Below are 56868 nucleotides of genomic sequence, written 5' to 3' on the forward strand. Positions count from 1 at the left end.
ATGGGTGCCGGTGGAGTTCGAGGTGACGGTTCGGTCGGCCTCGGCGTGCGCGACGCCGGTCATGGTCGCTGAGACGGCGGCCAGCACGACGGCGGTGGCAGCGCCGATGAGCAGTCTGAACCGGCCGCGTCCGCGGCCACCTGGGCGGGCGGGAGCATCGTTCATGGGCGTCACCTACTCGTGAGACCTGGCGGACGAGCCAGGCGGTGATCGGGGTGGTGGTGCGACGGCGCTAACAGCCGTCGATGAGCATCGTGATTCAGCGTTCATCGCATGTCAACAATTCCCGGAACAACTCCGGAACAATCATCCCGACGATCTCCCTGGTTAGCACTGGATAGCCGGTCTCTCTGGAAGGGCCTATCCAGCGTGACGGGCAACGATCTCCGAAAGTTTTCGGAGCCGTACCGAATGATCTGCTGGCAGGGCACCGGCGCGCCGCTCCACTAGCTATCTGGGCCATTCGCACCGGTCCGGCCTGTTGGGCGAGTGCGGTCCGATCGTTGTCTCCGTACCCTGACCGCATGGGTCACCGCCTCCGGAAAGGCTCGCCCCCGCACCCGATCGAGCCTGGAAGCTCGCCGAGTACCTGCCCTACTGGCCGGCCGCCTATGTCACCGACCTCAAACCCACTACCGCACGGGGACACGAGAGCGCGGTACGTCTGCACTTGATCCCCGCACTCGGCACCAAGCGCCTCGATGGCTTGCAGGTACAGCACGTCAAGGCGTTCATGGACGACTTCCGGCGCAAGTGCCTCTGCTGCACCAACGGCCTCGACAAGATCCGCCCTGCTGACCGACGGTGCTGCTCCGTTGGCCGCTGCTGCCAGAGCTACCCCAGCGCGCGACAGATCCAGTTCGTGCATGCGGTGCTGCGCACCGCGCTCCAACACGCGATGCACGAGGAGCTGGTGTCCCGCAACGTCGCCAAGCTCGTCCGAGTTCCCTCGCCTCGCTACAAGGTCGGCAAGGGGCTATCAGTCGACCAGGTGCGCAAGATCCTCGCCGCCTCTGCTGGTCACCGGCTCCACGCGCTCTACGTCGTGGCCGCCACGATGGGCCTCCGGCGCGGTGAACTGGTCGGGCTCCGCTGGTCGGACGTCGACCTGGACGAAGGCACCCTGCGGGTCCAGCAGACCGTCCAGCGGGTGGCGGGACACCTCCACGTCCTGGACGCCAAGACCGAGGACTCCGAGGCGGTGTTGCCGCTGCCCGAGGTCACCTGGCTCGCTCTGCTTGAGCACCAGGAACGCCAGCAAGCCGAACGAGCCGCGCTCGCCGAGGTCTGGGAGGACCACGGCCTGGTCTTCCCTTCAGGCCGTCGCCCGGCACGCCGACGTCAAGGTCACGCTCAAGGTCTACGCCCACGCCAACCTTGATGCGATGCGTCAGGCGCTCGGCAAGCTCGACGGGCGGCTGTCGTGACCCCTGTTGCTGTCAGCGTTGCTGTCAACCCGGCGGCTCGGGACAGCGCCCGTCGCGAAATGCCTGATGAAATTGGAGCCCCCGGCCGGGATCGAACCGGCGACATCTCGCTTACAAGGCGAGTGCTCTGGCCAGCTGAGCTACAGGGGCGCGTGGTGCCGTGGTCAGCATAGCGACTGGTGCCCGGAAATCCCGTTCAGCAGGGCTCCCGAGCACGGAAAACGTCAATTTCCCGTCGCCGCCGCCGACGAATCGACGTCGACGGCGGTCGGAGTGGAGGGGATTGATGCCTCGCCGTGCTCGTGTGACCGGAATGCGTATGCCGTCCGTCCCATCCGCTGCGCCTCATCTTGGCAGGGTCGCGAAACCCGTTTACCGTGCAGTGACACGGACGACACTCCGGTCGGCCTCGGCTGCCCGGGTGACGCCCCGTTGGCCGGCGCCTTGGCGCCGGTCGCTCCTTCACTCGGATCGTCCGGCACGTTCCTGCCGGTGAAAGGAAGCGCTTCACCATGGCTACGGTCACCTACGCGAAGGCGTCCCGGATCTACCCGGGCACCGATCGCCCCGCGGTCAACAAGCTCGACCTCCAGATCGGCGACGGGGAGTTCCTCGTCCTGGTCGGCCCGTCGGGTTGCGGCAAGTCCACCAGCCTCCGGATGCTCGCCGGTCTCGAGGACGTCGACGACGGCGCCATCTACATCGACGACCGGGACGTCACCCACCTGCCGCCGAAGGCCCGCGACATCGCGATGGTCTTCCAGAACTACGCCCTGTACCCGCACATGACGGTGTACGAGAACATGGCGTTCGCGCTCAAGCTGCGCAAGACCTCGAAGTCGGAGATCGACCGGCGGGTCAAGGAGGCGGCCGCGCTGCTCCAGCTGGAGGACTTCCTCAACCGCAAGCCGAAGGCGCTCTCCGGCGGTCAGCGCCAGCGAGTCGCCATGGGCCGCGCGATCGTCCGCGAGCCGCAGGTCTTCCTGATGGACGAGCCGCTGTCGAACCTCGACGCCAAGCTCCGGGTGCAGACCCGTACGCAGATCGCCTCGCTCCAGGCCAAGCTCGGCGTCACCACGGTCTACGTCACCCACGACCAGGTCGAGGCCATGACCATGGGTCACCGGGTCGCGGTCATGCTCGACGGTGTGCTCCAGCAGGTGGACACCCCGCGGGCGCTGTACGACACCCCGGCCAACGTCTTCGTCGCCGGCTTCATGGGCTCCCCCGCCATGAACATCAAGACGGTGCCGCTGACCGCGCAGGGCGCCGAGTTCGCCGAGATGCACGTGCCGCTGACCCGCGAGCAGGTCGAGGCGGCCCGCGCCGAGGGCGGCGACGGCAAGGTGACCGTCGGCTTCCGTCCGGAGGACTGCGACCTGGTCAGCCCGAGCGAGGGCGGCATGCCGGTCGTGGTCGAGCTGGTCGAGGACCTGGGCTCCGACGCCAACGTCTACGGCCACGCCGCGCTCGGCGGCAGCTCCGAGCGCTTCGTCGTCCGCACCGACCGGCGCACCATGCCGAACATGGGCGACACCGTGTTCGTCAAGCCGCGCCAGGGCCGCAGCCACGTCTTCCACGCCACCACCGGCAACCGGATCTGACGTACGCAGGAAAAGGGGGCGGCCCGCCACGGCGGACCGCCCCCTTTCGTGTCTCCTGCGGGGTTACGCCTCGACGGAGCGGCGGCGGGCGACCTCGGCGAGGGTGACCGCGGCGGCGACGCTGGCGTTGAGCGACTCGACGTCGGAGATCATCGGGATGCTCACGGTCAGGTCGCAGGTCTCGCCGACCAGCCGGGACAGCCCGCGCCCCTCCGAGCCGACCACCACGACCAGCGGGCCGACCGCGGCCTCCAGGTCGTACAGGTCGGTCTCGCCGTCGGCGTCCAGGCCGACCACGACGAAGCCGGCGTCCTTGCACGCCTTCAGCGACCGGGTCAGGTTGGTGACCTGGGCTACCGGCACCCGCGCGGCCGCGCCGGCACTGGTCCGCCAGGCGGTCGCGGTGATCCCGGCGGCCCGCCGCTCCGGTACGAAGACGCCCTGCGCGCCGAACGCGGCGGCGGAGCGGATCACCGCACCGAGGTTGCGCGGGTCGGTGACCCCGTCCAGCGCGACCAGCAGCGGGGCGGCCTGCTCCAGCGAGGCCGCCACCAGGTCCTCGAACGGCTCGTACGCGAACGGCGGCACCTGGAGGCCGACACCCTGGTGCAGCACGCCGCCGGTCATCCGGTCCAGCTCGGCCCGGCTGACCTCCAGGATCGCGATGCCCCGGTCGGCGGCGGTCCGGACGATCTCCTTCACCCGGTCGTCGACGTCGATGCCCTGGGCGGTGTAGAGCGCGGTCGCCGGCACGTTGGCGCGCAGCGACTCGAGCACCGGGTTCCGGCCGACCAGCAGCTCCGGACTGTCCTTGGCCGGGGTGGACCTGCGCCCCGGGGCGACCCGGGGGCCGCTCCGGCCGCCGGCCTTGCCCTTGCCGCCCTTCAGCGGCACGCCGGCCCGGCTGCCCTTGCCCCAGGTGGTGTCCTTGGTGCCCGGCTGGCCGATCTTGGGGGCGCGCCCCTCCTCGGTCGCCGCGCGGCGCTCCTTCTCCTGCTTCCAGGCGGTGCGCTGGGGCAGCTTCTCGGTGCCCGAGTATGCCTTGTGCCACGGCCGCTCGTCGGCGGGCAGGGTGCGGCCCCGGCCGGCGAGGGAGTCCTTGTTCTTGCCACCGGAGCCCTTGGGGGCGCCCGCCTTCGGCGTCAGTCGCCGGCCACGGCGCTGCGAGTTGCCGGCCATCAGTCCTGCTCTCCAATAGTCCAACGGGGGCCCTGGGGGGTGTCCTCGACCACCACGCCGGCCTGCTTGAGCTGGTCGCGTACGGCGTCCGCGGCGGCCCAGTCCTTACGGCTGCGGGCCTGGGCGCGCTGCTCCAGGGCGAGCGCGATCAGGGAGTCCACCACGCCGCGCAGGTCGCCCGCGCGGCCGCCGCCGGTCCAGGCCGGGTCCAGGGGGTCGACGCCGAGGATATCCAGCATGCTGCGCACGGCGGCCAGCACCGTGCGGACGGTCACATCGTCGCCGCTCGTCAGCGCGTTGTTGCCGTCCCGCAGGAGGTCGTGCAGGACGGCCAGCGCGGCAGACGTGTTCAGGTCGTCGTCCATCGCCGCCGCGAAGCCGGCCGGCAGCACGCCGCGCTCGCCCGCGCCGACCCGCTCCGCGGCCCGCTGGACGAAACCCTCGATCCGCCGGTACGCGACCGCGGCCTCCCGCAGGGAGTCCTCCGAGTAGTCGATGCGGGACCGGTAGTGCGCGGCGGCGTAGTAGTAGCGCAGCTCCACCGGGCGCACCCCGAGGGACGCCACGTAGTCGAGGTCGAGGGTGTTGCCCAGCGACTTGCCCATCTTGGTGCCACCGATGCCGAGCAGGCCGTGGTGCACCCAGTAGCGGGCGAACGGCAGATCCGCGGCCTGGGACTGGGCGAGCTCGTTCTCGTGGTGCGGGAAGGTCAGGTCGAGCCCACCGCCGTGGATGTCGAACTCGGCGCCCAGGTAGCGCCAGCACATGGCGGAGCATTCGATGTGCCAACCGGGACGGCCCCGGCCCCAGGGCGACGGCCAGTAGGCGTCCGCCGGCTCGTCCGGCTTGGCGCCCTTCCAGAGCGCGAAGTCGCGCGGGTCGCGCTTGCCCCGCTCCGGGGCGTCGCCGGCGGGCTGCATGTCTTCCGGCGACTGGCCCGACAGCGACCCGTACGCCGGCCAGGAGGCCACGTCGAAGTAGACGTCGCCGGAGCCGTCGGTGGCCGGGTACGCGTGGCCGGTCTCGATCAGTCGCGCGATGAGCTGGTGCATCTCCGGAATGTGCCCGGTGGCGCGCGGCTCGTAGGTCGGCGGCAGCACGTTGAGCGCCCGGTACGACGCGGCCAGGATCTGCTCGTTGGCGTACGCGATCGACCAGAACGGTCGATCCTGCTCCGTCGCCTTGACCAGGATCTTGTCGTCGATGTCGGTCACGTTGCGGATGAAGGTGACCTCGAAACCGGACGCGGTCAGCCAGCGGCGCAGCACGTCGTAGTTGACGCCGGAGCGAAGGTGACCGATGTGCGGCGGGGCCTGGAGGGTGAGACCACACAGGTAGACCCCCACCTTGCCGGCTTCCCGCGGGACGAAGTCCCGCACCGATCGGGTGGCGGTGTCATACAGGCGTAGCGTCACCGTACAAGGGTAGCCGTCCGCGCATTTCCGGGTTGCCGGGAGCCGGGTCGTACGCTGCGTGCTGTGGACACCGCGGCGCGCGTACCGGAGACGGCCCAGACCCTGGACCGGGGCCTCCGACTGCTGCACCTGGTCGCGGACGCGCCCGGTGGGCTGACCGTCACCGAGGCGGCCAACCGGCTGGGCGTCGGCCGGGCGGCGGTCTACCGGCTGGTCGGCGCGCTGACCGGGCACGGCATGCTGCGCCGGGACGGCGAGGGCCGGCTGCGCCTGGGCGCCGGGGTGCTGCACCTGGCCCGCCGGGCCCAGCCGCTGCTGGCCGAGGGGGCGCTGCCGGCGCTGCGCCGGCTGGCCGAGCAGGCCGGCGCGACGGCTCACCTGACGGTGGTGGAGGGCGGGGAGGGCGTGGCCCTCGCGGTGGTGGAGCCGAGCTGGACGTCGTTCCACGTGGCGTACCGGACGGGCTCCCGGCACCCGCTGGAGCGGGGCGCGGCGGGCCGGGCCATCCTCGCCGGGCGGGCGGGCGCCAACGGGCCGGTGAGCACCACCGGCGAGCTGCAGTCCGGGGCGTACGGGGTGGCCGCCCCGGTGCTGGGCGTGCCCGGCTTGGAGGCGAGCGTCGGCGTGGTCTCCCTGACGCCGCTCGACGTCACCGAGATCGGCCGGCAGGTCTCCGCCGCCGCCGCGGCCATCGCCGCCGCCCTGTCCTGATCGGGCGGACTTGATCCACTCGGCATGCGGCAAATCGGGCTGTCCTTCGCCGGAGATACCGCTACCTGCCGCAAGCCGAGGTGGCCACCCGCCCGGCTAGCAGATTGAGGCGGCGGTTGGGGGCGGTCCACAGGGCCTCGCGTCGTCCACAGGGGGACACCGGGTCGTGCCCTCGACCGGCACGCTCGCCGGCATGCCTCCAGTCGCTCACCGACCCGACGCTCTCGCCTGGCAGGTCTTCCGCGGATCCGAGGCGGTCGGCGCCGGTTTCCTCACCGAGCACCAACTGCGCGGGTCCGCCTGGGTCCGGCTCCGTCACGACGTCTACGCCGACGCCCGGCTTGACCGCGATCACGGCCTGGCCTGCCGGGCAGTGTCGCTGCAGATGCCGCTCGGAACGCGGATCGCGGGCCCGTCCGCGGCGTACCTGCACGGCGTCGAGCACGCCGCCAGCTTCACGGACGACGTGCACGTCCTCGCCCCGATCGCCACGGGTCTGCGCAGCCAGCGAGGGCTTCGCGTGCACACCTCCCGGCCGCAACCCGGTCACGTCGGACCGCCGGTTGATCAGGCGTCCTGGCCGCCCGGCGTCCCGGTCGAAGAGGCGAGGCGAACAGCTACTGCCGGTACCCCCGTGCGGTCCGATCCCACGACGGCGGCCTGGGAGACCGCCGCCTGGCTGGAGCCCTTGCGAGCGGTCGGCATCGTCGACACTCTGCTGGCCCGGGGCCTGACCACGCGGACGGCGCTCGCCGAGATCGCCTCCCGCGCTGCCGGCCGGGCCGGCGGGAGGCGCGCACAGTGGGTCTTCGGCCTCGCCGATCCCGCGGCCCAGTCTCCACCGGAATCCCACCTGCGGGTCCGTCTGATCCTGGCCGGCCTACCCCGGCCGGTCGCCCAGCACCCGGTCCGGCTGCCCTCGGGCCTGGTCCTGCACCCTGATCTGGCCTGGCCTGCGTTCCGGGTGGCCGTGGAGTACGACGGCCTGTGGCACGCCGACGCCGACCAACTGCACCGCGATCGGCAGCGACTCAACCAGTTGGTCGGTGCCGGCTGGCTGGTGCTGCACGTGACCAGCCGGCGGATGGACCGGGACTTCTCCGCAGTGGTCCGGGAGGTTCGCGCGGCGCTGATCTCACGCGGCTGGCGACGTCAACCCGGCGGAGCGAGGTGATATCCATCGGCATGCGGCAACACGCGCTCTCACCGGCCCATGTCACCCCGACGTGCCGCAATGCGCCGCGTGAAAGGGCCCGGGCGACGCGGGTCGCCCGGGCCCCCCACGGAGCCGTGCCGTTACCGGTGCAGCGGCGTCTTCACGGCGGCGTACGCGTCGACGATGCCGTACCCGTAGAAGCCGTTGAAGTTGCGGTCGCCCTCGCAGAGCGCGTCGAACTCGGCCGGGCGGCCCTCGTTCGTGTAGGTCTGCAGCCGCGGCTCGGGGCAGGCGTGCTCCTCCGCCGTCCGGTACAGGTGCCGCTCGACCAGATCCGGCGACAGGCCGAAGCCCGTGCGGCCCTGCTTCTTGCCGAACCGGCTGACGATCAGGGCCGCCACGCCGGCGGCGTGCGGGGACGCCATCGAGGTGCCCTGGAGGTAGGTGTAGTAGCCGCACCGGCCGTCGGTGGTGCACTCCTTGAAGACGAAGGACTCGGCGCCGGGGACGATGTCACCGTTCTCGTCGACCGTGCCCTCCTCCTGCAGCACCTTCCTCGGGTACGTGGAGAGGATCATGTTGGCGTCGGCGCGGTAGGAGTCGGTGCCGTAGCCGTCCCGGTACCAGCCACCCGGCGCGGCGACCGAGATCTGCTCGGTGCCGTAGTTGGAGAAGTCCGCCTTCTTGCCGGACGGGCCGAGCGCCGAGACCCCGATCACGTGCGGGCCTTCGGTGGGCAGGTCCCAGCAGCTGCTGTTGTCGATCGGCCGCGGGTAGGCGGGCGCGCCGTAGTCCGGGCTGGACGTGTCGGTGCGCGGCTTGCCCAGGTCCTCGTGGTTGTTGCCGAGCGCGGCGACCAGGGTGACGCCCTTGCGGTGGGCGTAGGTGAGCGCCCGCTTCATGCTCTCGATGATCGTGCGCTGCTCGGCCTGCGCCGCCGGCGAGTCGGCCGGGTTGGCGGTGCAGTTGTAGAGCCACGGGTCGACGTAGAAGGACATGTTCACCACGTCCAGCCCGGCGTCGGCCGCGTAGACCAGGGCGTTGACCACCGGGTTGAGGAAGAAGTAGCCGCTGTCCTGGCCACCCTTCAGCTCGACCAGGGAGACCTTCGGGGCGACCCCGGAGAGGCCGAAGCCGTTGGCGGCGGCGCCGATGGTGCCGGCCACGTGGGTGCCGTGGCCGCCGTCGTCGGTGCCGACCGGGTCCAGGCAGCTGGCCACCTCGCAGGGGCCGTCGACATCCGCCAGGTCGGGGGCGAAGTTGCGGGACAGCGCCCAGTTGAAGTTGGGCGCGAGGTCGGGCTGGCTGGCGTCGACGCCGGTGTCCAGGACGCCGACGGTGACCCGGCGGTCGCCGGGCTCGATCCTGCGGGCCTGGTCGGCGTGGATCATCTCCAGGCCCCAGAGCTTGTCGTCCAGCGGGTCCATCTTCTTGGCGTGCCCGTTGGCCACGCCCTTGCTGCGGGCGGGGGCGGTCAGGTGCTCCTGCTCGACCGGGTCCACCTTCGGCTGCCGGCCGATGGCCTTCTGCTCGGCCGCGCCGACCAGGGCATTCGAGGCGGTGGCCCGGCTGGCGAAGTCGGCCCGGTCGGTGGTCACCTGGAAGAGGCCCACCGCTTCGGTGCGGGTGACGACGTTGCCGCCCGCCGCGGTGATCGCGGCGATCGCGGCCTCCGTGGAGACGCCGTCCTCGGCGAGCACGGTGAAGGTCCGGGTGCTGGTCGGCGCGGCGGTCGCCGGGACGCCCAGGCCGGTCACCGTGAGGGCCAGCGAGGCCGCTGCCGCGACCGCACCGACGGTGAAGCGTTTGCTCACCACATCAGATCCTCTCGTTGAGGGACGTGGCAGTCATCCCACAACATGGGAGCGGATTTCGCCAGATGACCGTCCGGAATAGACCGCAATCAGGCATTCGCCGGTGTGAGTGCATCCAGCGCGGCGGGCAGTTCGGCCAGGGTGGCCACCTCGGCGTCGGGGAGCAGGCCGGACGGGCGGGGCAGCCGGTGCCGGTTCAGCCAGATCGCCCGCAGGCCGGCCCGCTGCGCCGCCGTCACGTCGTGCTCCGGCGAGTCCCCCACGTGGACGATCCGCCCGGCGGGCAGGCCGGCCGCGGCGACCACGGCGGCGTAGAACACGGGCGCCGGCTTCTTCGGCAGGCCGTTCTCGTGCGCGTACAACTCGAACGTGAACTGCCCGGCGAGGCCGCAGCGTTCCGCCCGGCTGTTGCCGTTGGTGGCGAAGCCGAGCAGGTGATCCGGGCGCAGCGCGGCGAGCGCCGGCGCCGCGTCCGGGAACGGCCTGCTCAGCTCGTACCGGCGGGCGAAGAAGAGCGCCGTGAGCTCGTCCAGGTGCCCGTCGAGCCCGGCCCGGGCCAGCGACCGGGCCAGCGCGGCGCGCCGGATCTCCTGCACCGGCGCGGCGCTCAGCGCGCCGAACACCGCACCCCAGTCCGCCTCCAGGTCCGCGAGCGACACCCCGGCCGCCGCCGGGGTCCGGCGCCGCATCTCCTTGAGTACGCAGGCCAGCGCGCCGGTGACGGCCGGGCGCAGGTCGATCAGGGTCTCGTCGGCGTCGAAGACGACAGCGGTCCGCATGCGGCCAAGCTTGTCAGTCCCGCCGGCCCGCCGCGGTCCCGTGACGCTCAGCGTTCGGCGGCCAGGACCGGCTCGGTCGCGGCGGACGCGGACGCCTCGGGCGCCGCGCGCAGCTCGTCCAGCCGGACCAGGGCGACCCCGGCCACGATCAGCCCGCCGCCGAGCAGTTGGACGCCGGTCGGCAGCTCACCCAGCACCAGCCAGGCGATCAGCACCGCGAACATCACCTCGGTCAGCCCGACGAAGGAGGACAGCCGCGCCCCGAGGATCCGGGCCCCGGCCACCCCGGTCAGGTACGCGACCACCGCGGCGATCAGCGACAGCCCGGCGATCGGCACCAGCCAGCTCATCCGGTGCCCGGAGAAGGTGACGTCGGCGGTGCCGGCATGCAGCGGGAGCACCCCGACCACTCCGAGCACGAGCAGCACGAGCGCGCCGACGGCCATGCCGCCGCTCGCCATCACCACGGACGGCAGCTCGGCGTCGACCCGGCCGGCGATGACGAAGTAACCGGCCAGCCCCACCCCGGCGCCGAGCCCCCAGAGCACACCGACCGGGTCGAGCCGGCCCGCCCCGGTCAGGTCGAGCACACCGACCAGCCCGGCGAGCGCGGCGAGCGACCCGACCACGGTGAGCAGCCGGGGGCGCTGCCCGTGGACCAGCCACATCCAGCCGACCACCAGCACGATGCCGAGGTACTCCAGCAGCAGCGCGACGCCGACCGGCAGGTAGCGGACCGCGTTGAAGAAACATGCCTGGGCCAGGGCGACACCGAGCAGCCCGAAGACGACGACGGTGCCGGCGTTGCGGCGGAGCACCGGCCACCGCCCCCGCAGCACCATCAGGGCGGGCACGGCGAGCACCAGCGCGGCGATACCGACCCGGGCCAGCACCACCGCCTCGGCGGACCACTCGCCGGTGATCAGCGGACGGGCGAAGGTGCCCGAGGTGGCGAAGGTGAGCGCGGAGAGCAGGGCGAGGCCGAGACCGACGCCGGACCGTTCACGCATCGACACTCCTTGGTCCAGGGCGACCCGTCACGAGTCAAACGAGGTTATGCTGATGACGCTAGGCCGGCACCCTGACAGGAGTCAAGTTGCTTTTCGCTCATGACACCGAGTGCGGTCTGACCGCCACCGCGGCGCTGGTCAACACCGCCGGCCCGGACCGGGAAGGGCTGCCCGACGTGGCCGCCCTCGACGAGTTCTTCACCGCACACGCGTGGACCGGCCGGCACGAGCACACCGAGGCCGAGCTGCGCCAGGTCCGCGCCCTGCGGCCCCGGCTGCGCCGGCTGTGGCACGCCGACACCGACGAGGTGGTGGCCATCGTCAACGGCCTGCTCCGCGAGTCACACGCGCTGCCGCAGCTCATCCGGCACGACGACGAGCCGTACCACCTGCACGCCGTGCCCCGGGACGCGCCGCTGGCCACCCGGATGGCGGTCGAGGCGGCCATGGCGATGGCCGACCTGGTCCGGATCGACGAGCTGAGCCGGCTCCGGATCTGCGACCACCCGGACTGCGACAACGTCCTGGTCGACCTGTCGAAGAACCGGTCCCGCCGGTTCTGCGACGCCGGCTGCGGCAACCGCGCCGCGGTCACCGCCTACCGCGCCCGCCGCGCCGCCCAGGCCTGACCCGGCCCCCACCGCCGCCAGGTCGGCGAGGTGGCGGCATCCCGGGCGCGGAAACACCGCCGGCTCGGCGACCTGGCGGCGCTCTTCGCCCGCTTCCTGGCCCGGGTGCCGCGCCGTGGCCACCCCACCGAGGGCTGATCCCCTCGGGATGCGGCAGGCCGGGCCGTCGCGGGCACCGGCGACCGCGGATTGCCGCAGGCCGAGTCGATCAGGAGCGCCGGCTCAGGGGGCCGTCAGGGGTGGGTCATGCGGAGCAGGTCGAGGGCCTCGTCGAGCTGGTCCTCGCTGAGCTTGCCGGAGGCCACGTGGCCCCGGGAGATCACCACCTCGCGGATGGAGACCTGCTTGGCCAGCGCCTCCTTGGCGATCGAGGCGGCCTCGTCGTACCCGAGGTGGCGGTTGAGCGGCGTGACGATCGACGGCGACCCCTCCGCGTACGCCAGGCAGACCTCGGCATCCGCGACCAGGCCGGCCACCAGGCGGTCGGCGAAGAGCCGGCTCGACGCGGCCAGCAGCTTGATCGACTCCAGCAGGTTGCGGCCCATGACGGGGAGCATCACGTTCAGCTCGAAGTCGCCCTGGGTGCCGGCGAAGGCCACTGCGGCGTCGTTGCCGATCACCTGGGCGCAGACCTGCCGCATCGCCTCCGCGACCACCGGGTTCACCTTGCCCGGCATGATCGACGAACCGGGCTGGAGATCCGGGATACGCAGCTCCCGCAGGCCGGCACGCGGACCGGAGCCCATCCACCGGATGTCGTTGGCCATCTTGTAGAGGCCGACCGCGATGGTGCGGAGCTGGCCGGAGGTCTCCACCAGCGCGTCCCGGGCGCCCTGCGCCTCGAAGTGGTCGCGGGCCTCGGTCAACGGCAGGCCGGTCGAGTCCCGCAGCTTCTCGATCACCTTCGCGGCGAAGCCGAGCGGGGTGTTGATGCCGGTGCCCACCGCCGTGCCGCCCAGCGGCAGCTCGGCCAGCCGGGGCAGCACCGCTTCCAGCCGCTCGACGCCGTAGCGGACCTGGGCGGCGTACCCGCCGAACTCCTGGCCGAGGGTGACCGGGGTGGCGTCCATCAGGTGGGTACGCCCGGCCTTGACCACGGTGGAGAACTCCTCGGCCTTCTCCCCCAGCGCCCCGGCCAGGTGCTTCAGCGAGGGGATCAGGTCCTCCACCACGAACTGCGTGGCGGCCAGGTGGATCGAGGACGGGAAGACGTCGTTGCTGGACTGCGAGGCGTTGACGTCGTCGTTCGGGTGCACGCCACGGCCCAGCTCGCGGCTGGCCAGGGTGGCGATCACCTCGTTGGTGTTCATGTTCGACGAGGTGCCGGAGCCGGTCTGGAACACGTCGACCGGGAACTGGTCGTCGTACCCGCCGTCGGCCACGTGCGCGGCGGCGGTGGCGATGGCCTCGGCGACGTCCGCCCCGATCACCCCCAGCTCGGCGTTGACCTGGGCCGCCGCCCCCTTGATCTGCGCCAGGGCCTTGATCTGGGCCGGTTCGATGCCCCGCCCGGAGATCGGAAAGTTCTGCACGGCGCGCTGGGTCTGCGCCCGCCACAGCGCCTCGGCGGGCACCTCCACCTCGCCCATCGAGTCGCGTTCGATCCGGTAGCCGGTCGCCTCTGGAGTCGTCACGCATACCATCCTGCCGCGCGCGGCGGATGCTCGCAGATGATCGCTCAGCCCAGCGCGGCCAGCAGCTCCTCGGTCGCTCGCTGGTCCGGGGACTCGACCTGGCGGAACAGGGTCAGGGCCCGGCTGGCGTACGCCCGGGCCTGGCGCGGGTCGCTGCCCTGCAGGCAGCGGGCCATGCCCTCGAGCGCCCGGGCCTGCTCGTAGCGCAGCCCGAGCCGGGTGGCGTCCTGGAGCACCCGGCGGTGCAGGTCCAAGGCGCTGGGCACGTCCCCCTGGTCGAGCAGCGCCCGCGCCAGCAGGTTCCGCGAGGCGCACTGCCCGATCCGGTCCCCGGCGTCGGTCATCGCGCTGAGCGCCGCCCGGTGCAGGGCCGCCGCGTGCTCCAGCCGGCCGTCCTCACGCTCCATCGCCGCGATCTCGTTCAGCACCTCGCCCTCGCCGAACCGGTTGCCCGAGCTGCGCTTCTGTTGCAGCGCCACCCGCAGCAGGCGGCGGGCCGGCTCGCGGTGGCCCATCCGGTGGCGGATCATCCCGAGGTGGCCGATGGCGTTCGCGACGTGTCTCAGATCGCGGTGCTCGCGGGCGAGAGCGAGGTGGCGCCGGGCCGCCCGCAGGGCTTCCTCGTACCGCCCGAGGGCGATCAGGACGATCGCCAGGTTGTTGAACAGGTTCGACAGCACCGGGGTGTCGTCGGGGTACCGGCCCAGCCGTAACGAGGTGTGGACGCTTTCCTCGGCGTGGCGGTACTCGTCGTCACCGATGTGGACGGCGGTCAGGTTGCAGAGCGTCAGCAGTGTCTCCCGGCGGAGGCCGAGCCGCCGGTACCGGTCGACGACGGTGCCCATCAGGCGGCTCGCCTCGGCGAAACGCCCGAGGCGGTAGTGCGCCGAGGCGAGGTAGTTCATGGTGACGGTGGCCGCCATGTCATCGCCGAGCGCCTCCGCCGCCCGCAGGGCGATGGCGTGTGTCTCGCTCAGCTCCCCGAGATGCCCGCCATCAAAGTTCGACCACCAGGTCGCCCGGGCGAGCTGCCAGCAGTGCCGGAGGAAGCCCTCGGCCTCGGCCAGCCGGACCAGGGCGGCCAGCGCCGCGCGATTCTCGTCGAACCAGGCACGGCCCTCCGGCTCGGTGGCCGCGACCAGGTCGGGACGCGGCGGCACCGGCAGGCGGAACAGGCTCTGGCTGCTGGAAACCGGCTCGATGATCCGGGCGATCGTCGCCGCCACGTACAGGTGATGGTCGAGCAGTCGCTCGACGGCGCTCCGCCGCTCACCGGCCCGACCGGGTTCGTCGGCGAGTCGTCGGGCGTACTCGCGCAGCAGGTCGTGCAGCCGGTAGCGGCCCGGCTCGGACTCCTCCACCAGGTTCGCGTCGACCAACTCGTCCAGCAGGTCCTGCGTCTCGGGCAGGGACACCTCGGCCAACGCCGCGCCCACCCGGTTGTCGAACCGCGCCCCGGGATGCAGGCCGAGCAGCCGGAACAGCCGCCGCGCCGGTGCCGACACCTGGGCGTACGACAGCGCGAAGGCCTGGCCGACCGAGCGCTCCCCGGCCGCCAGTTCGGCCAGCGGATCCCGCCCGGTGGCCAGCCGCTCGGCCAGGTCGGCGATCCGCCAGCGTGGACGGTGGGCCAGCCGGGCGCCGGCCAGGCGGATCGCCAACGGCAGGTGGCCGCAGCGGCGGACCACCTCGGCGGCGGCCTCCGGCTCGACGGCCACCCGGTCCGGGCCGGCGATCCGGCCGAGCAGTTCGATCGCCTCGTCGGAATCCAGCACCGGCAGCGAGGACGGCCGGCCGTCGTCGAGCCCGACCAGGCGACGGCGACTGGTGATCAGGACGAGGTTGTCCGCCCCGCTCGGCAGCAGGGGCATCACCTGCGCGGCGTCGGCCGCGTTGTCCAGCACCACGAGGGCGCGCCGGGTGGCCAGCTCGGTACGCCACACCACCAGCCGGTCGTCCAGGTCGAGCGGGATCCGCTCCGCCGGTACGCCGAGCTGTCGCAGCAGGGTGGCCACCGCCGCCGCCGGCGTGAGCGGTTCCCGCTCGCTGTGCCCGTGCAGGTCGATGAAGAGCTGGGCGTCCGGGAAACGGTCGGCGAGAGCGGTCGCCACGTGCACGGCGAGGGTGGTCTTGCCGCTGCCCGCCATCCCGTCGATGACATGAACCCGGGTCGCGTCCTCCTCGATCTCCTTCACCAGCCGCGCCACCGTCTGCTGCCGGCCGGTGAAGTCGCTGATCGCCCGGGGCAGGGACCGGACCGGTACGACGGGCGGGGACCGCTCCGGGTCGGTGGCCGCCGTATCGCCCGCCAGGATGCGCTGGTGCAGCTCCTGCAACGCCGCGACCGGCTCGATGCCCAGCTCCTCGGCGTAGATCCGGCGCCCCTCGCGGTAGACGGCGAGCGCGTCCGCCTGCCGGCCGACCGAGGAGAGGGCGAGCATGAGCTGACCGCGCAGCCGCTCCCGCAGCGGGTTCCGCTCCACGCCCTCGGTCAGCTCGACGATGATGTCGGCGGCCTGCCCCAACCGCAGCTCGACGTCGACGCATTCCTCGAGCGCGGCGAGCCGCCGTTCGTCGAGCGCCTGCGCCCGGCGGCGTACGCTCCGGCTGGTGATCCCGCTCAGCGCGGCCCCGCGCCAGAGCGCGAGCGCGGCGCGATAGTGCCGGCGCGCCTCGGCGGGCTGCCCGGCGGCGACGGCGGCCCGTCCGGTGTCGACCTCGCGGACGAAGACCTCGGAATCCAGGTCGTCCGGTTCGATCCGGATGCCGTAGCCGACGGGGTCCCGGACGATGATCTCCGGGGGCAGTCCGAGCACGGCGAGCCGCTGTCGCAGGCGGGACACGCAGATCTGGAGCTGCGTCCGGGCGGTGGCGGGCGGGCGTTCCTCCCAGACCGCGTCGATCAACTCCTCGACGGGCACCACCCGACCGGCGCGCAGCAGCAGCATCGCGAGCACGGTCCGGTCCCGGCCGGCGGTGACGGTGGCTTCGCCACCGCCTACCCGCAGGGATCCCAGGATCCTGAACCGCATCTGTGCCCCCGCACGCCTTTTATGCAACTTGCAGCAGCGTAGCGCCCTGGTGACGGATCACCTCATCGAGGCGATAGCGATCTGATAGCGGATCGACAGCGCTGACGCGGATAGTCGTCTCGGATTGTCGGTGACGGCATCCGACGGGGGCGGTGCGCCCGCCCCGGCAACTCCGCGGGCGGGCGCACCGATGTCGATGAAGCGGCACAGTGAAGGCGCCGGGTGGGATCCCACCCGGCGCCCTTCGCGTACGCGGGACGTCAGCGCCGGCCGACGGTGAGCACCGGCTTGGTGACCTCGGCGAAGAAGTCATTGCCCTTGTCGTCCACCACGATGAACGCCGGGAAGTCCTCCACCTCGATCTTCCAGACCGCCTCCATGCCCAGCTCGGGGTATTCGAGCACCTCGACGTGCTTGATGCAGTCCTGGGCGAGCCGCGCCGCCGGGCCGCCGATCGAGCCGAGGTAGAAGCCGCCGTGCTGCTGGCAGGAGCGGGTGACCTGGGCGGAGCGGTTGCCCTTGGCCAGCATCACCATCGAGCCGCCGGCCGCCTGGAACTTCTCCACGTACGCGTCCATCCGGCCGGCGGTGGTGGGGCCGAATGAGCCGGAGGCGTAGCCCTCGGGGGTCTTGGCCGGACCGGCGTAGTAGACGGCGTGGTCGCGGAGGTACTGCGGCATCGGCTCGCCCGCGTCCAGCCGCTCGGCGATCTTGGCGTGCGCGATGTCCCGGGCCACCACGAGCGGGCCGGTCAGCGAGAGCCGGGTCTTCACCGGGTACTTGGACAGTTCGGCGCGGATCTCGTCCATCGGCCGGTTGAGGTCGACCCGGACCACCTCGGCGCCGTCCAGGTGGGCGTCGGTGACGTCGGGCAGGTAGCGCGCCGGGTCGGTCTCCAGGCGCTCCAGCCAGACGCCCGACGGGGTGATCTTGGCAACGGCCTGCCGGTCGGCGGAGCAGGAGACGGCGATGGCCACCGGGCAGGAGGCGCCGTGCCGGGGCAGCCGGACCACCCGTACGTCGTGGCAGAAGTAGCGGCCGCCGAACTGCGCGCCGATGCCGAAGTTGCGGGTCAGTTCCAGCACCTGGGCCTCCAGCTCCAGGTCCCGGAAGCCGTGCGCGCTCATCGAGCCCTGCGTCGGGAGCGCGTCGAGGTACTTGGCGGAGGCGTACTTGGCGGTCTTCAGCGCGTACTCGGCGGAGGTGCCGCCGATGACGATGGCCAGGTGGTACGGCGGGCAGGCCGCGGTGCCGATCAGCCGCAGCTTCTCCTCCAGGAACTGCATCATCCGCGTCGGGTTCAGCAGCGCCTTGGTCTCCTGGTAGAGGTACGACTTGTTGGCCGAGCCACCGCCCTTGGCCATGAAGAGGAACTTGTACGCGTCGGCGTGCCCGTCGGGGTCCTCGGCGTAGAGCTCGACCTGGGCGGGCAGGTTGCTGCCGGTGTTCCGCTCCTCCCACATGGTCAGCGGGGCGAGCTGGGAGTAGCGCAGGTTCAGCCGGGTGTACGCCTGGTAGACACCGCGTGAGATGGCCTCGGCGTCGGTGCCGTCGGTGAGCACGTGCCGGCCGCGCTTGCCCATCACGATCGCGGTGCCGGTGTCCTGGCACATCGGCAGCACGCCGCCCGCGGCGATGTTGGCGTTGCGCAGCAGGTCCAGCGCGACGAAGCGGTCGTTCGGCGAGGCCGCCGGGTCGTCGATGATCGACCGGAGCTGGGCCAGGTGCGCCGGTCGCAGGAAGTGGGCGATGTCGTGCATCGCCTCGGCGGTCAGCGCGGTCAGCGCGGAGGGCTCCACGGTGAGGAACCGACGGCCACCGGGGCCGTTGACGACGTCGACGCCCTCGTCGGTGACCAGGCGGTACTCGGTCTGGTCGGGACCGGTCGGCAGCAAGGGGGCGTACGAGAACGCGGCGGCACTGCTCATGACGGAAAAGCCTAGGGCAGACGCGTCGATCGGTGGCACCCCCGGGGGCGTCCTGGGACGCCGCTCTCACCCGCCCGGCGAGTCAGCTCAGCAGAGTTCCTTCTTCGGCCCGCAGCTGCCCTGGTCAGAGGGGGGCTGGTAGGTCCCGTCCGGGTTCGGCCCGGGAACGGCGCCCTGGTCCGGCGGGGGCGGCACCGCGGCGGCGGCGCCCCAGCGGACGTACCCGATCTCCCGGCCCTCGCCGATGATCATGCCGTTCGGGCCGACCGCCAGGGCGTTCGCCGAGGTCCGCAGCACCACCAGCTCCCGACCGGTACGCGGGTCGACGGCGATCAGCCGGGACGGCTTCTCCTCGGCGATCACCGCCGCGTACGGGGTGAGCGCCGCCCCGCTCTTCCCGCCGGCCGGCCGGGTCCACCGGGTGTGGTCGACGGACAGTTCCCGGCCGAGGATCGACCGCTTGTCGGCGCTGCGCACCAGCGCGTACCGGTCGTCGACCGCGAGCAGCTTCTCGCCGTCCGCGCCGACGAGGAGCAGCCGGCCGTCGTACCCGTCGAGCACCGCCTCGCGGCCGTCCGGGGCCACCCCGAGGAGCACGTTCCGGGCGCCCTGCGGGTCCTCCCGTTGCACGCAGCCGGCGTAGTCGGCGGTCCGCAGGTTCACCCCGGTCCGCCGCCACGCCTCCCGGCCGGTGGCCGGGTCGACGCCGGAGATGCTGAAGTAGCAGCTCCCGTCCCGCGAGGTGGCGGTGATCCGGAGCAGCCGGCCGCCGATCACGGCCAGCCGCTCCTCCCGGCCGGGCTGGACGTTCTGCAGCACCCGGCCGGTGGCGGTGTCCACCACGTGCACCCGCCCGTCCACCGGGAAGCCGAGCAGCGGCGGCACGTCCTCCGGCCCGGCCGCGCCGCCGTCGATGCGCGGCGCGCCCAGCCGGCGGGTGCCGAGCAGTTCCGGGTTGTCGGCGAGCAGCCCGCTGTGCACGCCGGGCAGGAAGGCGGTCCAGAGCGGCCGGGTCCCGCGCGGCTCCCAGGCGCTCAGCGTGCAGTCGGTGGCCTCGGCGCAGCGCGCGTCGAGCAGCAGGTTCCGGTACGTCCAGACGGCCACCGCCTGGTCGTCGCGGCGGCGCACCACGCCGGTGGCCGGGTCGAGCAGCTCGTACCCCTTGACCAGGAGCTTGCCCACGGCGACGACCGGGTCCCGGTCGCCGCCCGCGACCGCCGCCCAGTCCGCCTTGCGCTCCCAGAGCTGGGCGCCGGTGGCCAGGCTGCGCGCCTCGACCCGGGTGCGCTGCTCGACGATCACGGCGTCGCCGGCGATGGTGACGCTCTTCGGGGTGCCGCCGACCCGCTGCTGCCAGACCACGTCCGGCTGGGAGATCGGCTCGCTCCGGTCGACCCAGTCCCACATCGTCGGGAACGGGTTCCACACCCCGGTCGCGGCGAGCACGACCACGGTGATGAGCCCCAGCAGCAACCAGCCACGTACGCCAAGGCCCTTCACACCGCACACGGTAGCGACGATCACCGCCGCGCCGACCCCCCGAACGGCCGTGTCGCGCCGCTTTCTCGGCCGGCCTCGTGCTATGCGCCGCGGGCGGCCGAGCGGACCAGCGGAAGGGTGCGGTAGGGGATCTGCTCGGCCAGCGCGATGATCGTGGAGGCGCGGCGGATGCCCTCCGACGAGACGATCTGGTCGATCACCCGCTGGAGGTCGGTGTTCGACCGGGCCACGATGCGGCAGAGCAGGTCGCTGGAGCCGGTGATGGTGTGCGCCTCCAGCACCTCGGGGATCGCCGCCAGGTGGGCGGTCACCGGGTCGTGACCGTGCCGCTGGCTGATCTCCAGGGTGACGAAGCTGGTCACCCCGAAGCCGATCGCCGCCGGGGAGATGTCCGGGCCGAACCCGCCGATCACGCCCCGGTCGACCAGCTTGTCGAGGCGGGCCTGGACGGTCCCCCGGGCCACCCCGAGCCGGCGGGAGCACTCCAGCACCCCGATCCGCGGCTCCTCCGCCAGCAACGTGAGCAGTCGTGCATCCAGCTCATCGAGCTGTACATCCTGACCAGTACTCATGGGTTATCACCGTACCGAATGCACAACCTGACCAGGAATATCGCCAACTGTTGCCCAACTCCCCGCGGCCCGGCGATCCTCGCCGGATAAGCAGACCCACGGCGGCCCACGAGGCCGGCCGGTACGCGAGGGAGGCCACCATGACCCAGGCGATCGACCGACCCCAGTCGACCGAGGAGGTCGACGCCGACGCCCTCATCGGCGCCGTCGACCACGACATCAGCCGGGACCCGTTCCCGGTCAAGGGCCTCGACCACGTGCACTTCCTGGTCGGCAACGCCAAGCAGGCGGCCCACTACTACTCCACCGCGTTCGGCATGACCTGCGTGGCGTACCGGGGCCCGGAGCAGGGCTACCGGGACCACGCCCAGTACGTGCTGACCAGCGGCTCCGCCCGGTTCGTGCTGACCGGCGCGGTCCGCCCGGACGCCGAGGGCGCCGAGCACGTGGCCCGGCACAGCGACGGCGTCTCGGACATCGCGCTGGAGGTGCCGGACGTGGACGCCGCGTACGCGCACGCCACCGCGCAGGGCGCGACCGGTCTGGTCGAGCCGCACGACGTCAGCGACGAGCACGGCACCGTCCGGATGGCCGCCATCGCCACGTACGGCGACACCCGGCACACCCTGGTCGACCGGTCCCGCTACTCCGGCCCGTTCCTGCCCGGCTTCGTGGCCCGCGGCCCGATCGTGGACCGGCAGCCGATGATCGACGCCGGCATCCAGCCGAAGCGCTTCTTCCAGGCGGTCGACCACGTGGTCGGCAACGTGGAGCTGGGCCGGATGGACGAGTGGGTCGAGTTCTACAAGCGGGTCATGGGCTTCACCAACATGGCCGAGTTCATCGGCGACGACATCGCCACCGACTACTCCGCGCTGATGAGCAAGGTGGTCGCGAACGGCACCCGCAAGGTGAAGTTCCCGCTCAACGAGCCGGCCATCGCCCGCAAGAAGTCGCAGATCGACGAGTACCTGGAGTTCTACCAGGGCCCCGGCGCCCAGCACATCGCCGTCGCCACCAACGACATCCTGGCCAGCGTCGACGCCATGCGCGCGGCCGGCGTCGAGTTCCTGGACACCCCGGACTCGTACTACGAGGACCCGGAGCTGCGCGCCCGGATCGGCCAGGTGCGGGTGCCGATCGAGGAGCTGCAGTCCCGCAAGATCCTGGTCGACCGGGACGAGGACGGCTACCTGCTGCAGATCTTCACCAAGCCGGTGCAGGACCGCCCGACCGTCTTCTTCGAGCTGATCGAGCGGCACGGCTCCCTCGGCTTCGGCAAGGGCAACTTCAAGGCCCTGTTCGAGGCCATCGAGCGGGAGCAGGAGCGGCGCGGCAACCTGTAACACTGTCCGCGTGACCCTGCCTCCCCCGAGCACCCCGCCGCCGCCCGCCGGGCCCCCGCCCGCGGGCGGCGGCTTCGCACCGCCGTCCGGGCCGCACCCGCCCGCGCAGCACACCCCGCCGACGTACGCCGGCCTGCCGGGCTACCCGCCGCCACCCCCGGGGTACGCCCCACCCGCCGGGTCGGCGCCGCCGGCCCTGGCCCCGGACGGCCGACCCCTGGCCGGTTTCGGCGAGCGGCTGGTGGCCTGGCTGATCGACACCCTGATCGCCAGCGCGGTGACGATGGTGCTCTTCGCGCCGGTCCTGGTCTGGCTGGTCGTCCGGATGATCGACCAGATGCCGGCACCCGGCCCGGACGGGACCGTGACCGGACCCGACCCGTCGGCGCTGTTCACCGACTTCTTCCTGCCGGTGCTCGTCGCCGAACTGGGGATCTTCGCGGTCCTGCTGGTCTTCTACTGGCTCTACCACGTCGAGTACGCCCGCCGGACCGGCCAGACCCTGGGCAAGAAGGTGATGAAGCTGCGGATCGTCCCGCTCGAGCCGGGCGCCACCCTGACCCGGGGGGTGCTGGGCAAGCGGTACCTGGTCGAGTTCGTCGCCGGCTCGCTGGTGCCGTTCCTCAGCTACGTCGACGGGTTCTGGCAGCTGTGGGACAAGCCCTGGCAGCAGTGCCTGCACGACAAGGCCGCCGGCACCGTCGTCGTTAAGGTTGCACCGTGAGCGCGAGGAGTGAGCCGGGTCTGCGAGCCCCGCAGTCGCGAACTGAGGTGGCATCGTGAGCAGAGAGGCACGGTCGTGAGCGTGCGGCCCGGCTGGTACGTCGACCCCGCCGACCCCGAGACCCGGCGGTACTGGGACGGGGAGGGGTGGGTCGGCGCGCCCATCCCGGTCGACGCCACTCCGCCCGAGGGCCCGCCGCCGGCCGAGCCGGCCCCGGTCGCCGCGCCGGCGCCCGGCGTTCCCGCGGCGCACCCGGGGCAGCCGGGTCCCGCACCGCAGCCAGGTCACCCCGGCGTCGGTCCGTACCCCGGGCAGCCGGCTCAGTGGCCGGGTCAGCCGACCGGCCCGGGGCACTGGCCGGGGCAGCCGACCGGTGCCGGGGCGCCCTCCGGGCCGCCGCCGGGTTGGCCGTACCCGACCTGGCCGGGGCGCCCGCCCCTGCCGCAGCCGCACGGACTGCCGCTCGCCACGTACGGGGCCCGGCTGGTCGCCCGCCTGATCGACTTCGGCGTGGTCTTCCTGCTCAACGTCGCCGTGAACGGCTGGTTCGTCTGGCGGTACGTCGAGGAGGTCGCGCCCTACCTGCGGGAATCCTTCCGTCGGGCGCTGGCCGGCAACGGCTCCACCGAGGGGCTCCCCCAGCCCGGGGACCAGGCCGGCGGCCTCCAGATCGTCATCCTGCTGATCGCCACCGCGCTCTGGTTCGCGTACGAGGTGCCCTCGATGGCGGCCCGCGGGCAGACCTTCGGCAAGCGGGTCGTGGGCGTCCGGGCGGTGCCGGTCGAGGCGGATCAGCCGCTCGGCTTCGGCCGGGCCACCCGGCGCTGGACCACCCTCGGGCTGCCCACCATGCTCTGGTACTGCTGCGGCTTCGGGCTGCTGCTCCAGTTCGTCGACGCGGTTTCCCTGCTCTTCGACCAGCCGCTGCGCCAGGCGCTGCACGACAAGCGTGCGCAGACCGTGGTGGTCCAACTGCCCCGCGTCAGACCCGACACCCGTACCACCGCGCGCGACCGCGCCAACCCCCCGGGAGACACCCCATGACCGACACCGGACGTCACCAGCCTCCGCTGCGGCTGACCCGCGCCGACCTGGACGCGCTGCCCAACTACGTGCCCGGACGCAGCCCGGCCGACCTGGCCCGCGAGCTGGGCCTGCCCGAGGCGATCAAGCTGGCCAGCAACGAGGTGCCCTACGGCCCGCTGCCGGGTGTGGTGGAGGCGGTCACCGAGGCGGTCGCCGGGTCGCACCGCTACCCGGACATGGGCGTGGTGGCACTGCGGCAGGCCCTCGCCGAGCGGTACGGCGTCGACCCCGACCGGATCGCCACCGGCTGCGGGTCGGTGGCGCTGGCCGAGCACCTGGTGCGGGCCACCTGCCTGCCCGGCGACGAACTGCTCTACTCGTGGCGGTCCTTCGAGGCGTACCCGATCATCGCGGCGACCAGCGGCGCGACCAGCGTGCGGGTGCCGAACGACGCCGGCCACGGGCACGACCTGGCCTCGATGGCGGCGGCGGTGACCGACCGGACCCGGATGATCCTGGTCTGCAACCCGAACAACCCCACCGGCACCGCCGTCCGGAAGGCGGAGCTGGACCGTTTCCTCGACGCGGTGCCAGACGACGTCCTGGTGGTGATCGACGAGGCGTACCGGGAGTTCGTCACCGACCCGGAGGTGCCGGACGCCCTCAGCTACCTGGACCGGCCGAATGTGGCGGTGCTGCGCACGCTGTCCAAGGCGTGGGGGCTGGCCGGCCTGCGGATCGGCTGGCTGGTCGCCGAGCCGACGGTGGCGGCCGCGGTGCGCAAGGTCGTCACCCCCTTCTCCACCAGCATGGCCGCCCAGGCCGGCGCGCTCGCCGCGCTCGCCCAGGCCGACGAGGTCGGACGCCGGTGCGCGCTGGTCGTCGCCGAGCGGGACCGGGTCACCGAGGCGCTGCGCAAGTTCGTCCCGGACGTGCCGTCCAGCCAGGCCAACTTCGTCTGGCTGCCGCTCGGCGAGCGGGCCGTGGACTTCGGCAAGGCGTGCGAGGCGCGCGGCGTCATCGTCCGGCCGTTCGCCGGCGACGGGGTCCGGGTCACCATCGGCACGCCGGCCGAGAACGACGCCTTCCTGGCCGCCGCCGAGGCCGCGCTCGCCTGAGCCGTTGCGGCTGCTCGCCGCGGCTCAGGTCGCGGCGAGCAGCACCGGCTCGGCCACCAGGAAGTACGCCTGGTCGTCGTCGTCGGGGACGGCCCGCTCGCGGGCCCGCTCCACCGCGACGTAGCCGCCCGCCGCGTACGCCCGGCCGGGCTGCCAGCCGATCCCGTCGCGGCCGATGTCCAGCGCGAACCGGGACCGCTCCGCGCCGGTGACCGGGTCGAGGGTGATCAGGTCCCGCCGCTCGGTCAACAGGTGGATCCGGCCCGGCTCGACCGCGATGATCCGGACCGGCCCGAGGTCGGCCCGCCGCCACAGCTCCTCGCCGGTGCGGGCGGACCGGCCGGTCACCACCCCGGCCGAGGTGCCGACGACCCGCTCGCCGTCGAGCTGGGTGTCCGCGCCGTCGAGGGCCGGCGCGGCCACCGGCGCACCGGAGCCGACCAGCCAGCCCCGACCGCTGCCGTCGCCGCGACCGGAGATGCGCAGGCCCCGGCAGCCCGAGCGCGCCTGCCGGCAGCCGACCGGGGTCAGCACGAACTCCTCCGGGGCGTCCGGCGGCCGCCAGCGAATGCGGACCGCGCCGGTGGCGGCGTCCCGGAACTCGACCGCCTCCGGCCCGGCGCAGGCGTCCAACCCGAGCACCTCACCGGCGGCGGTGGTGCCCGCCGCGCCGAGGCAGCCCCGTTCCCGGTCGACCCGCCAGAGCCGGCGGCCGTCGGCCAGGTCGTACCCGTCGAGCCGGCCGACACCGGCCGCGACCAGCACGGTCCGGCCGGCGGCGATCCGGGCGACGTGCAGCCCGGCCGGGTTCCACACCGTCGCCGCGTAGGTGCGGCGCGGCTCCGGCAGCTCGCCGGGTTCCGGCCCGTCGGCCCGCCAGGCCACCCGGCCGGTACGCGCGTCCAGCGCCACCAGTTCCCCGTCCGACCAGCGGCTGACCACGGTGGTGCCCTCGGCGAGCACCCCGTCGAGCTTCGCCGGCCAGCGCCGGTACGACCAGAACGGGGTCACCCGGTACCGCCGGTCGACCGGCTGGTCGGCGTACACCTGGCGGGGGCCGGCGTAGACCCGGAGCCGGCCGTCCACGATCAGCGGGGCCGCCGGCAGCCGGCCGATCACCCCGGGCTCCGGGTCCGGGGCGGCCGGGTAGGCGCCCCGGGCGACCGTGCTCACCTCGGCCGGCGCGAGGACCCGGTGGACCACGACGGCCGCCGCCCCGACGGCGAGCACCGCCGCGAGCGCCACCACGATCCGCCGCCGCCCCAGGGGCAACCCCATCCCACACCTCCGCCCGGCACCCTATCGACCGGCAACGCCACGCCGCAGCGCGGCGTCAGACGCGCCGGCGTGGCGTTGCCGGAGGCGGGCGCTCGGGCCGCAGCGCGGCGTCAGACGCGCCGGCGTGGCGTCCCCGGCGGCGGGCGTTCCGGCCGCAGCGCGGCGTCCCCGGAGGCGGGCGGTCCGGCTCAGGCGGCCTCGGCGGTGGGGGCGGGCGTGACCGCGGCGGCCAGGTCGGCGAGGTCGCGCCGGAGGGCACCCTCGACCGCCCGGGCGGCCAGGCCGCCGAGGATCAGCGCCAGCACCCGGCCGTACGGGGCGGTCGGCGCGGCCTCCTGCTCGACGGTGACCTCGGTGCAGCCGCGCCGGCGGCGTTCGACGGTCCGCAGCCGCCAGGTGATCCGGTAGTCCGCTCCGGCGCCCCGCGAGCTGAGCACCAGTCGCGTCGGGGCGGCCGCCTCGACCACCACGAACTCCTCCGGCTCGGCGGCGCCGTCCGGCCGGACCCGGGTCTCGCACCAGGCCGTGCCGGGGCCGAAGGGACCGGGGGTGAGCACGTCGACCGCGCCGACGGCGGAGAGCCAGCCGGCCCGTGCGGGGAGGTCGGTGAGGAGCCGCCACACGTCGACGTCCTGCGCTTCGATGAATGCGGAAACCGTCACCGTCGACATGGCACCTCCCGTGTCGTCCACGGTACGGGGCGTGAACGGGAAACGGCGAGGCTTGCGGTGACATTTCCACCACCGGTGCCCCGATCGGGGCACCGGGGTCCGGGGGCGTCGGCGTCAGCCGCGGAAGGCGTCGGCCCGGATCGCGGCGACGAACGCCGTCCAGCCCGGTGGACTGACCGCGAGCGCCGGACCGGACGGGTCCTTCGAGTCGCGTATCCCCACCAGGCCGTGCCCGGCCACCACGTTGGTCGCCACCTCGACGCAGAGGCCCTGGTCGTTGGAACGGCTGCTGGTGCGCCAGACGGCGCCGGTCAGCTCGGTCATGCCTCGCTCCCTCCTGTTCCGCTCGGGCACGCCCAGCTCGCACCGCCGGACGTGCGGAATCCGCGACGATCAACGGGGATGGCGACGTGCCCGGTCGCACAGCGGGTGCGACCGGGCACGGGGAGACGGATGCGTGACGTCAGCGGGCCGGGAGGACCGTTCCGGTGACCTCGCCGAGGGCGATCGTGGTGCCGTTCGGGCCCGGGGCGGTGGCGGTGACGGTCACCGTGTCACCGTCCTCCAGGAAGGTCCGGGCGCTCCCGTCGGCGAACTTGACCGGCTCGGCCCCGCCCCAGCTCAGCTCGAGGAAGGAGCCGACCTGACCGCGTTCGGGACCGGAGACGGTGCCGGAGGCGTAGAGGTCGCCGGTGCGCAGCGACGCCCCGTTGACCGTGAGGTGGGCGAGCTGCTGGGCCGGGGTCCAGTACATGGTGGCGAAGGGCGGCTCGGCCACCCGCTCGCCGTTCCACTCCACCGACAGCGTGAGGTCCAGCCCCAGGTGCGGGGTGTCGCGGAGGTAGTCCTGCACCGGCGGGTCCTGGTCCGGGGCGGGCACGAAGGCGTCGGCGAGGGCGTCCAACGGGGTGACCCAGGCCGAGACGGAGGTGGCGAAGGACTTGCCCAGGAACGGGCCGAGCGGCTGGTACTCCCAGGCCTGGATGTCCCGGGCGGACCAGTCGTTGACCAGCACCACGCCGAAGACGTGGTCGGCGAAGTCGTCCACCGCCACCCGGTCGCCGAGCCGGCTCGGCACCCCGACCACGAAACCGACCTCGGCCTCGATGTCCAGCCGGACCGACGCGCCGGTGGTGGGGCCCTGCGCGGTGGCCCGCTGCCCGCTCGGCCGGACCACCGGGGTGCCGGAGACCACCACCGTGCCGGCCCGGCCGTGGTAGCCGATCGGCACGTGCTTCCAGTTCGGCAGCAGCGGCGGCTGGCCGGGGCGGAAGATCTGCCCGACGTTCGACGCGTGGTGCTCGGACGAGTAGAAGTCGACGTAGTCCGCCACCTCGAACGGGAGCAGCAGTTCGACCTCGCGCAGCGGCACCAGCAGCGGCTCCACCGCGGCGCGGTGCGCCCCGTCGGTGAGCAGCTCGGTGATCCGTTGCCGGACGGCGGTCCACTGCGGACGGCCCAGCGCCATGAACGCGTTCAACGTCGGCCGGCCCAGCGCCCCGGCGGCCAGCACCAGGCCGGCCTCCTCCGCGCCCGCCAGGTCCAGCACGAAGTCGCCGATGCGTACGCCGACCCGCGGCGCGCGCTCGCCGTGCCGGAACACCCCGTACGGCAGGTTGGTCACGCCGTACGGCGAACCGTCGGCACCGGTCACCCAGGTCATTCCTCGAAGCCCCCGTTCATCAGCCCCAGCCGGATCAGGTCGGTCAGTGGTTCGGAGATGCTGCACGAGCCGTACCCCACCCAGAGCGGGCGGTCGGCGTCGCGGTGGGCGCGGGCCCGCTCGACCACGCGTACCGGGTCGGTGGCGGCGAGCAGCTCGGCGACCCCGTCCACCTCGGCGCCCGCCACCGCGGCCAGGGTCGCGGCGAGCACGTTCACGAAGCCGTGGTGGGTGAAGCCGGTCTCCGGGTCGCGGTGCCGGATCGCGTGGTGCAGCCCGGCGGTCAGCTTGAACGGCAGCCCCCGGTCCCGGCAGGCGCAGATCACCGCGGCCAGCTCGACCGGGGTCGGGAAGAGTTCGGCGGCCAGCCCGCCGGTGCGGAACTTGGCGGCGACGGGCAGCCCGCCGGCCCGCGCCTCGGCGACGGTGTCCAGCGCGCCCATCAACCCGAAGGTCAGCGGGATCTCGGCGTAGACCGTGGTGCCGGCCAGCCGCTCGGCGAGCTTGACCAGGTCAGCGAGGCCGGGCTGGGGATCCTCGCCGCGCTTGGCGACGGCCGCCTCGACCTGCCGGACGGTGAGCCGGGGGTCGGCCTCGGCGAGGGCCGCCTCCAGCCGGCCGACCGGCACGTCACCGATCACCCCGACGGCCAGGGCCGCCTCCGGTTCGAGCAGGCCGGGCAGGTCGGGCAGCGCCGAGGCGGGCAGCAGCAGCGGGCCGACCAGGTCGGCGTACCAGGCGGCGCGGTGGCGGTGGTGGGCGGTCACCGCGTCCGGCAGCGACGCGCTGCCGGGCGGGAAGACGGCAGCGTCGTCGACCAGACCGGCGAAGAGACGGGTCACCTGCGTTGACACGAGACAAGAATCTACGGGACGCTACGAGGAACGGACAACAGCGTCCGATTACCGGACGCGATCGGCCGGAGAACGGGACATATCGGGAGGCGAGATGCCGTACTACCGCAGGATCGGCGAGGTGCCCCGCAAGCGCCACACCCAGTTCCGCCAGCCCGACGGCAGCCTGTACGCGGAGGAGCTGGTCGGCCAGGAGGGCTTCTCGTCCGACTCGTCGCTGCTCTACCACCGGCACGCGCCGACCGCGATCGTGGCCGCCGAGGAGTTCACCCCGCCCGCCTTCACCCGGGTGCCGAACCTGCCGTTGAAGCCGCGCCACCTGCGTACCCACAAGCTCGACGGGACCGGGGCGGACCCGGTGCTCGGTCGGCAGTACCTGCTGGCCAACGACGACGTGCGGATCGCGTACGTGCTGGCCGACCGGCCCTCCCCGCTGTTCCGGGACGCCACCGGCGACCACTGCCTCTACCTGGAGTCCGGGTCGCTGCGCGTCGAGTCGCCATTCGGTGTGCTGGAGGCGGTGGCCGGCGACTACGTGATCATCCCGACGTCGACCATCCACCGCCTGGTGCCGACCGGCGACGAGCCGACCCGGCTGCTCGCCGTCGAGGCGGCCGGGCACATCGGCCCGCCCAAGCGCTACCTCTCGGTGCGCGGGCAGTTCCTGGAGCACTCGCCGTACTGCGAGCGGGACGTCCGAGGGCCGGACACCCCGCTGCTGGTCGACGAGACCGACGTGGAGGTGCTGGTCCGGCACCGTCGCGGCTGGACGAGGTACGGCTACGCGAACCACCCGTTCGACGTGGTGGGCTGGGACGGGCACCTCTACCCGTGGGCGTTCTCCATCCACGACTTCGAGCCGATCACGGGCCGGATCCACCAGCCGCCGCCGGTGCACCAGACCTTCCAGGGCCCGAACTTCGTGATCTGCTCGTTCGTGCCGCGCAAGGTGGACTACCACCCGGACGCCATCCCCGTGCCGTACAACCACCACAACGTCGACTCCGACGAGATGCTCTTCTACACCGGCGGCAACTACGAGGCCCGGCGCGGCTCCGGCATCGAGCAGGGCTCGATCTCGCTGCACCCGTCCGGCTTCACCCACGGGCCCCAGCCCGGTGCGGCCGAGCGCTCGATCGGGGTGGACTTCTTCGACGAGCTGGCGGTCATGGTGGACACCTTCCGCCCGCTGGACCTGTGCGACGCGGCGACCGCCTGCGAGGACGACGCGTACGCCTGGACCTGGGCGCGCCGCGGCTGACGCGGACGGGGCCGCGCCCGGACGGACGCGGCCCCTCTCATACGCCTGGATCAGAACGTCGAGGCGTCGATGACGAAGCGGTAGCGCACGTCGGAGGCGAGCACCCGCTCGTACGCCTCATTGATCTTCTCGGCCGGGATGACCTCGATCTCCGCGCCCAGCCCGTGCTCGGCGCAGAAGTCGAGCATCTCCTGGGTCTCGGCGATGCCCCCGATCATCGAGCCGGCGAACGACCGGCGGGCAGGGATCAGCGAGAACGCGTGCACGGACAGCGGATCCTCCGGCGCGCCCACGTTGACCAGCGTCCCGTCCACGGCCAGCAGCCGCAGGTACGCGTCGAGGTCGATCTTCGCGCTGACGGTGTTCACGATGAGGTCGAACGAGCCGGCCAGCTCGGTGAAGGTCGCCTCGTCCGAGGTGGCGTGGTAGTGGTCGGCGCCGAGCCGCAGCCCGTCCTCCCGCTTCTTCAGCGACTGGGAGAGCACGGTCACCTCGGCGCCCATGGCGTGTGCCAGCTTGACCGCCATGTGGCCCAGCCCGCCGAGGCCGATGACGGCGACCCGCTTGCCGGGGCCGGCGCCCCAGTGCCGCAGCGGCGAGTAGGTGGTGATGCCGGCGCAGAGCAGCGGGGCGGCGACGTCCAGCTCGATGCCGTCCGGGACCCCGCGGCCACCCCCACCCACACGTAGCCATGGTCACGGGCGGGAGAGGGAATAACCTCAGCGTCGGGCGAGCACCGCGAACTCGGCGATCATCGCCACCGTGATCGAGGCCACCAGCGGCCAGGGGCCGCCGACCAGCGCGTAGAGCACCAGCAGCACCGGCGCGCCGGCCACCGCGTACACCGCCAGGGCCAGGCTGCGGTCGGCGCGGAGCAGCCCGGGAAGGATTGTCCCCAGCAGGCCGGGCAGCCGGGCCGCGTACCGCCAGACCAGCAGCGCCCCGCCGAGCGCCGCCAGCACCGCGACGACCCGGGACAGGCCCGGCGCGGCGGGCGCCAGGAAGGCGACCAGCACCGCGGCCACCAGGGACCAGCCCGCGCCGTAGATGACCAGCCGCCGGATCCCGTCGGCGATGGTCCGGCCCGCGTCGCCGCGCGCCGGGTCCATCGTGGCCGCCTCGGTCAGGTGCTCCAGGGCCTCCGCGTAGCGCCGCTGCTCCAGCCGGATCACGCCCATGTCGTGCCGCGCCTCGGCCAGCTCCGGATCCAGCCGCAGCGCCTCCCGGTACGCCCGCTCGGCCAGGTCGTACAGCTCCAGCCGGGCGGAGACCAGGCCGAGCACCAGGTGCGCCTGCGGCTCCTCCGGCGCCAGCTCGACGCCCCGCCACGCGGCGTTGAGCGCCTGCTGCCCGTTGCGCGAGCCGGACAGGATCGCGGCGGCGCTGCGCTGGGCGTACGCGTCGGTCGGCCCGAGCGCCAGGATCTCGTCCGCGGTGCTCGCGGCGGCCTGCCACCGGCCCAGGTCCACCAGCGCGAACCCGCGCGCCACCAGCGGCGGTACGGCGGTCGGCGCGGCCGCCACGGCCGCCACGGCGGCGTCGAGCGCCGCCGCGGAGCGGTCCGTCGCCAGGTGCATCCGGGCCAGCATGGTCAACGCCTCGGCGTGGCCCGGGTCGGTCGCGATCAGCGAGCTGAGTTCGCCGACAGCCTCGTCGTACCGGCCCAGCTCGGCGAGAAGTTGGGCGCGTTGGAGGTAGCCGTCGGCGGCGGACTGGTCGGAGGCGGCGTCACTCGACATCCCGGCGAGCGTAGCCGCCCGCGCCGCACCGCGCCGACCAGCGCGCCCCGCCCGGCGCCGCCGTACCCGCCGGCCGGCCGGGAGCCGGCGTCAGGCGCTGCGGCAGGGCAGCCCGGCGGCCCGGCCGCCGCAGGTGCCGAGGCTGCACCAACAGCGCAGGCCGCTCTCGTCGAGGAAGAGCCACCCGCACCGCTCGTCGGAACAGGCCCGGACGGTGAGCCGGCGCGGGTCGGCGAGCAACTGCGCGGCGCTCCACGCGGCGGCGTGCAGGGGCAGCCGGAGCCCGGCGCGGAGTTCCGGCCACCAGCGGCCCCGGCCGTCGGCCTCACGCCGGAACACCATCGTCCCGGCCGCGGCCTCCGCGTACCGGGCGACCGTGTCGAAGGCCGGCCGGTCGTCGGGGTGGACCAGGCAGGCGTACAGCGCGGCGCGCAGCGCCCGGGCCTCGGTGAGCACGCCGTCGGCCGCGGCGGGGTCGCGCCGGGCGAGGTGGAGCAGTCGGCTCACCGAGACCTCATCGGTCAGGCCGGCGTGGCCGCTCCACACGGCCAGGGTCCGGTAGCCGCGTAGCCACTCGCCGCGAGGCGGCGCGGATTCGAGCCCGCAGCCCGCGAGAGTGTTGCAGAAGTCGAGCGCGGGATGCCCACCGACGGCCCACGGCAGGCTCTCGTCGCGTACCCGTACCTCGTACATCGGCCGGTCGGGACGGTCGAGCCGGTCGTCACCGTCGAGGATGCGGCGGTGCACCTCGCGCAGCCGCGAACCCGGCTCGACCCCGAGGTCCGCCACGAGGAGATCCCGGGTGGTCCGGTAGAGCCGCAGCGCGTCGGCCCGCCGGTCCCCCCGGTGCAGGGCGGTCATCAGGGCCGCGACGAGCTGTTCCCGGGTCGGGTGGCGGGGCACCAGCGGCGTCAGTTCGCCGATCGCCCGGCGGTGCTGGCCCAGCGCGAGCCGCGCCTCCGCCCGCAGCTCGACCCCGACCAGGCGCAGCTCCTCGACCGGGGCCGCCAGCCGTTCCCGCAGTTCGTCGTCGGCCGTGTCGGCGAGCAGCGGGCCCTGCCAGAGGCCCAGCGCCCGGTCGAGCAGGCGGACCCGCTCGGCGGGATCACCCACCTCGCCCGCCCGCCGGATCAGGCCGGCGAAGTCCACCACGTCGACCTGGTGACCGTCGCTCTCGACCAGGTAGCCGTCGCCGCGGGTGCTGATCCGCACCCCGTACGGCGTCAGCGATGCCCGCAACCGCCCGATGTACGTGTGCACCGCACCCCGGGCCGAGGCCGGCGGCGAGCCGTGCCAGAGCAGGTCGATCAGGCGGTCGGTGCCGACCAGCCGGCCGGGTTCGAGCAGCAGCACGCCGAGGAGGCAGCGCTCCTGACGCCGACTGCCGACCTCGACGGGCTGACCGTGATGGCGGGCCTCGAACGGTCCGAGCAGGCGGAAGTCCATGTCACTGGAAACCGCCTGGCCCTCGCCCGAGGTTGTCGCTCCGGTGAGCCGGTGGTGTGTCCGCCGGCCGCCGGCCATCCGGCAGGGCCGCCCGCCGGGCCGGTCGACGCGGGTCGCGCGGTGAGCGGATGGTGAGCGGGCCCGGCGACGCTGGGCCGGTCCCACCACGCGAGCACGGATGGAGTGATCATGCGTTTCCTGAAGACCGTCGGAGCGGCCCTGGTCGCGGCGGCACTCGTCGCCGCCGTACCGGTCCCGGCCGCCGCGGCGAGCGGCGACATCGCCCCCGGGGCCTGGGAGCCGGCGCCGCAGGAGGAGTTCGAGCTGCCCGCCGGGGCACGCTGCGACTTCGCCGTACGGTCGGAGTCGATCGTGGACGAGGTCCGGAAGCTGACGGTGTCGACGTACCCGGACGGCTCCCCGGAGCGGGAGCTCTACCAGGGTGCGCTCATCGGCCGGCTGACCAACCTGGAGACCGGGGCCAGCACCATCACCGACGCCAGCGGCAGCGCCCGGATCGAGTACGGCACCGACGGCTCGATGACCTGGTACGTGACCGGGCCGGTGCTGTTCGGGTTCCGGGAGAACGGCGGCACCCTGCCCAAGGGGCTGTACATCATCGACGGTGAGTACGTCGTCCAGTTCAGCCCGACCGGCATCAAGACCCTCACGATGCGGCACGGCACCGTGCACGACCTCTGCGCGGACCTGGCCTGAGGATGGCGTCTCGCGGCCCCGGCCGGCTCAGTCGGCCGGGGCCTCGTACACCAGGGCCACCGCGATGCCGGTCAGCCCCTCACCGCGGCCGGTGAAGCCGAGACCGTCGGTGGTGGCGGCGGAGACCGTGACGGGGGCGCCCACGGCCGCGGAGAGCACCTGCTGCGCCTCCTCCCGGCGCGGGCCGATCTTGGGGCGGTTGCCGAGCACCTGGACCGATACGTTGCCGATCCGGAAGCCGGCCGCCCGAACCCGCCGGGCGCTCTCGGTGAGCAGCGCCACGCCGGAGGCGCCGGCCCACTCCGGCTGGTCGACCCCGAAGTTCGCGCCCAGGTCGCCGAGGCCGGCGGCGGAGAGCAGGGCGTTGCAGGCGGCGTGCGCCGCCACGTCGGCGTCCGAGTGCCCGGCCAGGCCGTCCTGGTCGGGCCAGTGCAGGCCGGCCACCCAGCAGGGCCGACCGGCCGCGAAGGCGTGCACGTCGGTGCCGATGGCCACCCGAGGAACGATCATGATCCGAGGGTACGCGTCAGGCCCCAGCCGCCAGCAGGTGCTCGGCGAGGGCCAGGTCGAACGGCCTGGTGATCTTGAGGGCCAGCTCCGACCCGGGTACGCAGACCACCGGCACGCCCTGCTTCTCCACCAGGCCGGCGTCGTCGGTCAACGGGTCACCGGCCGCCGCGTGCGCGGCGGCCAGCACCGGCCGGCGGAACCCCTGCGGGGTCTGCACCGCCCGCAGGGCGGACCGGTCGACGGTGCCGAGGACCCGCTCACCGGCGTCGACCTCCTTGATCGTGTCGACGACCGGAAGGACCGGGATCACCGCGTCGTGGCCGGCGCGGACCGCCTCGGCCACCGATTCGACCAGTTCGGGCGGGGTGAGCGCCCGGGCGGCGTCGTGCACCAGGACGATCTCCGGCCCGGCGGGCACGGCGGCCAGCGCGGCGGCCACCGACGCCTGCCGGTCGGCACCGCCGGACACCACGAGCACCGGGGCGACCGGCGCGAGCATCGTGCGGACCAGCTCGACGTCGGCGGCCGGCGCGGCCACCACGACGGTGCGCACCGAGGGCGCGGCGGCGATCCGGCGTACCGCGTGCACCAGCAGCGGCTCGCCGGCCAGCGGCCGGAGCGCCTTCGGCACGCCCGGGCCGAGGCGTACCCCCGCACCGGCCGCAGGAACAAGGACCGCGACGTCACCGCGCGGATTGAGCTGCGCGGTCACGTCGCGGTCCTCGGATTTCTTTGCTACGGGGTGGGTACGACGATGCGGTGGAACTCAGGCCTCGGTCAGGACCTTGTCGAGCAGCGTCTCCGCCTCGTCCTTGGTGCTCTTCTCGGCCAGCGCGACCTCGCCGACGAGAATGTCGCGGGCCTTCGCGAGCATGCGCTTCTCACCCGCGGAAAGACCCCGCTCCCGCTCCCGGCGCCACAGGTCGCGGACGACCTCGGCGACCTTCAGCGGGTTGCCGGAGGCCAGCTTCTCCAGATTCGCCTTGTAACGCCGCGACCAGTTGGTCGGCTCCTCGGTGTGCGGTGCACGGAGCACGTCGAAGACCTTGCCCAGGCCCTCTTCGCCGACCACCTCTCGCACACCCACGATCTCGGCGTTCTCAGCGGGCACCCGGACCGTCAGGTCACCCTGCGCGACCCTCAGGACGAGGTACTGCTTAGGCTCGCCCTTGATGACCCGAGTCTCGATTGCCTCGATGAGTGCGGCCCCGTGGTGGGGGTAAACAACGGTCTCGCCGACACTGAAAACCATAGGTTCGAAACCCCTTTCGCTGTGTCTAGGGTAACACGCTCAGGCACCGATGTCCCACCGCTGTCCTGACCGTTGGCGCAGCTCAGGGGCCCTGTGAGAGGTATTTCTTCAGCTTGACAGGCGGTCAAACCGATGGTTTCGACACGCTCCGTGACCACGGGATGACATCCCGACACGAGGGGCAGGAGCGTCGATATCTAGGGCGATGCGCTCCCTCCATGGTAACTCCGCGACACGAGGTGCGCCCAGGTGTGGCGGTACGCGGACCGGTGCGGGACGCTTGAGGTGGACGTGACGTCCGCTCACCGAGACGGTTCCTGGGGGTCCGATGGGCATGCCTGACGCTGAGGGCCACGGGCCACCGGACGGGCTGCCCGGCCTGCCTCCCGAGTGGGGTCGGGTGGTCGTGCCCGACGACGCCTCCGCGCTCGCCGACGAGGCCCGCCAGGTCCGCCGCGAGCTGCGCAGCCGGCGGCGCGGTACGGGATGGCGCCGGCACCTCGGACTGGCCCCCCGGGCGGACGGCCGGGTCCCGCTCGGCCTGCCGGTGCTCGCCCTGCTGGTCTCGGTCCTGATCACGCTCACCGGGCTGGCCGCGGTCACCTGGCCCCGGTCCACCCGTTCCGGCGGCAGCCCCACGGTTCTCCCGTACCCCACGGGCACCCTGGCCGCCGTCGGGCCGCTGCCCGCGCTCGACCTGGTCGACGCCGGGGACTCCCCGGTGTCCCTGCGCAGCCTGCTGCCCGCGATGATCATCCTGGTCGACGCCTGCGCCTGCCCGGAACGGGTGACCGAGGCGGCGGCCACCGCGCCGACGGGGGTCACCGTGGTCACCGTCACCGAGACCCCGCGGCCGGGGACCTCGCCCGTCCCGGGGGTACGCACCCTCGCCGATCCGGCCGGCGGCCTGCGCTCCTATCTGCACCTCGCCGCGCACCCCGGCACGGCCACCGCGCTGCTGGTGGACCGGGCGGGCACCGTGGTCCGGGTGCTGCCCGAACTGGGTCCGGTCGAGGCGTACCGGGCCGACCTCGCCCACCTGGCCGCCTGATCCTCCGATCAGGACAACTGGGCGAGCCGGGCGTCCAGGTCGACCTCGCCCTCCACCGCGCTGAACCGCACCAGCAGCGGAGCGCCCGAGGACTCCACCACGGAGGACTGGGAACCCTCGCCACAGCGCACGTTGCTTGGCGGCTGGGCGGGCCGCACCCCGACCAGTTCGACGACGACCGTGCCGGGGCCGGAGCACCCGACGGTCAACAGGTACCGCCCGAAGTCGGCCGTGCTGCTCTGCCGGGCGAGCGGCGACGCCCCGGGCACCAGGTGGGACCGTTCGTGCCAGAGCTCCGAAGCGCCGTCGTCCGGGCCGGGCCGGCCGGTCGGCTCCACGTGCACGATCACCCGGTCGTCCGGGTCAGCACCGGCGAGCACCGCCCGGCGACCACCGGCGTCCCGTCAGCCGGCGCGCTCCAGCAGCGCCGCGTACAGGGTGAGACCCGGACCGAAGGCGAGCAGCACGACCCACTCCGGCGGGCGCGCGGCCCGGCGCAGCCGGTCGAGGATCAGCAGCACCGTCGGGGACGAGCAGTTGCCGTGCTCCGACAGCGTGGCCCGGGAGGCGGCCAGCGCCTCCGGCGGCAGGGCCAGCTCGCGTTCCACCACGTTGAGGATGCGTGGGCCGCCCGGGTGCACCGCCCAGCCGTCCACCTCGGCGATCGTCCGCCCGTGCCGGGCCAGCAGGTCGTCAACCAGTCCCCGGACGTGGTGCGACAGCACCTGCGGCACCTTCGGTGACAGGCCCATCCGGAACCCGGTGTCGGTGACGTCCCAGGTCATGTGGTCGGCGGTCGAGGTGTCGGTGACCGAGGTGACCTCGCGCAGCGCGTACCCCCGGCCCCCGGGCGCGACCACGGCGGCGACCGCGGCGTCCGAGAAGAGCGCGTGCGAGACGATCTGCTGGGTGTCCACCCGGGCACCCGCCGGCTGGATGTGCAGGCTGGTCAGTTCGGCGCAGAGCAGCAGCGCCGGGCGGCCCCGGGCGGTGACGAAGTCGCTCGCCGCGCCCAGCCCCGGCAGCGCCGCGTAGCAGCCCATGTGGCCGACGAACATGCGCTGGGTGTCCGGGGCCATGCCCAGGTCCCGGGCGAGCAGGATGTCCAGCCCGGGAGTGGCGTACCCGGTGCAGGAACACACGACGAAGAGGCCGACGTCACCGGCGTCCAGCCCGGCCGCGGTGAGCGCGCGGCTCACCGCCTCCTTGCCCAGCGGCAGCGCCTCGACCTGGTAGCGCCGCATCCGCCGCTCCGTCGGCCACTCCGAGACGTCCTCCAGCAGCGGGTTCACCGCCGCCTGCCGCCGGGACACCCCGGAGTTGGCGAAGATGCGCTCGGCCAGCGCCCGGGTGGTCCCGGAGAAGTGCTTCGCGAAGAAGCCCGTCCAGAGTTCGTCCTGCGCGGCGGCCGGCGGCTGTGCCGCGCCCAGGCCCGCGATCACCGGCACGCCCATGTCCCCCACTCCCTCGGTCCCGTTCCCACGCCTCACCAACGAGGGGTGGCCGTGTCGCGGTCCGGGTCGCCGCCGAGCACCGCGACGCCGAGCCAGTCGGCACAGACGTCCGACGTGGCCGGGTGCAGCGACCCGCACCTCGCGTCCCGGTAGAGCCGTTCCAGCGGGTGCCCCCGGCGGGTGGCCGAGGTGCCGGCCGCCTCCAGCATGGACGCCGCCACCTCGGCCGCGGTGGTGCCGGCGAGCAGCTTGGCCCGCCACACCCAGCGGTTTGTCTCCGCCTCGCCGGGGGCCTCGTCGACGCGGCGGGCGGCCTCGGCCACCACCAGCTCGGCCGCCGCGACCGCCGCGTCCGCCCGGCCCAGCCGGGCCCGGACGGCCGGGAGCCCGGCGAGGTCACGGGCGTTCAGGTGCTCGGCGGCGGCGTCGATCGCCGCCCGGGCCACCCCGACGTAGACGGCGGCGTAGCTGGCCACCAACCAGTGCGGCATGAGCTGGGCGACGACCAGGGCCAACCCCTCCACCCCGCCGAGCAGCCGGTCGGCCGGGACGGTGACGTCCAGGTGCAGGTCGTGCGAGGACGTGGCGCGCATGCCCAGTGAGTCCCAGGTGGGCTCGATGGTGATCCCCTCCCCGGCGGGGACGAGGAACTGCGAGACCAGCGACGGGTCGGTGGCGCTGCGGGCCGCCACCAGGTAGCCGTCCGGGTGCCCGGCGCCGGAGCAGAACGTCTTCGCGCCCTTGATGTGCCAGCCGCCGTCGACCGGCTCGTACACGGTGCTGAGCCGGGACAGCCGGGCGCCGGTGCCGCGTTCGCTCATCGCCACCGCGTACCAGGCGCCGTCGGCCGCCGCGCGGAGCAGCCGGTCCCGGGCGGCCAGCGCCTCGTCCGGTACGCCCAGCGCCTCGGCCAACTCCTCGGTGACCGCGCCGAGCGCGCCGGTGACCGAGGCGTGCATGTTGAACACCAGGGCGGTGGCGCCGTTGCCCCGGGCCAGCTCGGTGGCGACGGCCGCGTACTCGGCGAAGCTGGCCCCCGCGCCACCCAGCTCGCGGGGCACCATCAGGCCGAAGAGCCCGGCCTCCCGCAGGTCGGCGAAGTCGTCGACCGGGAAGGAGCCGTCCCGGTCGTGCTCCGCCGCGCGGGCGGCCAGTCGCGGCGCCAGGCGGCGCGCCGCCTCCAGCGCGTGCACGTTCATAGAACCCCCTTCTCGGCGTCCGCAATACCCCGGGCGGCCCCGGCTACCCGCTGCGGACCCCGTGCCCCTGGTAGAGCACGGCGGTGGACCGGGTCGGCACGATCCGCGGCGCCGGGACCACCGTGCCCGTCGGACCGTCGGCCGTCGGCGCTCCCGGGGCGGCCGGCCCTTCCCCGCCGCGCAGCCGGCGCAGCAGCCAGGCCAGCGTGCCGCCGATCGCCGGTCGGACGCCCCGCACCCGCAGCGCGACGCCGTGCCGGGCGCACTCCGCCACGAGCGCGCGGGCGTCCACGAACAACCGTGGATCGTGGATGCCCCGGGGCACGGTGGGCAGCCGCTCGCCGATCTCCACCGCGACCAGCCGGGCCAGCAGGGTGTCGTTCAGGGTGTCCAGCACGAGCAGCCCGCCGGGCCGCAGCAGCCGGCACGCCTCGGCCACCGCCCGCCGCCAGTCCGGTACGTGCTCCAGCAGTTCGCCGGCGGAGACGACGTCCGCGCAGCCGTCCGCGAGCGGGACCGCGACGGCGTCGCCCTGGAGCACGGTCACACCGTGCGCGGCGGCCTGGTCGAGGGCGGAGCGGGTCAGGTCCACCCCGACGTGCCGGTAGCCCTTGCCGGCCAGGTGCGGGGCGAGCAGCCCGGCGCCGCACCCGAGGTCGACGAGCAGGGCGTCCTGGCTGGACGCCGGAGGCACCAGGGCGGCCCTTGCCCGGGCCAGCCAGTGCAGCATCGCGAAGGCGCCGTCCGGCCGCCACCATTCGTCGACGAGGTCGTCGTACTGCCGGGGATCGTTGGGTGGCAGCACCCGGGACGGAGTGGACACCCGGGCCGCAGCACGCATGCACCGAGCGTGGCACGACTCCCGGGTAACGACCAGACTTCTCTTATGTCGTCGTCGGTGTTAGGGCTGGTCAAGGCGAGCCATCCGGAACCGGCCGCCGCGGTCACCGTGGTGGCCGGGCTGCTGGCGGCGGGGGTCGGGCACCGGCCGGCCGGGATCGCCGCGGTGACCGGCACCGTGTTGGCCAGCCAGCTCGCGGTCGGCTGGAGCAACGACCTGATCGACGCCGACCGGGACGCCACCGTGGGGCGTACCGACAAACCGGTGGCCACCGGCGCGGTCTCGCGCCGGACCCTCGGCCGCGCGGTCCTCGTCGCGGCCCTCGCCACCCCGCTCGTCGCGCTGACCACGGGTGGCGTGGCGGCGCTCTGCGCCACGCTGGGGCTCCTCTCGGCCCTGCTCTACAACTGGCCGCTGAAGTCGACGCCGGTCTCGGTGCTGCCGTACGCGGTCTCCTTCGGCGCGCTGCCGGCCTTCGTGGTGCTGGCCCTGCCGGGCGCGCCCACGCCACCGGCCTGGCTGGTGGCCGCCGCCGCCTGCCTCGGCGCCGGGGCGCACTTCGCCAACGTCCTGCCCGACCTGGCCGACGACGCCCGGACCGGGGTGCGCGGGCTGCCGCACCGGCTCGGACCGGCGGGCAGCCGGGCGGCCGCCGCCGGGCTGCTGCTCGCGGCCACCGTCACGCTCGTCGTCGGCCCGCCCGGGCCGCCGTCCTGGGCGGGCCTGTCGGCGGTCGCCGCCGCCGTCCTGGTCCCGGCCGTCGGTGGGTACGCGGGCCGCGCCACCGGCCGCGCCGGGGGCCGGCCGGTGGCCGCGTTCCGGGCGGTCATGGTGGTGGCGCTGATCGACGTGGTGCTGCTGGTGGCGAGCGGTCGGGTGGTGTGACGGGTCACCGGGAAGGTGGCATTACCGGGTCGGCGTGCGGCCCTCGATCAGCCCCAACTACCCTGGAGCGCGGTCTGCGCGGGTATGGCCACCCCGGGTCCGGCGTGCGGCCGGGTGGGGATCGTGACGAGGAGGACCGACGTGACGCGCTCGATCAGGGGTTCCCGGCGGGGGGCTGCCCTGCTGCTGGCCGGTACGGCGGCGGCGGCGAGCCTGCTGCTGTCCGGGTGTGGCGCCGGCCAGGTGGCCGAGACCGCCAACAAGATCCCGTCGGTGCAGGGCATCAACGTCCAGACCTCGGACAACCTCTACAAGGTGCGCGGCCTGTACGTGCAGTACCCGGGCAGTGAGGGCTACCAGGCCGGCGCCAACGCCCGGCTCAACGTCGTGCTCTACAACGACAGCCAGTCCCCGGTCACGGTGACCGTCACCACCGACAGCGCCAAGGAGATCGTCCTCTCCGGCGCGGCCGAGAGCGGCGGCCCGTCGGTCGCCCCGACCGGCTCGCCCACCGAGCCGGCCACCGCGTCGCCGACCGCCAGCGACCCCAGCGCCTCGCCGAGCCAGTCCCTCGGCACCTCCGAGTCGCCGTCGGCCAGCCCGTCGGCCTCGCCGAGCGAGTCCGCCCCGGCCGGCCAGCCGGCCCGGATCGAGATCCCGGCCAACGGCTACGTCGCGCTGAGCGGCAACGGCGGCCAGTTCCTCCAGCTCGTCGGCCTGAACGAGCAGCTGCGCTCCGGCCAGCAGGTCAACCTGACCTTCGACTTCGGCGACGGCAAGGTGATCAAGACCGGTGCCCCGGTCGGCGTCCCGCTGACCCCGGCCCCGGCCCCCTCGCAGATCGTCCACCCCCGCGAGGAGGCGGGCGAGCAGGCCGGCGTCGAGGGCGGCGGCCACGGCTGATCGCCCACCCCGTTTCCCCGGACACCGCCGGTGTGGCCAGCGCCACGCCGGCGGTGTCGCCGTTTCCGGGTGGGCTTTCGTCGTACCGCCCGGTTAGCGTCCTGGGGTGAGCACCTCCCGAGCCGCCTCCTCCCGCCCCTCCGCCGCCACCGGCCGGAGCCGCGGCGCCGCCCGTGAGCCCCGCCCGGCGTACGAGTGCGACGCCTGCGGCCACCAGCCGCCCAAGTGGGTCGGGCGCTGCCCGGAGTGCGGCGAGTGGGGCTCGGTGGTCGAGTGCACGCTGACCGGCCCGATGGTCTCCGGCCGGGTGGTCAGCTCGCGAATGCCAGCCGAGCCGGCCCGCCCGATCGCCACCATCAGCGCCGCCCCGGCCCGGGCCCGGCCCACCGGGGTCAGTGAGCTCGACCGGGTGCTCGGTGGCGGCCTGGTCCCCGGCGCGGTGGTGCTGCTCGCCGGCGAGCCGGGGGTCGGCAAGTCGACCCTCCTGCTCGACGTGGCCCAGCAGTGGGCGGCCGGTGCCGGCAGCCCCTCCCTGGTGGTCAGCGGCGAGGAGTCGGTCAGCCAGGTGCGGCTGCGCGCCGAGCGGATGGGCACCCTGCACGACCAGCTCTACCTGGCAGCCGAGAGCGACCTGTCGGCCGTGCTCGGCCACCTCGACGCGGTCAAGCCGGGGCTGCTGGTGCTCGACTCGGTGCAGACCATCTCCACCACCGGCACCGAGGGGGTGCCGGGCGGGGTGACCCAGGTCCGGGCGGTCACCGCGGCACTGGTCGCGGTCGCCAAGGAGCGCGGCATCGCCACCGTGCTGGTCGGGCACGTGACCAAGGACGGCCAGGTCGCCGGCCCCCGGGTGCTGGAGCACCTGGTCGACGTGGTGCTGCACTTCGAGGGCGACAAGCACTCCTCGCTGCGCATGGTCCGCGGCGTGAAGAACCGGTTCGGCGCGGCCGACGAGGTGGGCTGCTTCGAGATGCACGAGGGGGGCATCAGCAGCCTCGCCGACCCGTCCGGGCTCTTCCTGACCCGCTACTCCGAACCGGTGCCCGGCACCTGCGTGACGGTGGCCATGGAGGGGCGGCGGGCCCTGGTGACCGAGGTGCAGGCGCTGATCGGCGCGACGGTGGCCGGTTCGCCGCGGCGTACGGTCTCCGGGCTCGACGGGGCCCGGTTGGCCATGGTGCTGGCGGTGCTCCAACGGCGCACCGAGCGGCTGACCCTGCACGACCGCGAGGTCTTCGCCGCCACGGTGGGCGGCATCCGGGTGGTCGAGCCGGCCGCCGACCTGGCCGTCGCCCTCGCGGTCGCCTCCGGCGGCCTCAACCTGGCCCTCAACCCCCACCTGGTGGCGATCGGCGAGGTCGGCCTCACCGGTGAGGTACGCCGGGTCGGCGCGGTCCCCCGGCGGCTGGCGGAGGCGGCCCGTCTCGGCTTCCGGCTGGCCCTGGTGCCGCCGGGCTGCGGCCCCCGCAGCGGCGGTGTGGCCCCGGAAAGCATGCGGGTGATCGAGGTCACCGACGTCCGCGGTGCGCTCCAGGCGGCCGCCCGCGCGTCGGCGGAGTGACCCAAGATGACCGATCGGGCGATTCTGGACAGCGGGCGCGCCGGCTCCGCAACCAGGGGAGTCGGACATCGCGACACATCACAGTAACCACGAGAGCACCCACCGCACGGCAGTCCGTAGACTGTGCCCGTGCCGATCGACCGCGATGCCACCAAGCCCGCCGCGGCGACGCCGCACGCCCGCACGGGCGTGGGCTCCCCCGCCCGTCCGATCAGCGTGAGCGTCACCGGAAGCGTCGGCGGGGCCGGCGGCGACCCGCTGCGGGCCAACCTCGCACTGATGGCGCCCGGCACCGCGCTCCGCGACGGCCTCGAACGCATCCTGCGCGGCCGCACCGGCGCGCTGATCGTCCTCGGCTACGACAAGGTGGTCGACTCGATCTGCACCGGCGGCTTCCCGATGGACGTGGAGTTCTCCGCCACCCGGGTGCGCGAGCTGTGCAAGATGGACGGCGCGGTGGTGCTGTCCAGCGACGGCACCCGGATCGTCCAGGCCGGCGTGCACCTGATGCCCGACCCGTCGATCCCCACCGAGGAGTCCGGCACCCGGCACCGCACCGCCGAGCGGGTGGCCCGGCAGACCGGCTACCCGGTCATCTCGGTGAGCCAGTCGATGCGGATCATCAGCCTCTACGTCAACGGCCAGCGGCACGTGCTGGACGACTCGGCGGCGATCCTGTCCCGGGCCAACCAGGCCCTGGCCACGCTGGAGCGCTACAAACTCCGGCTGGACGAGGTCTCCGGCACTCTCTCGGCGCTGGAGATCGAGGATCTGGTCACCGTCCGCGACGCGGTCTCCGTGGTGCAGCGGCTGGAGATGGTCCGCCGGATCGCGGACGAGATCGCCGGGTACGTGGTGGAGCTGGGCACCGACGGCCGCCTGCTCGCCCTCCAGCTCGACGAGCTGATGGCCGGCGTGGACGCCGATCGGACCCTGGTCATCCGGGACTACCTCCCCGTCGGCCGGAAGTCGCGCACCCTCGACGAGGCGCTGGTCGAGCTGGACCTGCTCAGCGCCACCGAGCTGATCGACCTGGTCGCGGTGGCCAAGGCGATCGGCTACCCGTCCGCCTCCGACGCCCTCGACGCGGCGGTCAGCCCGCGCGGCTTCCGGCTGCTGGCCAAGGTGCCCCGGCTCCCCACGGCCGTGGTGGACCGGCTGGTGGTGCACTTCGGCAGCCTCCAGCGGCTGCTCGGCGCGACCGTGGAGGACCTGCAGGCGGTCGAGGGGGTGGGCGACGCCCGCGCCCGGGGCGTCCGCGAGGGCCTGTCCCGGCTCGCCGAGGCGTCCATCCTGGAGCGGTACGTCTGAGCCGGCCGCCGGCGGTCAGTTGGTGATGGTGAGCTTCACCGGCTCGCTGATCTTGGTGCCGACCCGGGCGAAGACCTGGTACGTGCCGGCCGCGGCGTAGGCGCCGTTGGCCACGCCGTTGGCGCAGCTGGTGCTCGCCTTGCCGTTCCAGCCCAGCTCGTAGAAGCGTTCGAAGTTCGGGGTGAACGACTGCACGTCCGAGCCCTTGCCGGTGCCGCAGGTGTCCGAGGACCAGATCCGGTCCGCGCCCGCCTTGATGAACAGCTCCTGGAGGTCCGCCCCGACGTCCCGGCTGCAGGTGCGCTCGGAAACGTTCTTGATCTTGAGGCGGAGGGTGACGGTCGTACCCCGCTGCGCGGTCGACGGCACGGCCACCGGGGTCACCTTGATCTCCGAGTCGGCGCAGGTGCCGTCGTCGACCACCGGGGCGACCGGCGCGCCGCCGTTGTCGTCGGTCCCGGTGCCGCCGCCCGCCGGGGCGCTCTGCCCCCCGTCCGAACCGCCGTTCGTGCCGCCGGAGTTTCCACCGGAGTCGCCCGGCGTGGCGGACGGGCCGCCGGACCGCGGGGTCAGCACCGACCCGGTCGGTCCGGGGGTCGCGGTGGCGGACGGCGAGGCCCCCGCGCCGGTCACCTTGGCGTTCCGGTCCGCGCCGGTGCACGAGTAGAGCAGGACAATCAGGAAGAGCAGCCCGGCTCCGAGTACGACGGCGCGTCGCCGCCAGTACACGGCGGGAGGCAGGGGACCGACCGTCAGACGCATGATGCGTTCACCGTAGTCGCGGACCGCGCCGGTCGGGGGCGCGACGCGCCGGGGGTTCGCTCCCGACGTCGGCCTCTCCTCCACTGTGGACTCGGCCGACACCGGGCGGGGCCAAGGGACCACGGTCGGTCAGAGATAGACCTTGCGCTGGTAGACGGCGTGCGCCCCGGCGACCCGGTCGAGAAAGAGCAGACCGGCGCAGTGATCGATCTCGTGCTGCAGCGCCCGCGCCTCGAACCCGTCGGTGACCAGCCGGACCGGCTCCCCGCTGCCGGGGAGCCTGCCCTCCACCACCAGCCGGCTGGCCCGCTTCACGTCGCCGGTCAGGTCCGGCACCGACATGCAGCCCTCCCGCCCGGCCTTCCAGCGACTCGCCTCGACCACCCTGGCGTTGCAGAGCGCGAAAACGCCGTGCACGGTCACCGCCTTCGGATGACCGGTCACATTGACCGCGAAGACCTGGGCGCTCACCCCGACCTGAGGGGCCGCGAGACCGACGCAGCCGGGCGAGACGCGCATGGTGGCGATCAGGTCCGCAGCGAGGCGTACCACCTCGTCGGACTTCGGATCCACCTCCGGCCCGGGCCGGCTGAGCACCGGGTCGGGGGCGGACACCACAGTCAGTACCTCGCCCGCCAGGCCCAGCGCCTCCGGGGTCCAGCCGCCCAGGCCCGCGTAGTCGGCGGTCACAGCAGGTCCGTGTCCGCCGGCCGGAGGCTGACCCCCACGCCCAGCTCCGCAGCGGTACGGGCCAGCCGCCCCGCGACCTCGTCGGAGCTGCCCAACGGCAGTTCCACCTCGGCGACCACCACGTAGAGCGAACCGGTCAGCCGGGTGCTCAGATCGGTGACGTTGCCGCCCGCGTCGGCCAGCACCCGGGTCATCGCGGCCACGATGCCCATCCGGTCCGCGCCGTGCACCGCCAGCACGTACGGCTCGCCGGCCGACTCGGTCGCCCCGTCGGGGGTGACCGCGCGTACGGTGGCCAGCAGTTGGCCGTCGGCGGCGAGCGGGGCCAGCGCGGCCTCGACGTCCGCGGCGGCCGGGCCGACGCAGATCAGGGTCATCGCGAAGTGTCCCCGCAACCGGGTCATCGTGGAGTCGGTGAGGTTCGCGCCGAGCCGCGCGAGGGCCTCGGCGACGTCGGCCACGATGCCCGGCCGGTCCCGGCCGATGACGGTGATCGCGAGCTCGTTCATCCGGACATTCTGCCCCGCCGCCACTGACCGTCCGCAGGGCCCCGGCGGGGCCGCCCATCCTCCGGGAAAGCCACCCGTGACATCATCGGCGGCGCGATGACCGAGCACACGTTCGCCACCCTGGCCAGCCGCTGGTACGAGCGGAACGCCCGCGACCTGCCGTGGCGCAAACCGGGCGTCGGCGCCTGGGCGATCCTGGTCAGCGAGGTGATGCTCCAGCAGACACCGGTGGTCCGGGTGCTACCGGCCTGGGAGGCGTGGCTCGACCGCTGGCCCACCCCCGCGGCGCTCGCCGGGGACACCCCGGCCGAGGCGATCCGGATGTGGGGACGGCTCGGCTACCCCCGCCGCGCGGTGCGGCTACGCGACTGCGCGGTGGCGATCGTGGAGCGGCACGGCGGCGAGGTGCCGGACCGGCTCGACCAACTGCTGGCGCTGCCGGGCGTCGGCACGTACACGGCCCGGGCGGTGGCCGCCTTCGCGTACGGACAACGGCACCCGGTGGTGGACACCAACGTCCGCCGGGTGGTCTGCCGGGCCGTCGCCGGCGAGCCGGACGCCGGCCCGGCCACCCGCCCCGCCGATCTGGCCGCCACCGAGGAACTGCTCCCGGCGGAACCCGCCGCAGCCGCCCTGGCCAGCGCCGCCTTCATGGAACTCGGCGCGGTCGTCTGCACCGCCCGCGCCCCGCGCTGCGCGGTGTGCCCGGTCGAGTCGGTCTGCGCCTGGCGGGCCTCCGGCCAGGCGGCGCCGGCCGGTCCGACCCGCCGTCCCCAGCGGTACGCCGGCACCGACCGGCAGGTACGCGGCCTGCTGCTCGCGGTGCTCCGGGAGGCCACCGGCCCCGTGCCGCACCAACGGCTGGACCAGGTCTGGCAGGACGACGTGCAGCGGGCCCGGGCCCTCGCCGGGCTGGTCACCGACGGCCTGGTCGAACCGGTCGGCGAGGAGTCCTTCCGCCTGGTCGGCGACGGCCCCCCGGTCCCCCTCCCCCAACCCTGACCCTGACCCCGGCCGCACCACGCTCCGGCCGGGGCGTGGTGCGGCCGGACCACCCGCCGCCCTGACCAGGACCGCGCCCGGCCGTGCCCCGTGCCGGCCGTGGCCCGTGCCGGCCGGGTGCGCCCGGCCGGGCCGCAACATCGGCGATCTCGCGGCATCCCACTGCCCGCCACCCCGCCAGATCGCCGACCCGGAGTGGATCACGCCCTGCCCCGGTTGGGGCCGGGTGATCGACTCGGCTTGCGGCAGCCCGGGGCCTCAGGCGGGGTGATCAACTCAACCTGCGGCAAACCGGGGCCTCCGACGGCCGGGAAGGGGCGACTTGCCGCAGGCCGTGCCCGGGCGGGACGGCCAGCGGGCGGGACAGCCGACCGCCGCGCGGGACAGCCGGCCGCCGCGCGGGACGGCCAGTCGGCGGGCGCAACAGCCGGCGGGCGGGACGGCCGGCGGGCGGGCGGGACGGCCGGCGGGCGGGAGGGGTGGGCGTGGAAAGGCGACGGCCCCGGCCGGCTTTCGCCGGCCGGGGCCGTCGCCCTGTGCCTGATCTGCCCGACGCTTACGCCGCGTCGTCCGCGCCCGTGGCGGCGGTGCCGCCGAGGTCGGCCGGGACCGCGTCCGGCACGGCCACCGGCCGGTCGGCGCCCCGGAAGACGAGCTTGGACTTGTCGATGTTGCTCGGGTCGCCCTCGCAGTCCACCACCACGATCTGACCCGGGGTCAGCTCGTTGAAGAGGATCCGCTCGGACAGGTTGTCCTCGATGTCGCGCTGGATCGTGCGACGCAGCGGCCGCGCGCCCAGCACCGGGTCGAAGCCCTTCTTCGCCAGGTACTTCTTGGCGTTGTCGGTCAGCTCCAGCCCCATGTCCTTGTTGCGCAGCTGCGTCTCGATCCGGGAGATCATGATGTCCACGATCGAGAGGATCTCGTTCTCGCGCAGCTGGTGGAAGACGATGGTGTCGTCGATCCGGTTCAGGAACTCGGGCCGGAAGTGCTGCTTGAGCTCGTCGTTGACCTTCTGCTTCATCCGGTCGTAGTTGGACTCGGAGTCCTCAGAGGCCTGGAAGCCCAGCGACACCGCCTTGGCGACGTCCCGCGTACCGAGGTTGGTGGTGAGGATGATGACCGTGTTCTTGAAGTCCACGATCCGGCCCTGGCCGTCGGTGAGCCGCCCGTCCTCCAGGATCTGGAGGAGCGTGTTGAACACGTCCGGGTGGGCCTTCTCGATCTCGTCGAAGAGGACCACCGAGAACGGCCGACGGCGCACCTTCTCGGTCAGCTGCCCGCCCTCGTCGTAGCCGACGTAGCCGGGAGGGGCACCCACCAGCCGGGACACCGTGTACCGGTCGTGGAACTCGGACATGTCCAGCTGGATGAGGGCGTCCTCGCTGCCGAAGAGGAACTCGGCGAGCGCCTTGGAGAGCTCGGTCTTACCCACACCGGACGGGCCGGCGAAGATGAACGAGCCGGACGGGCGCTTCGGGTCCTTCAGGCCGGCCCGGGTACGCCGGATCGCCTTCGAGACCGCCTTGACCGCGTCCTCCTGGCCGATGACGCGCTTGTGCAGCTCGTCCTCCATGCGCAGCAGGCGCGAGGTCTCCTCCTCGGTCAGCTTGTAGACCGGGATGCCGGTCCAGTTGCCGAGCACCTCGGCGATCTGCTCGTCGTCGACCTCGCTGACGACGTCCAGGTCACCGGCCTTCCACTCCTTCTCCCGCTGGGCCTTCTGGCCGAGCAGCTGCTTCTCCTTGTCCCGGAGCTGAGCGGCCCGCTCGAAGTCCTGCGCGTCGATCGCGGACTCCTTGTCGCGGCGCACCTGGGCGATGCGCTCGTCGAAGTCGCGCAGGTCTGGCGGCGCGGTCATCCGGCGGATCCGCATCCGGGCACCGGCCTCGTCGATCAGGTCGATCGCCTTGTCCGGCAGGAAGCGGTCGGAGATGTACCTATCGGCCAGGGTCGCGGCGGCCACCAGAGCGGCGTCGGTGATCGAGACGCGGTGGTGCGCCTCGTAGCGGTCCCGCAGGCCCTTGAGGATCTCGATGGTGTGCGCCAGCGAGGGCTCACCCACCTGGATCGGCTGGAAGCGGCGCTCGAGGGCGGCGTCCTTCTCCAGGTGCTTGCGGTATTCGTCGAGGGTGGTGGCGCCGATGGTCTGCAGCTCACCACGGGCCAGCATCGGCTTGAGGATGCTGGCGGCGTCGATCGCGCCCTCGGCGGCACCCGCACCCACGAGGGTGTGGATCTCGTCGATGAACAGGATGATGTCGCCCCGGGTGCGGATCTCCTTGAGCACCTTCTTGAGGCGCTCCTCGAAGTCACCGCGGTAGCGGGAACCGGCGACCAGGGCACCGAGGTCGAGCGTGTAGAGCTGCTTGTCCTTCAGCGTCTCGGGCACCTCGCCCTTGATGATCTTCTGGGACAGGCCCTCCACCACGGCGGTCTTACCGACGCCGGGCTCACCGATCAGGACCGGGTTGTTCTTGGTACGGCGGGAGAGCACCTGCATGACCCGCTCGATTTCCTTCTCGCGCCCGATGACCGGGTCGAGCTTGCCCTCGCGGGCGGCCTGGGTCAGGTTGCGGCCGAACTGGTCCAGCACCAGGCTGGTCGACGGCGCGGCCTCGCCCGGCGCGGCGCCCGCCGCGGCCGGCTCCTTGCCCTGGTAGCCGGAGAGCAGCTGGATCACCTGCTGGCGGACCCGGTTGAGGTCCGCGCCCAGCTTCACCAGGACCTGGGCGGCGACGCCCTCACCCTCGCGGATCAGACCGAGCAGGATGTGCTCCGTGCCGATGTAGTTGTGGCCGAGCTGCAGCGCCTCGCGCAGCGACAGCTCCAGCACCTTCTTGGCCCGCGGCGTGAACGGGATGTGCCCACTCGGCGCCTGCTGGCCCTGGCCGATGATCTCCTCGACCTGCTGGCGGACGCCCTCGAGGGAGATGCCGAGGCTCTCCAGGGCCTTTGCCGCGACGCCCTCACCCTCGTGGATCAGGCCCAGCAGGATGTGCTCCGTACCGATGTAGTTGTGGTTGAGCATCCGGGCCTCTTCCTGGGCCAGGACGACAACCCGTCGCGCTCGGTCGGTGAACCGCTCGAACATGCCCTCGTGCTCCTCACGTGCCGTGCGCCTTGATGGTCAAGATCTTGGCGGGGCCGGTGCGCGGACGTCCGGGACGGGCGTCCGTGCCTCCTTACTCTATCGCCGCGGACCGACTCCGCTGAGGTCGTGTGTCCTCGCGAATGGCCGTTCACGCGTCGTTTCTGACAACCGTCCGCGCTCAGGAGGTGTTCCGGTACCCCTGCCTGTACGCGCAGAGCGAAATTCGACCGCCGGTGGAAAAGGCCGGTCGTGACCTCCCGGACGATCCCGGGCCCCACGGACGGGCGGCAGCAACGTCGACCGCCGGTCATCCACACCCTGTGGATGGAATTTCCACCGCCTGTGGACAACTGCCTCCGACCCCGGTTTCTTCCCGGCCCCGGCGGGCCGTCCGGGCCGCTGCAGCCTCGGCGGGTCGGCACCGAGCACCGGACAGACGACGCACCAGGGCGGAAACGGCGACGCCGGCCCGGAGTGTCACTCCGGGCCGGCGTCGGGACGCCTGTGCGGGTCGGCTCAGTGGCCCGCCTTCGCGTGGTACTCGTCGACGATCTCCTGCGGGATCCGGCCCCGGTCGGAGATGTCCTTCCCGGCCTTCTTGGCCCAGGCCCGGATGGCCTTGTTCTGCTCGCGGTCGGCGGTCGCGCCACCCCGACCCCGCGCCGCCCGGCCCCCCACGACCACCCCGCCACGACCGACCTTGGTCCCGTGCGCGATGTACTGAGCGAATACGTCGCGCAATTTTTCAGCGTTGGAAGCGGAGAGGTCGATCTCGTACTGCACACCGTCGAGCGCGAACTTGACGGTCTCGTCAGCGTCCCCGCCGTCCAGGTCATCGACCAGCTTGTGAATGATCTGCTTGGCCACGTCCCACATTCCTTTCGAGCAGGGTTGTGCTCCTGCAATACAGGAGAACAATAACCCGCCCGATGCTTGCCGCGTCAATAGGTTGCGGTAACGACCCGGAGACGGTGTGCCGCTACTCCGGCCGGACCAACGGGAACAGGATCGTTTCCCGAATTCCGAGGCCGGTCAGCGCCATCAGAAGACGGTCGATTCCCATTCCCATACCGCCGGCCGGCGGCATTCCGTACTCCATCGCCCGGAGAAAGTCCTCGTCCAGCCGCATGGCCTCGTCGTCACCACGGGCGGCGAGCTGCGCCTGGGCCACCAGCCGCTCCCGCTGCACCACCGGGTCGACCAGCTCCGAGTACGCGGTGCCCAGCTCGAAGCCGAGGACGTAGAGGTCCCACTTCTCGGCCAGCCCCGGCTCGCTGCGGTGCCCCCGGGTCAGCGGGCTGGTCTCCTCCGGGTAGTCGCGGACGAAGGTGGGCGCCTGCAGCGACGGGACGACCAACTCCTCGAAGAGTTCCTCGGCCAACTTGCCCGGGCCCCACTTCGGGTCGACGGAGAGACCGACCTTGTCCGCGTACTCGACCAGGCGGGACTTTTCGGTGCGGACGGTGACCTCCTCGCCGAGCGCCTCGGAAAGGACACCGAAGAGGGTGACCGACCGCCACTCGCCGCCCAGGTCGAACTCGCGGCCGTCGGCGTGGGTGACCACGGTCGAGCCACCGACCGCGATCGCCGCCTGCTGCACCAGATTGCGGGTCAGCTCGGCCATGGTGTCGTAGTCGCCGTAAGCCTGGTAGGTCTCGAGCATCGCGAACTCGGGCGAGTGCGAAGAGTCGATGCCCTCATTACGGAAGTTGCGGTTGATCTCGAAGACCCGGTCCACACCACCGACCACGGCCCGCTTGAGAAACAGTTCCGGCGCGATTCGCAGATACAGATCGGTGTTGAGCGCATTGCTGTGGGTCACGAATGGGCGGGCCGCCGCGCCACCGTGCAGCAACTGGAGCATCGGGGTCTCCACCTCGATGAAGTCCCGGGCGTGCAGGGTGTCCCGCAGGCTGCGCACCGCCGCCGCCCGGGTCCGCACCATCTGCCGTGCCTGCGGACGGACCACCAGGTCCACGTACCGCTGGCGGACCCGGGCCTCCTCGCTCAGCGGCTTGTGCGCCACCGGCAGCGGGCGGAGCGCCTTGGCGGTGACCGCCCACTCCTCGACCAGCACCGACAGCTCACCGCGCCGGCTGGTGATCACCTCACCGGTGACCCCGACGTGGTCGCCGAGGTCGACCAGGCGCTTCCAGTCGTCCAGCCGCTCCGCGCCGACCCGGTCGAGCGAGAGCATCGCCTGCAGCTCGGTGCCGTCACCGTCGCGCAGCGTGGCGAAGCAGAGCTTGCCGGTGTTCCGTACGAAGATCACCCGACCGGTGACCGAGGCCCGGTCGCCGGTGGCGGTGTCGGTGGGCAGGTCGGCGTACCGCTCGCGGAGCTGGGCGAGGGTGGTGGTCCGGGGAAAACCGACCGGGTACGGCTCGACGCCCTCGGCGAGCATCCGGTCCCGCTTCTCCCGGCGGACCTTCATCTGCTCCGGAAGGTCGTCGGCGGGGTCCACTGGCAGGGCGTTCTGCTCGGTCACGGCAGCTTCCTCAGGCTTGGCGAAATTATCGGCGGGGTCAGCCCATGAGCGTACTCAAGCGCCCTGCCGACCGTTACGGGATAACCTGCCGCCCATGACGGACCCCACTCAGGCGCTCTCCTTCGGCGCGGCCGCCGCCGCTTACGACCGGTTCCGCCCCCGCTATCCGGAGGAGGCGCTGCGCTGGGCGCTCGACGGGCTGGCCCCGCCCGCCCGGGTGGTGGACCTGGGCGCCGGCACCGGCATCCTCAGCCGCGGCGTGCTCGGGCTCGGCCACCAGGTCGTACCGGTGGAGCCGGATCCGGGGATGCGGGCGCAACTGACGGTCGCCACCCCGGGCACGACGGCGCTGGCCGGCAGCGCCGAGTCGGTGCCCCTGCCGGCCGGGTCGGCGGACGCGGTGCTGGTCGGGCAGGCCTACCACTGGTTCGACCGGGAGCCGGCCCATGCCGAGATCGCCCGGGTACTCCGGACGGGCGGCACCTTCGCCCCGATCTGGAACACCCGGGACGAACGGGTCGACTGGGTCGCCGAGCTGGGCCGGGTGGCCCACCTGGGCGACAACGCCGGTGACGTGACGGAGAAGTACGGCGACTTCGGCCCTGCCTTCGAGCCGATCGAGCTGGGCGAGTTCGAGCACAGCACCACGCTCACGCCAGACGACCTGATCGGCATGCTGCACACCCGCTCCTACTGGCTCACCGCCACCCCGGAGGGGCGGGACCGGATCGACCGCGGGCTCCGCGACCTCTTCGCGAACCACCCCGACCTCGCGGGACGAGAGACCGTCGACCTCCCGTACCGAACCATCGTGCTGCGCACCCGTCGGCGGGTTGCGCGTTGAGAAGGGCACTTCCTCACAGGTTGCGCTCGTACACCATCCGCAGGCCGATCAGCGTGATCATCGGCTCGTGGTGGGTGATGGTGCGGCACTCGTTGATCACCAGGGAGGCCAGCCCGCCGGTGGCGATCACCGCCTTCACCTCGCCCAGTTCCTCGGTCATCCGCTCGACGATCCGGTCCACCTGACCGGCGAAACCGAAGTAGAGCCCGGCCTGGAGGCACTCCACGGTGTTCTTGCCGATCACCGAGCGCGGCTTCGTCGCCTCCACCTTGCGGAGCTGGGCGGCGCGGGCGGCGAGGGCGTCGAAGGAGATCTCGATGCCCGGCGCGAACGCGCCGCCGAGGAACTCGCCCCGGCCACTGATCACGTCGAAGTTGGTGGTGGTGCCGAAGTCCACCACGATCGACGGCCCACCGTAGAGCGTGTACGCGGCCAGCGTGTTCACCACCCGGTCCGCGCCCACCTCCTTCGGGTTGTCGATGGCGAGCTGCACGCCGGTGCGTACCCCCGGCTCGACGATCACGCTGGGCAGGTCCGCGTAGTAGCGGGAGAGCATGGTGCGCAGCGAGCGCAGCGCGGCCGGCACCGTCGAGCAGGCGGCCACCCCGGTGATCTCCACGGCGTCACCGGCCAGCAGCCCCCGGAACATCAGACCAAGCTCGTCCGCCGTGGACCGGGCGTCGGTCTTGATCCGCCAGGAGTGCACCAGCTTGTCGCCGTCGAAGGTCGCCAGCACGGTGTTGGTGTTTCCGATGTCGATGCAGAGCAGCACGCTGGCAGCCTAGATCGTGGGCCGGCGCCGCGGTGCGGAGGCCGAGCGACATCGGCCGGCCACCCGCAGCCGCCGGACGCCGCGGGCCGCGCTCATTCCTCGCGCAGATCCAGGGCGATGTCCAGGATCGGCGAGGAGTGGGTCAGCGCGCCCACCGAGAGGAAATCGACGCCGGTCGCGCCGTACTCGGCCGCCACCGGCAGGGTCAGCCCACCGGTCGCCTCCAGCTCGGCCCGGTCGCCCACCGCGGCGACCACCTCGCGCAGCTGGGCCGGGGTCATGTTGTCCAGCAGCAGGAAGTCCGCCCCGGCCGCCACCGCCTCCACCGCCTCGGCTAGGGTGTCCACCTCGACCTGCACCGGCACGTCGGGAAACGCGTCCCGGACCCGGCGGTAGGCGGCCGCGATCCCGCCCGCGGCGACCTTGTGGTTGTCCTTGATCATCGCGACGTCGTGCAGGCCCATCCGCTTGTTGGTGCCGCCGCCGCAGCGGACCGCGTACTTCTCCAGGGCGCGCAGACTCGGCGTGGTCTTGCGGGTGTCGAGCACCGTCGCCTTCGTACCGGCCAGCGCGTCGGCCCAGGCCCGGGTGTGGGTGGCCACCCCGGACATCCGGCAGAGCAGGTTGAGCGCGGTCCGCTCGGCGGTGAGCAGCAGCCGGGTCGGCCCGGTCACCGTGGCCAGCACGTCGCCGCGCGCCACCCGCTGCCCGTCGTGGGCCACCACCGACACCTCGACCGTACGGTCCGCCCCGGTCACCTCGCCCACCAGCTCGAACACGGCGGCGGCCACCGGCAGCCCGGCCACCACGCCGGCCTCCCGGGCGACCAGGTCACCGGTGTCGTGCTGGGCGGCGGGGACGGTGGCGATGCTGGTGACGTCGAGGAAGTCGGGACCCAGGTCCTCGGCGAACGCGTCGACGATCACCCGCCGTACCCGTTCCGGATCCAGGCCACCGTCCCGCAGCGCCCGCTCCGTCGACTCCCTCATGCCTGTTCCTCCATCGTTCGCGACTGCGGGGCTCGCAACACCGGCTCACTCCTCGCGCTCACCGTGCCGCCTCCCAGCGCTCGGTCATTCGGCTCCCCGCCCCGATGCCGCCGACGAGGTGGCCCAGCCACCGGTCGTCGGCGGTGGGGAAGTCCTCCCGCCAGTGGCAACCCCGGGTCTCCCGGCGGGCGTACGCGGCGGCGACCAGCGTCGACGCCACGGTGATCAGGTTGGTCGCCTCCCAGTCGGCGGTCCGCGGGACGCCCCGGCCCTGCCCCAGCTCGGTCAGCGTGCCGGCGGTGGCGGCCAGGGTCTCCGCCGAGCGGAGCACCCCCGCGCCGCGGGTCATCGCCCGTTGCAGGTCCGGCGTGCCGCCGGCCGGCACCAGCCAGCCCTGGCCGCCCACCCAGGCGCCGGTCTCCGCCGGCCGGGCCTGCTCGGGCAGCCCGGCGGCGATGTCCTCGGCGATCCGGCGGGAGAAGACCAGCCCCTCCAGCAGCGAGTTGCTGGCCAGCCGG

The 56868-nt window shown here is 73.3% G+C and carries 51 protein-coding genes, 1 tRNA gene and 1 pseudogene (1 of these 53 only partly in view); 18 read left to right on the forward strand and 35 right to left on the reverse strand.

Going from position 1 to position 56868, the window contains the following annotated elements:
- The first annotated feature begins 589 nt into the window (after positions 1–589).
- Entirely contained in the window at positions 590–1381 is a 792-nt protein-coding gene (locus tag EFE23_RS10690) for a site-specific integrase (RefSeq protein ID WP_233600945.1), read from the forward strand.
- Positions 1382–1500: 119 nt separating this feature from the next.
- Here the strand turns inward: EFE23_RS10690 and EFE23_RS10695 are convergent.
- Positions 1501–1577: transfer RNA gene (locus tag EFE23_RS10695), tRNA-Thr, on the reverse strand.
- Between the two features lie 362 nt (positions 1578–1939).
- On the opposite strand from EFE23_RS10695, the gene EFE23_RS10700 reads away from it, so the two are divergent.
- On the forward strand, positions 1940–3031 hold the full coding sequence (locus tag EFE23_RS10700) for an ABC transporter ATP-binding protein (protein WP_123240745.1): 1092 nt from the start codon (positions 1940–1942) through the stop codon (positions 3029–3031).
- A 63-nt stretch (positions 3032–3094) separates the two neighbouring features.
- Here EFE23_RS10700 and rlmB read toward each other — a convergent pair whose 3' ends face one another.
- Both rlmB and cysS read right to left on the reverse strand, forming a co-directional pair.
- The gene (gene rlmB, locus EFE23_RS10705) at positions 3095–4210 is read right to left on the reverse strand and encodes a 23S rRNA (guanosine(2251)-2'-O)-methyltransferase RlmB (protein ID WP_123240746.1); all 1116 of its coding nucleotides are present in this window, start codon (positions 4208–4210) and stop codon (positions 3095–3097) included.
- Complete coding sequence (cysS, locus tag EFE23_RS10710; RefSeq protein ID WP_123240747.1) at positions 4210–5625, reverse strand: cysteine--tRNA ligase; 1416 nt, start codon at positions 5623–5625, stop codon at positions 4210–4212. The genes rlmB and cysS overlap by 1 nt, the downstream gene beginning before the upstream one ends.
- A gap of 63 nt (positions 5626–5688) precedes the next feature.
- On the opposite strand from cysS, the gene EFE23_RS10715 reads away from it, so the two are divergent.
- A complete protein-coding gene (locus EFE23_RS10715; RefSeq protein ID WP_123240748.1) occupies positions 5689–6336 on the forward strand; it encodes an IclR family transcriptional regulator in 648 nt (215 codons plus the stop codon).
- 193 nt (positions 6337–6529) lie between these two features.
- Positions 6530–7510 carry an endonuclease domain-containing protein gene (locus EFE23_RS10720; RefSeq protein ID WP_123240805.1) on the forward strand — a complete coding sequence of 327 codons (981 nt, stop codon included), beginning with the start codon at positions 6530–6532 and terminating at the stop codon, positions 7508–7510.
- Between the two features lie 122 nt (positions 7511–7632).
- Here EFE23_RS10720 and EFE23_RS10725 read toward each other — a convergent pair whose 3' ends face one another.
- From EFE23_RS10725 to EFE23_RS10735, 3 genes are all read right to left on the reverse strand, one after another.
- Positions 7633–9306: a S8 family serine peptidase gene (locus tag EFE23_RS10725; protein ID WP_199737006.1), complete on the reverse strand. Its 1674-nt coding sequence runs from the start codon at positions 9304–9306 to the stop codon at positions 7633–7635.
- Between the two features lie 89 nt (positions 9307–9395).
- The gene (locus EFE23_RS10730; protein WP_123240750.1) at positions 9396–10085 is read right to left on the reverse strand and encodes an HAD family hydrolase; all 690 of its coding nucleotides are present in this window, start codon (positions 10083–10085) and stop codon (positions 9396–9398) included.
- A gap of 47 nt (positions 10086–10132) precedes the next feature.
- On the reverse strand, positions 10133–11095 hold the full coding sequence (locus EFE23_RS10735; RefSeq protein WP_123240751.1) for an EamA family transporter: 963 nt from the start codon (positions 11093–11095) through the stop codon (positions 10133–10135).
- An 86-nt stretch (positions 11096–11181) separates the two neighbouring features.
- Here EFE23_RS10735 and EFE23_RS10740 point away from each other — a divergent pair, with 86 nt between their 5' ends.
- Positions 11182–11724, forward strand: coding sequence for a CGNR zinc finger domain-containing protein (locus EFE23_RS10740; protein WP_123240752.1), 543 nt, complete (start codon positions 11182–11184; stop codon positions 11722–11724).
- A 233-nt stretch (positions 11725–11957) separates the two neighbouring features.
- On the opposite strand, the gene EFE23_RS10745 is transcribed toward EFE23_RS10740, so the two are convergent.
- The 5 genes from EFE23_RS10745 to EFE23_RS10765 all read right to left on the reverse strand — a co-directional run bounded on the left by EFE23_RS10745 (position 11958) and on the right by EFE23_RS10765 (position 20390).
- Positions 11958–13367 (reverse strand): class II fumarate hydratase, encoded by a 1410-nt coding sequence (locus EFE23_RS10745; RefSeq protein ID WP_199737007.1) that lies wholly within the window; start codon positions 13365–13367, stop codon positions 11958–11960.
- Positions 13368–13402: 35 nt separating this feature from the next.
- Positions 13403–16390 (reverse strand): AfsR/SARP family transcriptional regulator, encoded by a 2988-nt coding sequence (locus EFE23_RS10750; protein ID WP_123240754.1) that lies wholly within the window; start codon positions 16388–16390, stop codon positions 13403–13405.
- 260 nt (positions 16391–16650) lie between these two features.
- Positions 16651–18318, reverse strand: a complete 1668-nt coding sequence (locus EFE23_RS10755) for a fumarate hydratase (RefSeq protein ID WP_123240755.1) — start codon at positions 18316–18318, stop codon at positions 16651–16653.
- Positions 18319–18405: 87 nt separating this feature from the next.
- On the reverse strand, positions 18406–19776 hold the full coding sequence (locus EFE23_RS10760) for an outer membrane protein assembly factor BamB family protein (protein WP_373683993.1): 1371 nt from the start codon (positions 19774–19776) through the stop codon (positions 18406–18408).
- A 122-nt stretch (positions 19777–19898) separates the two neighbouring features.
- A complete protein-coding gene (locus tag EFE23_RS10765) occupies positions 19899–20390 on the reverse strand; it encodes an Lrp/AsnC family transcriptional regulator (RefSeq protein WP_123240757.1) in 492 nt (163 codons plus the stop codon).
- Positions 20391–20530: 140 nt separating this feature from the next.
- Here EFE23_RS10765 and hppD point away from each other — a divergent pair, with 140 nt between their 5' ends.
- The 4 genes from hppD to hisC all read left to right on the forward strand — a co-directional run bounded on the left by hppD (position 20531) and on the right by hisC (position 24604).
- A complete protein-coding gene (hppD, locus tag EFE23_RS10770) occupies positions 20531–21736 on the forward strand; it encodes a 4-hydroxyphenylpyruvate dioxygenase (RefSeq protein ID WP_123240758.1) in 1206 nt (401 codons plus the stop codon).
- A 10-nt stretch (positions 21737–21746) separates the two neighbouring features.
- Complete coding sequence (locus EFE23_RS10775) at positions 21747–22460, forward strand: RDD family protein (protein ID WP_233600944.1); 714 nt, start codon at positions 21747–21749, stop codon at positions 22458–22460.
- A 75-nt stretch (positions 22461–22535) separates the two neighbouring features.
- Positions 22536–23504 carry an RDD family protein gene (locus EFE23_RS10780; RefSeq protein ID WP_123240759.1) on the forward strand — a complete coding sequence of 323 codons (969 nt, stop codon included), beginning with the start codon at positions 22536–22538 and terminating at the stop codon, positions 23502–23504.
- Positions 23501–24604, forward strand: a complete 1104-nt coding sequence (gene hisC / locus EFE23_RS10785) for a histidinol-phosphate transaminase (protein ID WP_123240760.1) — start codon at positions 23501–23503, stop codon at positions 24602–24604. Before EFE23_RS10780 ends, hisC begins: the two co-directional genes overlap by 4 nt.
- 24 nt (positions 24605–24628) lie before the next feature.
- On the opposite strand, the gene EFE23_RS10790 is transcribed toward hisC, so the two are convergent.
- The 5 genes from EFE23_RS10790 to EFE23_RS10810 all read right to left on the reverse strand — a co-directional run bounded on the left by EFE23_RS10790 (position 24629) and on the right by EFE23_RS10810 (position 29070).
- The gene (locus tag EFE23_RS10790) at positions 24629–25882 is read right to left on the reverse strand and encodes an outer membrane protein assembly factor BamB family protein (RefSeq protein ID WP_123240761.1); all 1254 of its coding nucleotides are present in this window, start codon (positions 25880–25882) and stop codon (positions 24629–24631) included.
- Positions 25883–26070: 188 nt separating this feature from the next.
- The gene (locus EFE23_RS10795) at positions 26071–26553 is read right to left on the reverse strand and encodes an SRPBCC family protein (protein ID WP_123240762.1); all 483 of its coding nucleotides are present in this window, start codon (positions 26551–26553) and stop codon (positions 26071–26073) included.
- A gap of 114 nt (positions 26554–26667) precedes the next feature.
- Entirely contained in the window at positions 26668–26877 is a 210-nt protein-coding gene (locus EFE23_RS10800; RefSeq protein WP_123240763.1) for a DUF397 domain-containing protein, read from the reverse strand.
- A 139-nt stretch (positions 26878–27016) separates the two neighbouring features.
- Complete coding sequence (fahA, locus tag EFE23_RS10805) at positions 27017–28216, reverse strand: fumarylacetoacetase (RefSeq protein WP_123240764.1); 1200 nt, start codon at positions 28214–28216, stop codon at positions 27017–27019.
- Complete coding sequence (locus EFE23_RS10810) at positions 28213–29070, reverse strand: hypothetical protein (RefSeq protein WP_199737008.1); 858 nt, start codon at positions 29068–29070, stop codon at positions 28213–28215. The genes fahA and EFE23_RS10810 overlap by 4 nt, the downstream gene beginning before the upstream one ends.
- A 94-nt stretch (positions 29071–29164) precedes the next feature.
- On the opposite strand from EFE23_RS10810, the gene EFE23_RS10815 reads away from it, so the two are divergent.
- A complete protein-coding gene (locus tag EFE23_RS10815; RefSeq protein ID WP_123240766.1) occupies positions 29165–30331 on the forward strand; it encodes a homogentisate 1,2-dioxygenase in 1167 nt (388 codons plus the stop codon).
- A gap of 50 nt (positions 30332–30381) precedes the next feature.
- On the opposite strand, the pseudogene EFE23_RS10820 reads toward EFE23_RS10815, so the two are convergent.
- The 3 genes and pseudogenes from EFE23_RS10820 to EFE23_RS10830 all read right to left on the reverse strand — a co-directional run.
- Positions 30382–30993 (reverse strand): annotated as a pseudogene (locus tag EFE23_RS10820) (NAD(P)-dependent alcohol dehydrogenase); the annotation flags it as partial.
- A 57-nt stretch (positions 30994–31050) separates the two neighbouring features.
- Complete coding sequence (locus EFE23_RS10825; protein WP_123240767.1) at positions 31051–32070, reverse strand: tetratricopeptide repeat protein; 1020 nt, start codon at positions 32068–32070, stop codon at positions 31051–31053.
- Positions 32071–32160: 90 nt separating this feature from the next.
- The gene (locus tag EFE23_RS10830) at positions 32161–33516 is read right to left on the reverse strand and encodes a BTAD domain-containing putative transcriptional regulator (RefSeq protein ID WP_123240768.1); all 1356 of its coding nucleotides are present in this window, start codon (positions 33514–33516) and stop codon (positions 32161–32163) included.
- A 189-nt stretch (positions 33517–33705) separates the two neighbouring features.
- On the opposite strand from EFE23_RS10830, the gene EFE23_RS10835 reads away from it, so the two are divergent.
- Complete coding sequence (locus tag EFE23_RS10835) at positions 33706–34233, forward strand: hypothetical protein (RefSeq protein ID WP_123240807.1); 528 nt, start codon at positions 33706–33708, stop codon at positions 34231–34233.
- A 27-nt stretch (positions 34234–34260) separates the two neighbouring features.
- Here the strand turns inward: EFE23_RS10835 and ispF are convergent, their stop codons facing one another.
- From ispF to EFE23_RS10850, 3 genes are read right to left on the reverse strand one after another with little or no spacing between them, the layout of a single operon-like run.
- Positions 34261–34746 (reverse strand): 2-C-methyl-D-erythritol 2,4-cyclodiphosphate synthase, encoded by a 486-nt coding sequence (gene ispF, locus EFE23_RS10840; protein WP_123240769.1) that lies wholly within the window; start codon positions 34744–34746, stop codon positions 34261–34263.
- A 13-nt stretch (positions 34747–34759) separates the two neighbouring features.
- Positions 34760–35455 (reverse strand): 2-C-methyl-D-erythritol 4-phosphate cytidylyltransferase, encoded by a 696-nt coding sequence (gene ispD / locus EFE23_RS10845; protein WP_123240770.1) that lies wholly within the window; start codon positions 35453–35455, stop codon positions 34760–34762.
- Positions 35456–35509: 54 nt separating this feature from the next.
- On the reverse strand, positions 35510–35995 hold the full coding sequence (locus tag EFE23_RS10850; RefSeq protein ID WP_007073334.1) for a CarD family transcriptional regulator: 486 nt from the start codon (positions 35993–35995) through the stop codon (positions 35510–35512).
- A 328-nt stretch (positions 35996–36323) separates the two neighbouring features.
- Between EFE23_RS10850 and EFE23_RS10855 the strand changes: the two genes are divergently transcribed.
- Positions 36324–37046 (forward strand): hypothetical protein, encoded by a 723-nt coding sequence (locus EFE23_RS10855; RefSeq protein WP_123240771.1) that lies wholly within the window; start codon positions 36324–36326, stop codon positions 37044–37046.
- 8 nt (positions 37047–37054) lie between these two features.
- Here the strand turns inward: EFE23_RS10855 and EFE23_RS10860 are convergent, their stop codons facing one another.
- From EFE23_RS10860 to EFE23_RS10875, 4 genes are read right to left on the reverse strand one after another with little or no spacing between them, the layout of a single operon-like run.
- Positions 37055–37426: a hypothetical protein gene (locus EFE23_RS10860; RefSeq protein ID WP_123240772.1), complete on the reverse strand. Its 372-nt coding sequence runs from the start codon at positions 37424–37426 to the stop codon at positions 37055–37057.
- A 24-nt stretch (positions 37427–37450) separates the two neighbouring features.
- Positions 37451–38500, reverse strand: a complete 1050-nt coding sequence (locus tag EFE23_RS10865) for a type III polyketide synthase (protein ID WP_123240773.1) — start codon at positions 38498–38500, stop codon at positions 37451–37453.
- A gap of 32 nt (positions 38501–38532) precedes the next feature.
- Positions 38533–39699 (reverse strand): acyl-CoA dehydrogenase family protein, encoded by a 1167-nt coding sequence (locus EFE23_RS10870; protein ID WP_123240774.1) that lies wholly within the window; start codon positions 39697–39699, stop codon positions 38533–38535.
- A 43-nt stretch (positions 39700–39742) separates the two neighbouring features.
- Complete coding sequence (locus EFE23_RS10875) at positions 39743–40540, reverse strand: class I SAM-dependent methyltransferase (RefSeq protein WP_123240775.1); 798 nt, start codon at positions 40538–40540, stop codon at positions 39743–39745.
- 45 nt (positions 40541–40585) lie between these two features.
- Between EFE23_RS10875 and EFE23_RS10880 the strand changes: the two genes are divergently transcribed.
- The 4 genes from EFE23_RS10880 to disA all read left to right on the forward strand — a co-directional run bounded on the left by EFE23_RS10880 (position 40586) and on the right by disA (position 45200).
- Positions 40586–41425, forward strand: a complete 840-nt coding sequence (locus EFE23_RS10880) for a UbiA family prenyltransferase (RefSeq protein ID WP_123240776.1) — start codon at positions 40586–40588, stop codon at positions 41423–41425.
- 141 nt (positions 41426–41566) lie between these two features.
- Positions 41567–42328, forward strand: a complete 762-nt coding sequence (locus EFE23_RS10885; RefSeq protein WP_123240777.1) for a copper chaperone PCu(A)C — start codon at positions 41567–41569, stop codon at positions 42326–42328.
- 106 nt (positions 42329–42434) lie between these two features.
- Positions 42435–43889 (forward strand): DNA repair protein RadA, encoded by a 1455-nt coding sequence (gene radA / locus EFE23_RS10890; protein WP_123240778.1) that lies wholly within the window; start codon positions 42435–42437, stop codon positions 43887–43889.
- A 129-nt stretch (positions 43890–44018) separates the two neighbouring features.
- Positions 44019–45200 carry a DNA integrity scanning diadenylate cyclase DisA gene (gene disA, locus EFE23_RS10895; protein ID WP_123240808.1) on the forward strand — a complete coding sequence of 394 codons (1182 nt, stop codon included), beginning with the start codon at positions 44019–44021 and terminating at the stop codon, positions 45198–45200.
- A gap of 15 nt (positions 45201–45215) precedes the next feature.
- Here the strand turns inward: disA and EFE23_RS10900 are convergent, their stop codons facing one another.
- The 3 genes from EFE23_RS10900 to EFE23_RS10910 all read right to left on the reverse strand — a co-directional run bounded on the left by EFE23_RS10900 (position 45216) and on the right by EFE23_RS10910 (position 47161).
- Positions 45216–45962: a hypothetical protein gene (locus EFE23_RS10900; protein WP_123240809.1), complete on the reverse strand. Its 747-nt coding sequence runs from the start codon at positions 45960–45962 to the stop codon at positions 45216–45218.
- Positions 45963–46091: 129 nt separating this feature from the next.
- Positions 46092–46652: a peptide deformylase gene (locus tag EFE23_RS10905; RefSeq protein ID WP_123240779.1), complete on the reverse strand. Its 561-nt coding sequence runs from the start codon at positions 46650–46652 to the stop codon at positions 46092–46094.
- Entirely contained in the window at positions 46649–47161 is a 513-nt protein-coding gene (locus EFE23_RS10910; protein ID WP_123240780.1) for a glycine cleavage system transcriptional repressor, read from the reverse strand. Before EFE23_RS10910 ends, EFE23_RS10905 begins: the two co-directional genes overlap by 4 nt.
- A gap of 96 nt (positions 47162–47257) precedes the next feature.
- Between EFE23_RS10910 and EFE23_RS10915 the strand changes: the two genes are divergently transcribed.
- On the forward strand, positions 47258–48163 hold the full coding sequence (locus EFE23_RS10915; protein WP_123240781.1) for an HhH-GPD family protein: 906 nt from the start codon (positions 47258–47260) through the stop codon (positions 48161–48163).
- A gap of 556 nt (positions 48164–48719) precedes the next feature.
- Here the strand turns inward: EFE23_RS10915 and EFE23_RS10920 are convergent.
- The 3 genes from EFE23_RS10920 to lysS form a co-directional block, all read right to left on the reverse strand.
- Positions 48720–51257 carry an ATP-dependent Clp protease ATP-binding subunit gene (locus EFE23_RS10920; RefSeq protein ID WP_123240782.1) on the reverse strand — a complete coding sequence of 846 codons (2538 nt, stop codon included), beginning with the start codon at positions 51255–51257 and terminating at the stop codon, positions 48720–48722.
- A 516-nt stretch (positions 51258–51773) separates the two neighbouring features.
- Complete coding sequence (locus EFE23_RS10925) at positions 51774–52124, reverse strand: histone-like nucleoid-structuring protein Lsr2 (RefSeq protein WP_091267630.1); 351 nt, start codon at positions 52122–52124, stop codon at positions 51774–51776.
- Between the two features lie 112 nt (positions 52125–52236).
- Entirely contained in the window at positions 52237–53745 is a 1509-nt protein-coding gene (lysS, locus tag EFE23_RS10930) for a lysine--tRNA ligase (protein ID WP_123240783.1), read from the reverse strand.
- Positions 53746–53839: 94 nt separating this feature from the next.
- Here lysS and EFE23_RS10935 point away from each other — a divergent pair, with 94 nt between their 5' ends.
- On the forward strand, positions 53840–54589 hold the full coding sequence (locus tag EFE23_RS10935) for a class I SAM-dependent methyltransferase (RefSeq protein WP_123240784.1): 750 nt from the start codon (positions 53840–53842) through the stop codon (positions 54587–54589).
- A gap of 13 nt (positions 54590–54602) precedes the next feature.
- On the opposite strand, the gene EFE23_RS10940 is transcribed toward EFE23_RS10935, so the two are convergent.
- The 3 genes from EFE23_RS10940 to EFE23_RS10950 all read right to left on the reverse strand — a co-directional run.
- A complete protein-coding gene (locus EFE23_RS10940; RefSeq protein ID WP_123240785.1) occupies positions 54603–55361 on the reverse strand; it encodes a type III pantothenate kinase in 759 nt (252 codons plus the stop codon).
- A 92-nt stretch (positions 55362–55453) separates the two neighbouring features.
- Positions 55454–56350, reverse strand: coding sequence for a carboxylating nicotinate-nucleotide diphosphorylase (nadC, locus tag EFE23_RS10945; RefSeq protein WP_123240786.1), 897 nt, complete (start codon positions 56348–56350; stop codon positions 55454–55456).
- A 58-nt stretch (positions 56351–56408) separates the two neighbouring features.
- Positions 56409–56868, reverse strand: partial view of an L-aspartate oxidase gene (locus tag EFE23_RS10950; protein ID WP_123240787.1) — the final stretch only. It continues 1229 nt past the right edge of the window; 460 of the gene's 1689 nt are visible here — the last part of the coding sequence; the start codon falls outside the window, past its right edge; it ends in the stop codon at positions 56409–56411.

Source organism: Micromonospora solifontis (genome assembly GCF_003725545.1).
GTDB classification, from domain to species: domain Bacteria; phylum Actinomycetota; class Actinomycetes; order Mycobacteriales; family Micromonosporaceae; genus Micromonospora; species Micromonospora solifontis.

Coding starts and splice junctions, on each gene's coding strand:
- EFE23_RS10730 (WP_123240750.1), bottom strand. CDS start 10,085: ATGCGGACCGCTGTCGTCTTCGACGCCGACGAGACCCTGATCGACCTG.
- EFE23_RS10900 (WP_123240809.1), bottom strand. CDS start 45,962: ATGCGTCTGACGGTCGGTCCCCTGCCTCCCGCCGTGTACTGGCGGCGA.
- EFE23_RS10720 (WP_123240805.1), top strand. CDS start 6,530: ATGCCTCCAGTCGCTCACCGACCCGACGCTCTCGCCTGGCAGGTCTTC.
- EFE23_RS10870 (WP_123240774.1), bottom strand. CDS start 39,699: ATGAACGTGCACGCGCTGGAGGCGGCGCGCCGCCTGGCGCCGCGACTG.
- EFE23_RS10830 (WP_123240768.1), bottom strand. CDS start 33,516: ATGGACTTCCGCCTGCTCGGACCGTTCGAGGCCCGCCATCACGGTCAG.
- hisC (WP_123240760.1), top strand. CDS start 23,501: ATGACCGACACCGGACGTCACCAGCCTCCGCTGCGGCTGACCCGCGCC.
- EFE23_RS10835 (WP_123240807.1), top strand. CDS start 33,706: ATGCGTTTCCTGAAGACCGTCGGAGCGGCCCTGGTCGCGGCGGCACTC.
- hppD (WP_123240758.1), top strand. CDS start 20,531: ATGACCCAGGCGATCGACCGACCCCAGTCGACCGAGGAGGTCGACGCC.
- EFE23_RS10755 (WP_123240755.1), bottom strand. CDS start 18,318: ATGAGCAGTGCCGCCGCGTTCTCGTACGCCCCCTTGCTGCCGACCGGT.
- EFE23_RS10850 (WP_007073334.1), bottom strand. CDS start 35,995: ATGGTTTTCAGTGTCGGCGAGACCGTTGTTTACCCCCACCACGGGGCC.
- EFE23_RS10700 (WP_123240745.1), top strand. CDS start 1,940: ATGGCTACGGTCACCTACGCGAAGGCGTCCCGGATCTACCCGGGCACC.
- EFE23_RS10815 (WP_123240766.1), top strand. CDS start 29,165: ATGCCGTACTACCGCAGGATCGGCGAGGTGCCCCGCAAGCGCCACACC.
- EFE23_RS10825 (WP_123240767.1), bottom strand. CDS start 32,070: ATGTCGAGTGACGCCGCCTCCGACCAGTCCGCCGCCGACGGCTACCTC.
- EFE23_RS10735 (WP_123240751.1), bottom strand. CDS start 11,095: ATGCGTGAACGGTCCGGCGTCGGTCTCGGCCTCGCCCTGCTCTCCGCG.
- EFE23_RS10915 (WP_123240781.1), top strand. CDS start 47,258: ATGACCGAGCACACGTTCGCCACCCTGGCCAGCCGCTGGTACGAGCGG.
- EFE23_RS10880 (WP_123240776.1), top strand. CDS start 40,586: ATGTCGTCGTCGGTGTTAGGGCTGGTCAAGGCGAGCCATCCGGAACCG.
- fahA (WP_123240764.1), bottom strand. CDS start 28,216: ATGACCTGGGTGACCGGTGCCGACGGTTCGCCGTACGGCGTGACCAAC.
- EFE23_RS10750 (WP_123240754.1), bottom strand. CDS start 16,390: ATGCGGTTCAGGATCCTGGGATCCCTGCGGGTAGGCGGTGGCGAAGCC.
- nadC (WP_123240786.1), bottom strand. CDS start 56,350: ATGAGGGAGTCGACGGAGCGGGCGCTGCGGGACGGTGGCCTGGATCCG.
- EFE23_RS10795 (WP_123240762.1), bottom strand. CDS start 26,553: ATGTCGACGGTGACGGTTTCCGCATTCATCGAAGCGCAGGACGTCGAC.
- EFE23_RS10790 (WP_123240761.1), bottom strand. CDS start 25,882: ATGGGGTTGCCCCTGGGGCGGCGGCGGATCGTGGTGGCGCTCGCGGCG.
- EFE23_RS10910 (WP_123240780.1), bottom strand. CDS start 47,161: ATGAACGAGCTCGCGATCACCGTCATCGGCCGGGACCGGCCGGGCATC.
- EFE23_RS10800 (WP_123240763.1), bottom strand. CDS start 26,877: ATGACCGAGCTGACCGGCGCCGTCTGGCGCACCAGCAGCCGTTCCAAC.
- EFE23_RS10765 (WP_123240757.1), bottom strand. CDS start 20,390: ATGAGTACTGGTCAGGATGTACAGCTCGATGAGCTGGATGCACGACTG.
- rlmB (WP_123240746.1), bottom strand. CDS start 4,210: ATGGCCGGCAACTCGCAGCGCCGTGGCCGGCGACTGACGCCGAAGGCG.
- EFE23_RS10935 (WP_123240784.1), top strand. CDS start 53,840: ATGACGGACCCCACTCAGGCGCTCTCCTTCGGCGCGGCCGCCGCCGCT.
- EFE23_RS10875 (WP_123240775.1), bottom strand. CDS start 40,540: ATGCGTGCTGCGGCCCGGGTGTCCACTCCGTCCCGGGTGCTGCCACCC.
- EFE23_RS10865 (WP_123240773.1), bottom strand. CDS start 38,500: ATGGGCGTGCCGGTGATCGCGGGCCTGGGCGCGGCACAGCCGCCGGCC.
- EFE23_RS10920 (WP_123240782.1), bottom strand. CDS start 51,257: ATGTTCGAGCGGTTCACCGACCGAGCGCGACGGGTTGTCGTCCTGGCC.
- EFE23_RS10855 (WP_123240771.1), top strand. CDS start 36,324: ATGGGCATGCCTGACGCTGAGGGCCACGGGCCACCGGACGGGCTGCCC.
- EFE23_RS10745 (WP_199737007.1), bottom strand. CDS start 13,367: ATGGTATGCGTGACGACTCCAGAGGCGACCGGCTACCGGATCGAACGC.